56 protein-coding genes, 1 tRNA gene, 1 other RNA gene and 1 pseudogene (1 of these 59 cut by a window edge) are annotated in these 54,946 nt (G+C 66.2%); 29 read left to right on the top strand and 30 right to left on the bottom strand.

Annotation, left to right across the window (positions count from 1 at the left end; genetic code table 11):
- A pseudogene (locus ACSBP4_RS16350) lies at positions 1-158 on the top strand (DUF7524 family protein); the annotation flags it as partial.
- Positions 159-173: 15 nt separating this feature from the next.
- Here the strand turns inward: ACSBP4_RS16350 and ACSBP4_RS16355 are convergent.
- The 5 genes from ACSBP4_RS16355 to ACSBP4_RS16375 form a co-directional block, all read right to left on the bottom strand.
- A complete protein-coding gene (locus ACSBP4_RS16355) occupies positions 174-1,346 on the bottom strand; it encodes a DR2241 family protein (RefSeq protein ID WP_435552845.1) in 1,173 nt (390 codons plus the stop codon).
- 3 nt (positions 1,347-1,349) lie between these two features.
- Positions 1,350-2,249 carry a CbiX/SirB N-terminal domain-containing protein gene (locus ACSBP4_RS16360; protein WP_435552846.1) on the bottom strand — a complete coding sequence of 300 codons (900 nt, stop codon included), beginning with the start codon at positions 2,247-2,249 and terminating at the stop codon, positions 1,350-1,352.
- A 145-nt stretch (positions 2,250-2,394) separates the two neighbouring features.
- Positions 2,395-2,748, bottom strand: coding sequence for a BsuPI-related putative proteinase inhibitor (locus ACSBP4_RS16365; protein WP_435552847.1), 354 nt, complete (start codon positions 2,746-2,748; stop codon positions 2,395-2,397).
- 55 nt (positions 2,749-2,803) lie between these two features.
- Complete coding sequence (locus ACSBP4_RS16370; protein ID WP_435552848.1) at positions 2,804-4,303, bottom strand: glycosyl hydrolase family 28-related protein; 1,500 nt, start codon at positions 4,301-4,303, stop codon at positions 2,804-2,806.
- 2 nt (positions 4,304-4,305) lie between these two features.
- A complete protein-coding gene (locus ACSBP4_RS16375) occupies positions 4,306-4,446 on the bottom strand; it encodes a hypothetical protein (protein ID WP_172704557.1) in 141 nt (46 codons plus the stop codon).
- A gap of 110 nt (positions 4,447-4,556) precedes the next feature.
- On the opposite strand from ACSBP4_RS16375, the gene ACSBP4_RS16380 reads away from it, so the two are divergent.
- Entirely contained in the window at positions 4,557-5,318 is a 762-nt protein-coding gene (locus tag ACSBP4_RS16380; RefSeq protein ID WP_435552849.1) for a DUF2797 domain-containing protein, read from the top strand.
- A gap of 123 nt (positions 5,319-5,441) precedes the next feature.
- Positions 5,442-5,822, top strand: a complete 381-nt coding sequence (locus ACSBP4_RS16385) for a hypothetical protein (RefSeq protein WP_006649133.1) — start codon at positions 5,442-5,444, stop codon at positions 5,820-5,822.
- 131 nt (positions 5,823-5,953) lie between these two features.
- Here the strand turns inward: ACSBP4_RS16385 and ACSBP4_RS16390 are convergent, their stop codons facing one another.
- The 3 genes from ACSBP4_RS16390 to ACSBP4_RS16400 form a co-directional block, all read right to left on the bottom strand.
- Positions 5,954-7,726: an ABC transporter substrate-binding protein gene (locus tag ACSBP4_RS16390; RefSeq protein ID WP_049964580.1), complete on the bottom strand. Its 1,773-nt coding sequence runs from the start codon at positions 7,724-7,726 to the stop codon at positions 5,954-5,956.
- Between the two features lie 97 nt (positions 7,727-7,823).
- A complete protein-coding gene (locus ACSBP4_RS16395; RefSeq protein WP_435552850.1) occupies positions 7,824-8,687 on the bottom strand; it encodes a phosphatase PAP2 family protein in 864 nt (287 codons plus the stop codon).
- Positions 8,688-8,692: 5 nt separating this feature from the next.
- Positions 8,693-10,516, bottom strand: a complete 1,824-nt coding sequence (locus tag ACSBP4_RS16400; RefSeq protein WP_435552851.1) for an ABC transporter substrate-binding protein — start codon at positions 10,514-10,516, stop codon at positions 8,693-8,695.
- A gap of 200 nt (positions 10,517-10,716) precedes the next feature.
- Here ACSBP4_RS16400 and ACSBP4_RS16405 point away from each other — a divergent pair, with 200 nt between their 5' ends.
- The 3 genes from ACSBP4_RS16405 (at position 10,717) to ACSBP4_RS16415 (ending at position 12,250) form a co-directional block, all read left to right on the top strand.
- A complete protein-coding gene (locus ACSBP4_RS16405; protein WP_006181925.1) occupies positions 10,717-10,995 on the top strand; it encodes a ribonuclease P protein component 4 in 279 nt (92 codons plus the stop codon).
- A gap of 80 nt (positions 10,996-11,075) precedes the next feature.
- On the top strand, positions 11,076-11,324 hold the full coding sequence (locus tag ACSBP4_RS16410; protein ID WP_006181924.1) for a YhbY family RNA-binding protein: 249 nt from the start codon (positions 11,076-11,078) through the stop codon (positions 11,322-11,324).
- Positions 11,321-12,250, top strand: a complete 930-nt coding sequence (locus ACSBP4_RS16415) for a mechanosensitive ion channel family protein (RefSeq protein WP_435552852.1) — start codon at positions 11,321-11,323, stop codon at positions 12,248-12,250. The genes ACSBP4_RS16410 and ACSBP4_RS16415 overlap by 4 nt, the downstream gene beginning before the upstream one ends.
- A 3-nt stretch (positions 12,251-12,253) precedes the next feature.
- On the opposite strand, the gene ACSBP4_RS16420 is transcribed toward ACSBP4_RS16415, so the two are convergent.
- Entirely contained in the window at positions 12,254-13,045 is a 792-nt protein-coding gene (locus ACSBP4_RS16420) for a LolA family protein (protein WP_435552853.1), read from the bottom strand.
- Positions 13,046-13,500: 455 nt separating this feature from the next.
- Positions 13,501-13,812, bottom strand: an RNA gene (gene ffs / locus ACSBP4_RS16425) — signal recognition particle sRNA.
- 395 nt (positions 13,813-14,207) lie between these two features.
- On the opposite strand from ffs, the gene nadE reads away from it, so the two are divergent.
- Entirely contained in the window at positions 14,208-15,059 is an 852-nt protein-coding gene (gene nadE, locus ACSBP4_RS16430) for an NAD(+) synthase (RefSeq protein WP_435552854.1), read from the top strand.
- Between the two features lie 71 nt (positions 15,060-15,130).
- Here the strand turns inward: nadE and ACSBP4_RS16435 are convergent, their stop codons facing one another.
- Positions 15,131-16,423: a PQQ-binding-like beta-propeller repeat protein gene (locus ACSBP4_RS16435; RefSeq protein WP_435552855.1), complete on the bottom strand. Its 1,293-nt coding sequence runs from the start codon at positions 16,421-16,423 to the stop codon at positions 15,131-15,133.
- 186 nt (positions 16,424-16,609) lie between these two features.
- Here ACSBP4_RS16435 and ACSBP4_RS16440 point away from each other — a divergent pair, with 186 nt between their 5' ends.
- From ACSBP4_RS16440 to ACSBP4_RS16450, 3 genes are all read left to right on the top strand, one after another.
- Entirely contained in the window at positions 16,610-16,954 is a 345-nt protein-coding gene (locus ACSBP4_RS16440) for a DUF5798 family protein (RefSeq protein ID WP_006649124.1), read from the top strand.
- A 241-nt stretch (positions 16,955-17,195) separates the two neighbouring features.
- Entirely contained in the window at positions 17,196-18,176 is a 981-nt protein-coding gene (locus ACSBP4_RS16445; RefSeq protein WP_435552856.1) for a PLP-dependent cysteine synthase family protein, read from the top strand.
- A 73-nt stretch (positions 18,177-18,249) separates the two neighbouring features.
- Positions 18,250-19,380: a hypothetical protein gene (locus ACSBP4_RS16450; RefSeq protein ID WP_435552857.1), complete on the top strand. Its 1,131-nt coding sequence runs from the start codon at positions 18,250-18,252 to the stop codon at positions 19,378-19,380.
- A gap of 20 nt (positions 19,381-19,400) precedes the next feature.
- Here the strand turns inward: ACSBP4_RS16450 and ACSBP4_RS16455 are convergent, their stop codons facing one another.
- From ACSBP4_RS16455 to ACSBP4_RS16470, 4 genes are all read right to left on the bottom strand, one after another.
- On the bottom strand, positions 19,401-19,811 hold the full coding sequence (locus tag ACSBP4_RS16455) for a CoA-binding protein (protein WP_049964573.1): 411 nt from the start codon (positions 19,809-19,811) through the stop codon (positions 19,401-19,403).
- A 135-nt stretch (positions 19,812-19,946) separates the two neighbouring features.
- Positions 19,947-20,579, bottom strand: coding sequence for an RAD55 family ATPase (locus tag ACSBP4_RS16460; RefSeq protein WP_049964572.1), 633 nt, complete (start codon positions 20,577-20,579; stop codon positions 19,947-19,949).
- Between the two features lie 278 nt (positions 20,580-20,857).
- Positions 20,858-21,712 (bottom strand): geranylgeranylglycerol-phosphate geranylgeranyltransferase, encoded by an 855-nt coding sequence (locus ACSBP4_RS16465; RefSeq protein ID WP_435552858.1) that lies wholly within the window; start codon positions 21,710-21,712, stop codon positions 20,858-20,860.
- Positions 21,713-21,839: 127 nt separating this feature from the next.
- On the bottom strand, positions 21,840-22,022 hold the full coding sequence (locus ACSBP4_RS16470; protein ID WP_006181914.1) for a DUF7511 domain-containing protein: 183 nt from the start codon (positions 22,020-22,022) through the stop codon (positions 21,840-21,842).
- Positions 22,023-22,171: 149 nt separating this feature from the next.
- On the opposite strand from ACSBP4_RS16470, the gene ACSBP4_RS16475 reads away from it, so the two are divergent.
- Positions 22,172-22,246, top strand: a tRNA-Arg gene (locus tag ACSBP4_RS16475).
- 294 nt (positions 22,247-22,540) lie between these two features.
- On the opposite strand, the gene ACSBP4_RS16480 is transcribed toward ACSBP4_RS16475, so the two are convergent.
- From ACSBP4_RS16480 to ACSBP4_RS16490, 3 genes are all read right to left on the bottom strand, one after another.
- Positions 22,541-22,765, bottom strand: coding sequence for a hypothetical protein (locus tag ACSBP4_RS16480; protein WP_256299369.1), 225 nt, complete (start codon positions 22,763-22,765; stop codon positions 22,541-22,543).
- Positions 22,766-22,880: 115 nt separating this feature from the next.
- A complete protein-coding gene (locus tag ACSBP4_RS16485; RefSeq protein WP_435552859.1) occupies positions 22,881-23,666 on the bottom strand; it encodes an ABC transporter permease subunit in 786 nt (261 codons plus the stop codon).
- Entirely contained in the window at positions 23,659-24,576 is a 918-nt protein-coding gene (locus ACSBP4_RS16490; RefSeq protein WP_435552885.1) for an ATP-binding cassette domain-containing protein, read from the bottom strand. The genes ACSBP4_RS16485 and ACSBP4_RS16490 overlap by 8 nt, the downstream gene beginning before the upstream one ends.
- Positions 24,577-24,760: 184 nt before the next feature.
- On the opposite strand from ACSBP4_RS16490, the gene ACSBP4_RS16495 reads away from it, so the two are divergent.
- On the top strand, positions 24,761-25,156 hold the full coding sequence (locus tag ACSBP4_RS16495; protein WP_435552860.1) for a hypothetical protein: 396 nt from the start codon (positions 24,761-24,763) through the stop codon (positions 25,154-25,156).
- A gap of 21 nt (positions 25,157-25,177) precedes the next feature.
- Here ACSBP4_RS16495 and ACSBP4_RS16500 read toward each other — a convergent pair whose 3' ends face one another.
- The 9 genes from ACSBP4_RS16500 to ACSBP4_RS16540 all read right to left on the bottom strand — a co-directional run bounded on the left by ACSBP4_RS16500 (position 25,178) and on the right by ACSBP4_RS16540 (position 35,493).
- Positions 25,178-25,849, bottom strand: coding sequence for an SdpI family protein (locus ACSBP4_RS16500; RefSeq protein WP_435552861.1), 672 nt, complete (start codon positions 25,847-25,849; stop codon positions 25,178-25,180).
- A 275-nt stretch (positions 25,850-26,124) separates the two neighbouring features.
- Positions 26,125-26,412, bottom strand: a complete 288-nt coding sequence (locus ACSBP4_RS16505; protein ID WP_435552862.1) for an amphi-Trp domain-containing protein — start codon at positions 26,410-26,412, stop codon at positions 26,125-26,127.
- Positions 26,413-26,770: 358 nt separating this feature from the next.
- On the bottom strand, positions 26,771-27,517 hold the full coding sequence (locus ACSBP4_RS16510) for a DUF429 domain-containing protein (RefSeq protein WP_435552863.1): 747 nt from the start codon (positions 27,515-27,517) through the stop codon (positions 26,771-26,773).
- Positions 27,518-27,888: 371 nt separating this feature from the next.
- Positions 27,889-28,200 carry a hypothetical protein gene (locus ACSBP4_RS16515; protein ID WP_373630897.1) on the bottom strand — a complete coding sequence of 104 codons (312 nt, stop codon included), beginning with the start codon at positions 28,198-28,200 and terminating at the stop codon, positions 27,889-27,891.
- A 170-nt stretch (positions 28,201-28,370) separates the two neighbouring features.
- Positions 28,371-29,696, bottom strand: coding sequence for a PQQ-binding-like beta-propeller repeat protein (locus ACSBP4_RS16520; RefSeq protein ID WP_435552864.1), 1,326 nt, complete (start codon positions 29,694-29,696; stop codon positions 28,371-28,373).
- A gap of 127 nt (positions 29,697-29,823) precedes the next feature.
- Positions 29,824-30,477 (bottom strand): MaoC family dehydratase, encoded by a 654-nt coding sequence (locus tag ACSBP4_RS16525; RefSeq protein ID WP_006649069.1) that lies wholly within the window; start codon positions 30,475-30,477, stop codon positions 29,824-29,826.
- A gap of 147 nt (positions 30,478-30,624) precedes the next feature.
- Positions 30,625-31,449: an alpha/beta fold hydrolase gene (locus tag ACSBP4_RS16530; protein ID WP_435552865.1), complete on the bottom strand. Its 825-nt coding sequence runs from the start codon at positions 31,447-31,449 to the stop codon at positions 30,625-30,627.
- A gap of 111 nt (positions 31,450-31,560) precedes the next feature.
- A complete protein-coding gene (locus tag ACSBP4_RS16535; RefSeq protein WP_435552866.1) occupies positions 31,561-33,129 on the bottom strand; it encodes a uracil-xanthine permease family protein in 1,569 nt (522 codons plus the stop codon).
- A gap of 135 nt (positions 33,130-33,264) precedes the next feature.
- Positions 33,265-35,493, bottom strand: coding sequence for a VWA domain-containing protein (locus ACSBP4_RS16540; protein ID WP_435552867.1), 2,229 nt, complete (start codon positions 35,491-35,493; stop codon positions 33,265-33,267).
- A 34-nt stretch (positions 35,494-35,527) separates the two neighbouring features.
- Between ACSBP4_RS16540 and cobN the strand changes: the two genes are divergently transcribed.
- The 3 genes from cobN to ACSBP4_RS16555 all read left to right on the top strand — a co-directional run bounded on the left by cobN (position 35,528) and on the right by ACSBP4_RS16555 (position 41,016).
- On the top strand, positions 35,528-39,418 hold the full coding sequence (gene cobN / locus ACSBP4_RS16545; protein WP_435552868.1) for a cobaltochelatase subunit CobN: 3,891 nt from the start codon (positions 35,528-35,530) through the stop codon (positions 39,416-39,418).
- 63 nt (positions 39,419-39,481) lie between these two features.
- Positions 39,482-40,228: a precorrin-8X methylmutase gene (locus ACSBP4_RS16550; RefSeq protein WP_435552869.1), complete on the top strand. Its 747-nt coding sequence runs from the start codon at positions 39,482-39,484 to the stop codon at positions 40,226-40,228.
- Positions 40,225-41,016 carry a cobalt-precorrin-7 (C(5))-methyltransferase gene (locus tag ACSBP4_RS16555; RefSeq protein WP_435552870.1) on the top strand — a complete coding sequence of 264 codons (792 nt, stop codon included), beginning with the start codon at positions 40,225-40,227 and terminating at the stop codon, positions 41,014-41,016. Before ACSBP4_RS16550 ends, ACSBP4_RS16555 begins: the two co-directional genes overlap by 4 nt.
- 69 nt (positions 41,017-41,085) lie before the next feature.
- On the opposite strand, the gene ACSBP4_RS16560 is transcribed toward ACSBP4_RS16555, so the two are convergent.
- From ACSBP4_RS16560 to ACSBP4_RS16570, 3 genes are all read right to left on the bottom strand, one after another.
- Complete coding sequence (locus ACSBP4_RS16560; RefSeq protein ID WP_006649062.1) at positions 41,086-41,307, bottom strand: DUF7130 family rubredoxin-like protein; 222 nt, start codon at positions 41,305-41,307, stop codon at positions 41,086-41,088.
- Between the two features lie 117 nt (positions 41,308-41,424).
- Positions 41,425-41,592, bottom strand: a complete 168-nt coding sequence (locus ACSBP4_RS16565) for a hypothetical protein (RefSeq protein ID WP_162834884.1) — start codon at positions 41,590-41,592, stop codon at positions 41,425-41,427.
- A gap of 57 nt (positions 41,593-41,649) precedes the next feature.
- On the bottom strand, positions 41,650-42,216 hold the full coding sequence (locus tag ACSBP4_RS16570; protein ID WP_435552871.1) for a DUF1802 family protein: 567 nt from the start codon (positions 42,214-42,216) through the stop codon (positions 41,650-41,652).
- Positions 42,217-42,326: 110 nt separating this feature from the next.
- Between ACSBP4_RS16570 and ACSBP4_RS16575 the strand changes: the two genes are divergently transcribed.
- The 14 genes from ACSBP4_RS16575 to ACSBP4_RS16640 all read left to right on the top strand — a co-directional run.
- A complete protein-coding gene (locus ACSBP4_RS16575; protein ID WP_435552872.1) occupies positions 42,327-43,697 on the top strand; it encodes a cobyrinic acid a,c-diamide synthase in 1,371 nt (456 codons plus the stop codon).
- Between the two features lie 72 nt (positions 43,698-43,769).
- Positions 43,770-44,552, top strand: coding sequence for a 3-oxoacyl-ACP reductase family protein (locus ACSBP4_RS16580; protein WP_006649058.1), 783 nt, complete (start codon positions 43,770-43,772; stop codon positions 44,550-44,552).
- A 184-nt stretch (positions 44,553-44,736) separates the two neighbouring features.
- Complete coding sequence (cbiT, locus tag ACSBP4_RS16585; protein WP_373630877.1) at positions 44,737-45,342, top strand: precorrin-6Y C5,15-methyltransferase (decarboxylating) subunit CbiT; 606 nt, start codon at positions 44,737-44,739, stop codon at positions 45,340-45,342.
- Complete coding sequence (locus tag ACSBP4_RS16590) at positions 45,339-46,142, top strand: cobalt-factor II C(20)-methyltransferase (RefSeq protein WP_006649056.1); 804 nt, start codon at positions 45,339-45,341, stop codon at positions 46,140-46,142. Before cbiT ends, ACSBP4_RS16590 begins: the two co-directional genes overlap by 4 nt.
- The gene (locus ACSBP4_RS16595; protein WP_006649055.1) at positions 46,139-47,059 is read left to right on the top strand and encodes a cobalt-precorrin-4/precorrin-4 C(11)-methyltransferase; all 921 of its coding nucleotides are present in this window, start codon (positions 46,139-46,141) and stop codon (positions 47,057-47,059) included. Before ACSBP4_RS16590 ends, ACSBP4_RS16595 begins: the two co-directional genes overlap by 4 nt.
- A gap of 1 nt (position 47,060) precedes the next feature.
- Complete coding sequence (cbiG, locus tag ACSBP4_RS16600; protein WP_435552873.1) at positions 47,061-48,050, top strand: cobalt-precorrin 5A hydrolase; 990 nt, start codon at positions 47,061-47,063, stop codon at positions 48,048-48,050.
- Positions 48,047-48,925, top strand: a complete 879-nt coding sequence (locus tag ACSBP4_RS16605; RefSeq protein WP_435552874.1) for a precorrin-3B C(17)-methyltransferase — start codon at positions 48,047-48,049, stop codon at positions 48,923-48,925. The genes cbiG and ACSBP4_RS16605 overlap by 4 nt, the downstream gene beginning before the upstream one ends.
- Positions 48,926-48,935: 10 nt before the next feature.
- Complete coding sequence (cobJ, locus tag ACSBP4_RS16610; protein ID WP_435552875.1) at positions 48,936-49,976, top strand: precorrin-3B C(17)-methyltransferase; 1,041 nt, start codon at positions 48,936-48,938, stop codon at positions 49,974-49,976.
- Positions 49,977-50,005: 29 nt separating this feature from the next.
- The gene (locus ACSBP4_RS16615; protein ID WP_049964533.1) at positions 50,006-50,272 is read left to right on the top strand and encodes a ferredoxin; all 267 of its coding nucleotides are present in this window, start codon (positions 50,006-50,008) and stop codon (positions 50,270-50,272) included.
- Positions 50,269-50,976, top strand: coding sequence for a cobalamin biosynthesis protein (locus tag ACSBP4_RS16620; RefSeq protein ID WP_435552876.1), 708 nt, complete (start codon positions 50,269-50,271; stop codon positions 50,974-50,976). The genes ACSBP4_RS16615 and ACSBP4_RS16620 overlap by 4 nt, the downstream gene beginning before the upstream one ends.
- Before the next feature lies 1 nt (position 50,977).
- Positions 50,978-52,210: a CbiX/SirB N-terminal domain-containing protein gene (locus ACSBP4_RS16625; protein ID WP_435552877.1), complete on the top strand. Its 1,233-nt coding sequence runs from the start codon at positions 50,978-50,980 to the stop codon at positions 52,208-52,210.
- A 46-nt stretch (positions 52,211-52,256) separates the two neighbouring features.
- Positions 52,257-52,628 (top strand): DUF3209 family protein, encoded by a 372-nt coding sequence (locus ACSBP4_RS16630; RefSeq protein ID WP_006649048.1) that lies wholly within the window; start codon positions 52,257-52,259, stop codon positions 52,626-52,628.
- A 2-nt stretch (positions 52,629-52,630) separates the two neighbouring features.
- Positions 52,631-53,923 (top strand): PQQ-binding-like beta-propeller repeat protein, encoded by a 1,293-nt coding sequence (locus ACSBP4_RS16635; RefSeq protein WP_435552878.1) that lies wholly within the window; start codon positions 52,631-52,633, stop codon positions 53,921-53,923.
- Positions 53,924-54,038: 115 nt separating this feature from the next.
- Positions 54,039-54,946 carry the 5' portion of a DNA primase gene (locus ACSBP4_RS16640; protein WP_435552879.1) on the top strand. The gene runs 220 nt beyond the window's last position, so the window shows 908 of its 1,128 coding nt (coding positions 1-908); its start codon is at positions 54,039-54,041; its stop codon lies beyond the right edge, outside the window.

The raw sequence follows: 54,946 nt of genomic DNA on the forward strand, positions 1-54,946 counted from the left end.
GCCTCGAGCCGGCGACGCTGGCGGTCGCCGCGCTGGGGCTGGTCGCGATCGGCGTCGGGGGCGCGACCGCCGCGACGATCGGCGGCCCCGTCACCGCGGCCGGCCTGGTGATCGTCTTCGTCGGCGTCGCCGTTGCACTCTTGTTACTCGCTCGATAACGGTCGAAGCCGGGCTCAGTCGTCGACTTTGGTCGCCTCGAGGTCGCCCTCGTCGTCGAACCGTTTGGCCCGGAGGTATCGCGCTCGATAGCGGTTCGCGCCGTCGTAGACGTCGGCCTCGCGGATCTCGTCGGTGCGGCCCTCGGCGACGGCGTCGATCAGCTCCGTGAGCTGGTTGATTTCGCTGGTCGTCAACTCGAGTTCGTAGGTGTGTTCCTCCTCGGACTCGAGGGTCGTCCACTTGCGGGCGGCGGCGACGACGAGCGAACACGGCTCGCGACAGGGGAAGGGGCCGTCGCCGCCGTCGACGTCGAGGTCGTCGCCCGCCTCGTACTCCCACTCGCGGCGGCGGAGACACTGTGAGTCGACACAGCAGGCCTCGGCCATCCACGCGACGGCCTCGCGGGGGAGTTCGTCGATCACGTCGTAGATTCCCGTCTGGCGCTCGGCGGTCTCGAGCCAGTGGTCGACGTCGAGGTTCCCCCGCAGTTCGCGGTGCCAGTTGGCGCCGGTCGCGGGGTAGAAGAACTCGACCGTCTCGACGAGGTCGTCGCCCGAGAGGCCGGTGAAGGCCCAGCCGCCGGGCAGGGTCGGCGCGGTCTTTAACGGTCGGTAGCGGCCGTCCTCGTCGTAGGTCGCGAGTTCGCGCGCGTCCCGCGGATCGTCGTGGATCTCCAGGTCCGCGAGGTCGGCGTCGGCGTCGTCGACGTGCCAGAGGTCGTAGACGCGCTCCCCGTCGGGGTCGTCGACGTCGACGAAGCGGGCGGTGATCGAGAGCTGTCCCCACTCGCGGTCGATGCCGTCGCGGAGCGCGTCGTAGCGCTCGGGCACTGCGAGGGGATCTTCGCCGGCATCCGCGTCGCCCTCTCCGCTCTCGCTCCAGGGCCCAGTCGTCGCGTTGCCGGTCTCGGCGTCCGCGAGCGGCGCTCGCTCGCACCAGCGGAGGAACGCGCGGCGAGCGGTCCCCTCCCCGCCGACCCGTTCCTGCCAGTAGCGCCAGTTCGTGACGTACTCGTCGGCGGCGTCGAGTGCGCGCCGCAGTTCGTCCTCGTCGAGGCCGGTCCATTCGTCGTCCGGCGTCGCGAGCCGATAGCCGTCGTCGGCCTCCTCGACGCGGAGCCCGTCAACGGAGACGCCCGCCGACGCGCGCTCGAGGAGGGCGTCGAGATCCGCCGTCGCCACCGTCACGCGTCAGTCCCCCGCGCCCGCTCCCGCGTTCGGTTCCGGCTCCGCGACCGAGGCGGCCAGCTCACGGACCGCCTCGCGGGCGTCGCCGATGTCGGCCCCGGCATCCGCGGCCCGCTCGAGGACGACGTCGGCCATCAGGTCCTCGGTCCCGACGGCACCGGTGTACCAGATTCGGTGGCCGTCGACTTCGGCCGGCACGTCCCAGCCGAGCCGGTAGTCCTCGGTCAGGCCCATGTCCTCGGGGATGTCCTCCTGGGTGTGGTAGCCGTCGGCGATAAAGAGCGGGACGACGACGACGTCGTCGCTCTCGAAGTAGTCGGTGACGTCGTCGACCTCCGGCTCCTCGTCCATGAACAGGGCTTTCACCTCGTCGAAGCGGTCGCGCTCGGCGATGCGGTCGCTGTGGTACTCGATCGCCTTCGCGGAGTTCTCGTTGCGGTCGGTGCCGTGACCGACGACCGAGAGGCCGAACCCGTCGCCGACGTCCGGATCGCCCGTCGCCGTCTCGGCCCGCTGGACGATCACGTCGGTCATCGCGTCGTGGGTCCCGACCGGCCCGCAGTAGTGGATCGTCTTGCCCACGTCCTCGGCCTCGAGGGTGGCCTGCGAGGCGCTGGTGCCGTCGGACTCCCACTTGTCGGGGTCCCAGTCGTCGAGTCGGAGTTCCCGCGGGATGACCTGCTCGGTGAAGTAGCCCTCGCTGATAAACAGGGGGACGACGAACACCTCGTCGGACTCGAGCGTTCGGATGACCTCCCGGAAGTGGGGTTCCTCCTTCCAGAACGCCTCGCGGACCTCGTCGAACGCGCCCGTCTCGCGGATCGTGTCCGCGTGGGCGTAGGTGGGTTCCGAGGCGTCCGGATTCAGGTGCGATCCGTGTGCCGCGATGACCAGCGCTTGCATGCGCGACCGTTCGGACGGAGCCGGTTTATACCCTATGGAGAAGCACAATAGTTCCCCTTCGTCTGACGAACGAGAGTTTCGATATGGCTAAAACTGATTCTATAAATCGTAATCCGGCCGGGGAACGGTCACGTCCCGCGCGGCGTCACTGTTCGCTCTCCGGCACGGCGACCGTCGTCGTCGCCTCGCAGGTCCGCTCTCGTGCCCGCAGTTTCGCGACGGCGGTGTACTCGCCCGACTCGGGATCGGACCACTCCGCCTCGTAGGTCGTCGACCCGCCGGGCTCGAGGCGGTCCGAACTCAGCATCTGCGCGAAGGCCCGCCCCTCGCTGAACCGCCAGACTTCGGTGCCGTCGTCTACGACGAGAAACTCCGCCTTGCAGGCGTCGGCGAAATCGAGTTCGATCGCCGCCTCGCCCGCGTTGGTCACGGTGAACACGAACATGACGGCGTCTCTGGAGCCGTCGGCCGCCGTCTCGAGCGAACCCTCGAGGGTCATGGCTCCGTGTTGGGGGCCGTCGCGGATAGGTCTTGGCCGTCTCGAGCGCTCGGGCTCAGGACGTGACCCACTCCCGGAGGTCGCCGTCGACCTCGACCCGCTGGCCGATGTCCTCGAACGTGACGCCGCCGTAGGCGACGCTGCTGTCCGGGCCGACGTAGACTCCCACGGTGCCACAGTCGGCCGCGCGGGCGGTCGTCAGCGTCGCATCGACGCCCTCCCTGAACCGAAACGCTTGGTGTCTGGCTCCCGTCGCGGTGACTCCGGTCAGCTTCAGGTCGTCCATGTCGTCGAAGACGACCGCGTTCGTGAACGCGCCGTCGACGACGACGTTCGACACCGTCGCGCCGTCGAAGCCGGCCGCGTACAGCCCCGAGCCGGCGGCCGTCGCGTCATCGTCGGTCCTGATCGTGACGTTGCTGATCGTCAGCTCCCGCCGGCCGTCGGCGACGTGGCCCAGTGAGATCCCCCGCGCGTTGTCGATACACGAGACGGCGTCGATCGTCAGATCCGAGAAGCGGGAGCCGGTGTCGGCCCTGATAGCCGCATACCCGCAGCCGGTGATGTACCCGTCTTCGATCGTGATCGATTCGGTGCCGTCCCGGTGGATGTGAACGCCGTACTCGGGGCCGTTCGTCGGATCGATCTCGAAGTTCGCGAGCGTGCAGTTCCGCGTCGGGGTCCCGTCGTCGGTGACCAGCGACTCCCGCTTGCCATCCCAGACGCCGTTCACACCGGTGCCCGCGTTCTGGTTGTCGAACTGGACCGGCGCGTCGGAGTCGCCCTCGCCGCCGCGGGTCGCCCAGTAGCCGTCGACGGTGACGTTCTTCGAGGAGACGACGTCGACGTGGTGGTAGTAGATGCGGTCACCGTAGATCCCTTCCAACCGGACGTTTTCGGCGTGGGCGGGCATGATCCCGGTCGACTCCGGCGCGTCGATCCGGAGGTCGCGAACGCCCCAGTTCGACGCGCCGTCGTACCCCGTCGCGTCGAACCCCCTGTTCGAGAGGAGGGCTCGCCCCTCCTCGCCTTCGGGGCGGGGGCCCTCGAGGACCGTCGCCGAGCCCGCGCCCTGCAGGATCGTGTCGTCGCCGATCAGTGGCGTCCGCTCGAGCAGGTAGCGGCCCGGCGGGAAGTAGACGATCCCGCCGCCGGCCTCGTGAACCGTCTCGAGGAGGGCGTGGACGGCCGCCCCGACCTCGGTCTCGCCGTCGCCCTCGATCCCGTGTGCCTCGACGTTCCAGACGGGCGACTCCGCGGTGCTGGCGCGGGTCATCGTCGCCGCCTCGAAGTGGCTCGTTCCGGGGACCGGCCGCTCGGTGCTCCCCCGGCCGCCGAAGTAGACCCAGTCGCCACCGTCCCCGTCCCACCGCCAGGTGATCCCCTGGTCGGTGGCGTGGTAGAGTTCGTCGTCGTACTCGCCCGTCTCGGGCCGGTCGGCGATCGGTCCGCGGACGATGGCGTGTCGATCGACTGCCTCGACCGTATCGGTGTGGTCCCACTCGTCGCCCGGTTCGTACGTCCCGAGTCCGAGCCGCGGGGTTTCGTCGGCCACGCTCACTCGCCTCCGTAGTTTCGCCCGTAGGACTCGCCGTACGCCGGTCCGCCGAGGAGTCCGTCGGTACAGCCAGCAAGCGCCACGCAGCTACACGACGCCGCGCCGAGCAGCTCCCGCCGCCGCAGTTCCGAACCGTCCATACGGGGCGACTCTCTCGAGCCGACATATAGCCACGGGTCGTACGATTCGTCGCCTCGCCGGGGTCGACCGAGACGCTACGTCTATTTGCGCCCGGTCCCAACCCCCGGTCGTGCAACTGGTCGGCTACGAACCGAGCGGACGGGGATCGGCGCTGCTGGTCAGCGACGCCGACGCCGAGATCGACGCCCGCCCGCTCGAGGCCGGCGACGACCTCGCGTACTCGCTCGGCGAGCGCCACTGTGCCGGTACGATCGACGAGTCGGGGGTTCACGTCGCCTGCGATCGGCCGTCGGCGCCTCACTGCGAGTACCACACCAGCACGTGGGTCTGTGCCCGCTGTACCGGTACCTGCCTGAAAGACGAGATGGACTGTTACGAGGACCACGCGGTCTACATCGCCGCCTTCGCCCCCGATACGTTCAAAGTCGGCGTCACCAAACGCCAGCGGCTCGAGACCCGACTGCGCGAACAGGGGGCCGACCGTGGGGCCCACGTCCACACCGTCTCGAACGGCCGCATCGCCCGCGAACTCGAGGCCGAAATCGCCGAACGGCTGGTCGACCGCGTTCGGACGCCGGCGAAAGTCGCCTCGCTCGCCGCGACCGTCGACGAGGCCGGCTGGGAGTCGGTCCTCGCCGAGTTCGACGTCATCGATCGGTATCGGTTCGACTACGGGCTCGGTCTCGAGGCCCGGCCGGTCCGCGAGACGATCGCCTCGGGGACCGTCGTCGGCGTCAAGGGTCGACTACTGGTGCTGGAAACGGGCGGCACCGCCTACGCCGTCGACATGCGCGACCTCGTCGGCTACGACCTTGAGGGCGGGCGACCCGATCGGAACCTGCAGTCGTCGCTGGGGTCGTTCGGCACCTGATCGGGTCGGCCGGCCGCTGGACCGACACGCCACGGTCGTCGCGTTCGGTCCGCCGCGAGCGAGTCGAGGGCCGATATCCGAGACATGGCAACCCTTTTCCCCGCCGCACCAGAACCCGATTGTATGACGGACGACAACGACGCCCCCGACGACGGCGACGCCGGTGAGGAAAGCGAGGAGAAATCCTTCCGAGAGCGAGTCGAAGAGATCCGGGAGAAACGCGCCGAAGAAGGAGACGGCGAGGGCGAGCCCCCCGAAAGCCCGTTCGGCGGCGGTGGCGGCCCCGGCGGTCCCGGCGGCATGGGCGGTGGCAACCCGTTCGCACAGATGATGGGCGGCATGATGGGCGGCGGTCCCGGCGGCCCCGGTCCGGGCGGCCCCGGCGGCAGCGGACAGGACGAAAGCAACGAGGAACTCGTCCGCGAAGTCCGACAGATGCGTGACGAACTCCGCGACCAGACCCGCGCGCTCAAGCGGATCGCCGACGCGCTCGAGGACCAGTAACACCCGCGCCGTTTTCGCCGTTTTCCGTTCCCGAGAGTCCAATAGTAGCTCTTGAAAGTCACCGGACACCCGATCGCAGGACAGCGTTGCGATCGGTGTGAATCGTTTCGAGAGCAACTACCGCTTCGACGCTACTGTCTGACCCGGAGCCGGCCCTGCTCGTCGTAGCGGAAGCCGGCCGACTCGAAGGCCGCCTCGACCGCGTCCTCGTCGACCTCGCCGTCCGTGCCGAGGAACGGCGTTTCCGGATCGGTGCCGTTCCACTCGAGGCTCTCGGGAACCCACTCTTCGGTCACGGGCGTAGCGATGGGACGCGCGTAGCCCTGGAACACCTCGTCGACCAACCACTCCTTGTCGATCAACTGTGCGATGACACGGCGGAATCGGGGATTGCTGAACGGCGCGTCCCGCGCGTTGAACCCGAGACAGTAAAACGACCACGACGGGGACTCGAGGACGCGAGTACTGCCGGACTGATCGACGCTGCCGACGACGTTCGTCTCGAGGGGTGATGCCGTCACGTCAGCGGTGTCGTCGATGACCCGCTGGACGGCCGACCCTGGTGGATCGATACTGACGGTCAGTTCGTCGACGCTCGGTGCCGGGAGGGCGACACCCGATCGCAGCGTGAAGTGGTCGTCGAACCGCTCGAGCGTGAGTCCGTCGCCTTCGGTCCGACTCACGAACTGGAACGGCCCGCTCCCGATCGGTTCGATATTGTCCGTTACGACCGCTTCCGTGGTTCCCTGCGCGATGGTCGCGCCTCCCGGTCCGTTCGCGTCGCTGGCCCGCTCGCGCCAGATATGTGCGGGGAGGATCGGGACTAGTAGCGCCCGTTCACCGACCGGCCGGCCGGCGTCGATCCGCAACTCGAGCCGATCGCGGTGGACGACGTCGACCGAGTCGACGGCTTCGACCAGCCCGCGGTATCGGGGCGCGGGAGCAGAAGTCTCGGCGTCGTCGGGGTGCATGTCCGCGAGGAACCGATAGGTAAAGGCGACGTCTTCGGCCGTCATGGGCTCGCCGTCGTGGAACGGACAGTCGGTCCGGAGTCGCACGTCGATCGTCCCGGCGTCCCACTCCCACGAGCGGGCAAACCAGGGTTCGATCTCGCCGTCGGCGGTTTCGGTCGCCAGCGAGTCATACAGTAAATCGACGAACGGACCTTGGCCCCGATAGTCGACCGCAAGCGGATTGAGGTTCGTCGTCGGCCGGGAGTCGGTATGCGTGACCCGCAGCGTCGAGACGTCCGGTGTCGGGTCGAGGTCGAGATAGCCCTGCGGGGTCGCAAGCGCGCGTTCGTCCCAGTCGAACCGATCGGTCCTGACCGCGCGGTGTTGGTCCGGAATACAGATCGGAACGAACGGCTGTTCGATCGCGACTGCCTCGAGGACGTCCGTGACGGCCTCGCGGCGCTTTTCACCCTCGAGTTGGCGCTGGGTCTCGAGGGAGTCATCGACGGTCAGGTTGGTGTACCCGAAGGGGTTCTGCCAGCCCGATTCGTCGGTATAGACCGAATGCAACGCCTCGTAGAGGAAATCCGGGTCGGTTCCGCCCGGATGCTCGACGATACAGATGTCGAACTCGTGATCGTACAGCACCGTCCGGCGGAAATCGACCGGGGATCGGATATCGAACGAGACGTCGATGCCGACCGCCTCGAAGACGTCGGCCAACTCCCGGGAGAGCCGAATGCTCTCTCTGTCGCTGTCCGTGGGGAGGGTCGTGATCGTCAGCGAGAGTTGATGGATGTTGTCCGGCATGAGAATGTCCCGAACTTGCCGAATGCATCCGCTGGTCGAAACCGTCAGGCCGGCCGCCGCCGCCAAGGCGCCCCGCCGACTGACGCTCAGGCCGCCATCACCGGGGCCCGTTCGGTTCGGTGCGGCTGATCCTCCGTTCATTTCGTTCGTTTATCATAGTTGAAGAGCCACGATATAACAGTATTGCGCTCAGTCAACGGCCGACGATCGCCGGACGGCTTCGGCCGGCTGCCGCTGGTCACTCTTCCCGGTGAAGCCAGGGGAGTCGGTCGCTGAGCCGCTCGAGGCGGTCCCCGAACAGGTCGGACAGCGACCAGCGGTCGACCAGTTTGTCCGAGAGGACGACACAGGTCGCTGCGAGGACCAGCCCTGCAGCGACGTCGATCCCCCAGTGGATCCCCAGATACATCGTCGAGAGCGCGACGCTTGCGCCCAACACGACCGCGATGGGGAACCACTTGGGGTACGCCGAGCGCGTCATCGACGCAAACGCCGCGACGGTCGCCGACAGCGAGGTATGCAGCGACGGGAAGACGTTGGTGTTGGTGTTTACCTCGCGGGTAAGATACTGGTACTGGGGGTTCGTGTCGTACAGCATCCGCTCGGTGAGTTCGGCCGGCATCACGTTCCGTGGCCCGTACGCGATGATGAGGATATACAGGACGAGCCCGATCGCGTAGTTGAGGGCGTAGGCGGTCAACAGCCGACGGAAGATCCGCGTATCAGAGAGCATGAAGTACGCGATGACCGGAAAGATCAACAGGAACGTGTAGCCGAAGACGTAGACGGACGCGAAGTATGCCGTCAGCTCCGGCGTCTCGACTGACTTGAACAGGAGGATGAACTCCCCCTCGACGTTGTAAAACGTCGCGGTCAGATGGACCCCGATCTCCCGAGAGAGTTTCGGTGCCGTCTGTCTGGCGACGCGGTTTATCAGGAGAACGACGAGCAAGACGGCGATGACCGGCGCGTTCGTCCGCAAGCGGTCACGCCACTCGGCTCGAGTCCGGACGAGTCGCTCACGGCCGATAAAGACGAGGACCGAAACCGGGAGCAAGATCCCGATAACGAGGGCGACCTGTGTCAGCACCTCGGCGAGCATCGCTGTTAGTAGCCTCCAAGCAACCGTCCGTTATCATCGTATCGGAAGCCGGCCGTTTCGAAAGCGGACTTCGCGGCTTCGACGTTGAGACGACCGTTCGAGCCGACGAACGGCGTCACTGGGTCTTCTCCACTCCACTCGAGGCGCGACGGAACCCAATCGTCGGCCACCGGCGTCGCGGTCGGCGTCGCGTAGTCGTAAAAGACCTCGTCGACGATCGTTTCCTTGTCGATCAGTTGCGTGATCGCCCGCCGGAAGTGGGGATTACTGAGCGGGGCGTTACGGACGTTGAATCCGATATGATAGAAGCTCCGGTGGGTGGCGGTCAGTTCCGTGATATCCGACGAATCGGGAATTCCGCCAATGGCGTACGCGTCGAGAATCGAGGCCGTCAGGTCACCGCTGCCGTCGGAGACTCGTCTGACCGCCGCCGCGCTCCCGGGCTCGATAGTGAACCGGAGCCCCTCTGTGACCGGCTCGCCGAGGTCGACGTCCTCCCGCAGCGTGAAGTGATCGTCGTATCGCTCGAGGACCAACTGTTCGTCCTCGGTGTGGCTCTCGTACCGGTAGGGACCGCTCCCGACCGGCGGGATGTGATCCCCGGTGACGGCCACCCACCGGCCCTGTGGCGCGGAGAACTCGCCGCTTGCCGCCCGTTGATCGATCAGTTCCTGCCATACGTGTTTGGGGAGGATCGGCACGGTCAGTGCCCGTTGCCCGGCTGGCGTTTCGCCCCGCAGGGTGATCGTCAGTCGGCGGTCGTCTTCGATCTCGACCGATTCGACCATCTCGACCTGCCCTCGATACCTCGGTGCCGGCGATTCGGGCGCTCGTCCGAGCGACGTGTCCTCGAGGAACCGGTAGGTAAAGGCCACGTCGGAGGCAGTCAGTGGCTCGCCGTCGTGGAACCGACAGTCCTCCCGGAGCGTGATCGAGACGGTCCGCCGCTCGTCGCCGCGTTCGTCGGCGTTCGCGTCGTCTTTCTCGCCGTTCGTGTCGTCGCCCGATGCTGTTTCGGACGGCGTCGCGGACCACTCGACCGACTCGGCGAGCCAGGGGACGAGTTCGCCGTTGCGCTCGCTCAACAGCGAGTCGTAGAGCAGGTCGATCATCGTCTCCCGCTCTCGTGCCGTCGCCGAGAGGGGATTGAGGTTCCGCGTCATGCGACTGTCGGTTGCGAGGGCATGGAGCTGGCCATCGCCCTCGAGCCCGAGATAGCCGTGTCGACTGCCGAGCGTTCCCTCGTCCCAGCCCTCGAATCCGTCGGTCCGTGCGATGCGGTGTTCGTCGGGGAAACAGATCGGTTCGAACGGTTTCTCCTGGGCCAGTCCGTGTAGGACCGACCCGAGGCGTTGCTTTCGTTGCTCGCCATCGACCCGACGCTGTTCCTCGAGGAGGGTATCGAAGTACATGTTGGCGAACCCGAACGGGTTCTGCCACCCCCGTTCGTTGGCGAACGTAGAGTGGAGGGCGTCGTAGAGGAAGTCGGGGTCGTAGTCGGCGGGGTGGCGGCCGACGTAGAGATCGAACTCCTGATCGATCAGGACGGTCTTCAGTAGCTCCGATGGCGAACGCATGTCCAATGCGACGTCGATACCAACGGCCTCGAGGTTCGCCTCGAGCCGGCGGGCGATCTGGATGTTTTGCCGGTCGGCGTCGGCCGGCAGCGTCGTGATCGAGAGTGTCATCTGGTTGTCTCCCGCCTGTTCGACGACGTTTCGGACGCTGTCGATACAGCCGCCTGCCGTCACCGCGGCGGCGGCCGCGCCGGCGGCCAGAAATGAGCGCCTGCTAACGCCGTTGTCGGGCGAAGATGGGGACCAATTCATTCCGTTCTCTTGCACCTCTTTGTATGCGATATATAACAGTACTGCGTACTACTACCGAATACGTGGACGGGTAAAGAATCTTTTCAATCGACGGTACATTCGCCGTGATCGAGGGCTTGGTTCTCGTTCCCAGGGGACATGGGTGCCGGGCGGTCAGTCCGGAGCGCAACATGGATACGTCGACCGACGAACACACGCGTATGGACATCGCGGCCGAGCGGATCGAGCGCCTCCACGACCTCGCTCGAGCGGCGGCCGCGGACGGTGAGGACGACCGGGCTCGGTACTACGTCCGACTCGCCCGACGAGTCGCGGAGCGAAACCGACTGTCGCTCCCACGGCGGTTTCGCCGGTTCACCTGCGATCGGTGCGACGCATATCTCCGGCCGGGGACCAACGCTCGCGTCAGGCTACAGGACGGCCACGTGGTCATCACCTGTGACTGTGGTGCCCACGCCAGATACCCCTACGAGGAGTGACCCGATGTCGACGCGTTCGCGCGGGCGCGTCCCCATCCGAATCGCGAAGATTGAAACGGCTCGCTTCGTTACACGGGGCCATGGATACAGCAGAACGCAAGCGCCGCGCACACGATCTCGATGTTACCGTCTGGGTCGGCAAGAGCGGTGTCGACGCCGTCGTCGACGAACTCAACGACCAATTGGACGATAGAGACCTCGTGAAGGTGAAGTTCCTGCGTGCGGCCCGTGCCGGCAGTTCGACCGCGGAGAAGGCCGCCGACCTCGCGGACCGCGTCAACGCCGATCTCGTCGAGACGCGCGGTCATACCGCGGTGCTGTACCGATGACCGGTGGTGCGGTCGGCGCATCGCTGTCCGGGATCGTCCTGGGCGTGATCGGTGAGACGCTCGAGGATGCGGGGCTCACGGCAGCGCAAGCCGGGGTCGCCGAGAGTGGCATCCGATTTCTGGCCGCGCTCGCCGCGATCTGGTTCGTCGGGCGGCTCGTTTTCGTTCCGCTGGTCGGTCGTGCCCTCGACCGGCGTGAACTGGACGAACACGCCAAGAACCCGCTGTTGATGCTCACGCGGTTCGGGGTCGCGTTTCTCGCGTTCGCGGTCGCCTTCGGCTTCGCCGGCTTCGGAAACTTCCTGGTATCGATGGCCGGCATCGCCGCCGCCGGCGCGCTCGCGATCGGCCTGGCGATGCAGGACGTGATCTCGAACTTCGTGGCGGGCGTGTTCATCTACACCGACAAGCCGTTCCGGATCGGCGACTGGATCGAGTGGGATAACGGTGATTACTCAGGCGTCGTTGAGGACATCAGCCTCCGGGTCACCCGTGTACGAACGTTCGACAACGAACTGCTTACCGTCCCCAACTCGGCGCTGACCGACGGCGTCCTCAAAAACCCCGTCGACGCCGACAAGCTCCGCCTGAAGTTCGTCTTCGGGATCGGCTACGGCGACGACATCGAGCGGGCGACCGAGATCATCGTCGACGAGGCCGAGCGCCACCCCGATATCATGGACGACCCCGAGCCCTCGGTCCGACTGACGGAACTCGGTGACTCCGACGTCGGCCTCCAGTCGCGGTTCTGGATCGCCGACCCCTCGCGCGCGGACTTCGTCCGCATCCGCGGGGAGTACGTCACCGCCGTCAAACGCCGCTTCGACGAGGAGGGCATCGACATCCCCTACCCCGTTCGCACCCTCGAGGGCGGACTCAGATTCGAGAGCGGCGACGGGCAAAGCGTCGTCCAGCCGGCCGAATAGGACTCACCACTCCTCGACAGTCGTGTTTTCCGGCGGCTCGAACGCGAACCGCTCGTCCTCGAGGCCGACGTTGAACGAGATCGACTCGTACTCCATACGCAACTCGTAGCGGTCGCCGCTCGGGGTTTCGTACACCAGTCGTTCTTTCAGCGGGTAGTCGTACTCCGTATCGATCCAGAGACGCTGCTCCACGACGTCGATCTCGTCCGTCGGGTCGCCCGTCTCCAACGGGTAGACGAACTCGGTGTTGCCGACGATCAGGGACACGTCGCGTTCGACGGTCTCGTTTTTCGCCTCGACGGCGAGGACGTGGGCCTCCCGGTCCGCGACCCGGTCGGTGCCCCGGTACTCGAGGTCGTAGAGGCTGCTGACGTTCGCCGCCATCTCGGCACGACTCGAGCGGACCGCCTCGCTATCGAATCCGTCGGGCGCCTCGAAGTGCTGTGTGACGTTCGCGTCGGAATAGTAGAGCCAGTTGTCGGTGGCGTTCGACACGTACAGGTTTCCGACCACGACCGGGTCGGAGGCCTCGACGACTTCGCTTCGCTCGTCGACGTAGGGTCGTCTCTCGATCCGGAGGACTTCCGTCACGGTTCGGTTCCCGTCGGTCATCTCGACCCGTCGCACGCCTCGGAGATCCTCGAGGTCCTCGCTGTGGACGTACGCACCCTCGAAGACCGCTTCGGGGTCGGGATCGTCGGTCTCGCGTTCGGGGTCCTCGAGCGCCACACAGCCGGTCAGCAGGACGCTGACGACCAGGACGCCGAGGACGGCCGCGAGTCGGCGACTTGTCATTACCGTAGTCACTCGGACCGTAGTAGTAATCTTTACCCTTCTGTAATCCGGGTTGAGATAACGACCGTCCATCGGGAAACGGCCGGGAGGACGGCTCGAACGACAGTGAGAGCCGTCCGACTCTACGGAAGAGCAAGCTCTTCCGAGCAGCGAGGGACCGCGGTCCCTCGAGCAGTCGGCGCTACGCGCCGACGACCTCGCGGACGCTGCGCGTCCGCTCAGCGAGGGAGGGCAGGCGGCTACCCGATACGACCGCGAGCGCCGGAGGCGCGAGCGGGCCGACGACTGATCCGGAGCGAGCGGCTGCGCGGCGCTACGCGCCGCGAACGGACGAGCGGTGAAACCGCGAGTCAGCGAGTGGAGGGGAAGGAGGAGTGCTTTTGATCGACCTTTTACCGAGTGAGCAAGGCGCGCAGCGCCGCCGCTCACGCAGCGTAAAAGGTCGGTGAGTATGAATGCGGACGACCGCGGTTGCCCGGCGTTCCGACCGGGGGAATCCCGGTTGCCTTCTCCACCCCGCGACCCGGCGAGCGACAGGTGTCCGGCGGTCCACTGCTCGCTTCCGCGCCTGATGGGCTGTCGCCGGCTAACCACGATGGGACGTCCCTGCGGACGGCCATCGTGGACCGCTGTCCCCGACGGACGAGGCTTCCATGTTGGCTCCCGGGGCCCCGGTCGGTCTGACCGGACGCCCGCGGCGTTCGGTCCCCGCTAATGACCATAGCGCGGGTAACGAGCAGGGCCAAACTGCCCGACCTAGTCCACTCCTACGTAGGGGGTGGGAACTTAAGGACCTTTCGTCTCCATCGCTCGAGTCCGGTGACGGCGGCCGCCCGTCGCAACGCGGTGAGTGCTGTCCGATCGTCGTACCCGCTCCCGACCGGTTGCCGGGCCGGTCCGGATCCGGTTGGTATCCGATCGCGTTCCAGGGCCCTTTCACAATATATATTCACCCAACGGCCACGTATGGGTTTCAATTGGGGAATGTTGTGCCAAGAAACAGTTATATCGTGTAAACAGACTCACTCGAGTAACCGATGACATCCCAGTCCCGCCGCCCGACCGACGGCCGACCGATAGCCGGTCCGTGGTCGGGAGATCGACGGAGCGGTATCGACAGCCCCTCGAGCGCGTCCCTGCCGTTCGTGATCCGAGGGGTGCGATGACGGTGTCCGGCTTCGAGTCGCCGATCGCGGACCTCCCTCGCGGCTCCGACGGCCTCGCGACGACCGACGACGCGCTGTCGCGGCTCCGCGAACGGCTGCCGACGTTTCTCGAGCGGATGGTGGCCGACGCCGGCGCGGAGGGAGTCGTCGTGCCGCTCGACGGCGGGGTCGAGACGGCGCTGGCGGCGACGTTCGCCGTCGATGCGGTGGGACAGGACCGCGTGACGGGGCTTGTGATGCCGGCGTTTCTGAGCCACGAGGCGGTGTCGCGCAACGCGGAAGCAGTTGCGACGTCGCTGGAAATCGACCACAGTCGCCTGCAACTGCAACCGGTCCTGGCGGCGTTTCAGGAGACGATCGGCGGGTCGTCCGGGCCGGCCGACGACCTGGTCGCGACCACCAACGCGCTGTCGCGGCTCCGGATGACCTGTGCCTACTACGTCGCGAACGCGACGGACGCGCTCGTCGTGGGCCCGATCAACCGCACCCAGTACCTGCTCGGCTCGGTCGCGAAACACGGCGAAACGGGGGCCGACTGTCTCCCCTTCGCCGACCTCTACCGGGCCGAACTCGAGGCCCTCGCTCGAGCCGTCGGGATCCCGGAGGATCTGACGGTCGAAGCGGCGGGCTCGCCGTTACATCCCGGCGGGTCGCCGGCGACAGGGCTTGATACCGATCCCGAAACTGTCGATCGGATCCTCCGGCGGAGAATCGACGAGGGCGTCGACGCGGGAACCGTCGCGGACCGGACCGGCGTCGAGACCGAGACCGTCGAGCGACTCGCGGCGTGGGTCGAGCGGACGCGTCACAAGCGTCGCCGGCCGGTGCGGCCGTCAACGCGGATCTGACGCCGACTCGAGCGGGGCTGCCGCCGATGAGGCAGTTTCGGGACGGCCCCTCGACCGCTCGCGGCGACCGCTTAGGTCGTGGTATCGGTTTCGCGAAGCGCGTGCAGGCCCGCACTCGCGAAGAACACGGTGCCGCCGACGACGGGCGCGATACCGATTCCGGTGCCGCTCGTCGCGCTCGATCGGTGTCGCCATAGGTGGCTCCCGTCCGCGCCGTCGTAGGCCGATACCGTGTCTAGACCGCTCACGTAGACGGTCCCGTCGGCGACGACCGGCGGATCGGGTTCTTCGGTGGGAGTCGTCCACCGTTCCGATCCGGTCTCGGCGTCGAACGCGGTCAGTTGCCAGCCGTTCGTGACGTATAGCGATCCCCCGGCGACCGCCGGTGAGGAAACGGGGTCCGACCCGGATCCCTGACCGCCGTGTTCGATCGGTTCTCGCCATCGAAGCGTTCCGTCTCGGTCGAACGCGGCGACGGTTCCGTCGCCGACGGGGGCGTAGACGGCTCCGTCGACGACGGTTGGCGAACCGGTGATATCGGCCTCGAGGTCCCGCGTCCACTGCCGCTCGCCGTCGGCCGCCGACAGCGCGACGAGTTCGGTTCCGCCCTGATAGACCGTCCCTCCACCGACCGCCGGCGGCGTCGGCCAGAATCCCCCGTCGTCAGCGAGGGGAGCGGTCCAGCGCTCGCGCCCCGTCTCGAGGGCGAGGGCGACGAGCGTCGGCGGGTCGGCGTACGTGGTCTCGATCGCGTACACCGTCCCGTCGGCGACCGTGATCCTGTCGGCGAAGTCGTGGCCGACCCGCCAGCGATCGTCCCCCGAATCGGTCGCGATCGCGACGACCGTTCCTCCGATAGAGAGGACGGCCGTTCCGCCGACGACCGCGACCGGGCCGGCGACGTTGGTTCCAGAATAGGACCGTTCCCACTCGATGTTGCCCGTCGAACCGTTGAGGGCGTAGACGACCGTCTCCGTGCCGTCGTCACCGACCGAGTGGCCTTCGGCGACGTAGACCGTTCCGTCGACGACCGCCGGCGGGCCGATATTGTAGGACGGGTCGTCGGCCCCCTCGTGGAACGTCCAGACGGCGTCGACGTCGTCGACCGGGCCGGCGCGAGCCGTGCGACCGACGTGGGTCGGGCCGTACTGGTGCATGCGGTATGGGTCGGCGTCGGTCAGCGCGTCGCGCAACTCGGCGGTCGCGTCGGTCGACGCGTTCTCAGTCGTCGACTCCGCGGCGTCTCGCTCGTCGTCGAGAACGCCGAGACAGCCGGCCAGTCCGGTCACGGTCGCCACCCCCGCCGCGGAGAGGAGGTCTCGCCGACGCCGGCCGTCCGTCTGCGATCCCCTCGTGGAATTCATGCACGGTGTTGTGTCTCGGAGTTACATATATACGGTGCTGTCAGCCGGCCGCGACGAAGCGAGACCGCGGGGGGACCGGTCACTCCGCTTCGATCCCGGCCTCGAGCCCGGCATGTCGATCGGAAGGACGAACTCGTCGTCCGACGGAGGAAAAGGCCCATTAGCGCTCCGACACATCGTCCGGTTATGGGACTTGGCAGCACTGCAAAGAAGATTCAGGGCCTCTCGGACCGCGCCGAAGCGATGTACAAGCAGGTACAGAAGCTCCAGAACCGGATAACGGGACTCGAGGAGGAAATGGACGAGACCCACGACACGGTCACACGCATGGACCACCAACTCACCGAGCAGCGCGCACTGTTGCTGGCGATCGCCGAAGAACAGGGGATCGACGGCGAGGAAATCCTCGCCGAGGCGGCCATCGACGAGGCCGAACTCGCGGCCGAGGAGACCGACGAATCGACAGCGAGCGACGCATCCGAGTCGACGGCGAACACGGCGAGCGAACCCACGGACACAACCGCCGAGTGAAACGGTGAGACGGCTGTCACGCGGTGTCTCCATCGCAAACGTGTTTCTCCGGCTCGAGGTGACCCAACGACTGCGTTGGAGAGCCGCCGGGACGGCAGCGTCGACGCCACCGGAGTCCGATAGTGGCGGCTCACCTTCGCTGTCCGGTCGATCGTAATCGTTTCTCACCGGCACCCTCGGATATCCGCCGTACCGGTCGTAATAATAAGAGCTAACAACGGAAGCAACATTTGCCAGCACGATGACGACCCACGAGCAGCCGGTGGATTCGGTCCTCGAGACGATCGGTCGAACGCCGCTCGTCCGCCTCCGAGGCGGGGCCGGAGACGTATCGATCTACGCCAAACTCGAGTCGTTCAACCCCGGTGCCAGCATCAAAGACCGCATCGGGAAGTACATGCTCGAGCGAATGCTCGAGCGTGGCGACGTTCCCGCCGGCGGGACGATCGTCGAGCCGACGGCCGGCAACACCGGGATCGGGCTGGCGATCGCGGCCAAGCAGCTGGGACTCGAGGCGGTCTTCGTCGTTCCCGAGCGGTTCAGCGTGGAGAAACAGCAGTTGATGGCCGCACTCGATGCGGAAGTCATCAACACGCCGACCGAGGACGGCATGGACGGTGCCATCGCCCGGGCACAGCAGTTGGCCGACGAGCTGGACGACGCCGTCGTCCCCCAGCAGTTCTCGAACCCGCTAAACGCCGAAGCACACTACGAGACGACCGCCCCCGAGATCTACGACGCGCTGGATGGACGGGTCGGTGCCGTCGTCGTCGGCTGTGGAACGGCGGGGACGCTCATGGGAATCGCCCGCTACGCGCTCGAACAGGACCCAGAGACACACGTCGTCGCGGTCGAACCCGAGGGCTCGGTCTACGGGGAACTCCTCGGCGACGAGCGCGAGGAAGACGAGTACAAGATCGAGGGGATCGGCACGCACGACACCACGACCAACGAACTGTTCGATCCCGAACTGGTCGACGACGTCAGTGCTGTCTCGGATCAGGACGCCCACGACGAACTCGTCCGGCTCGCCCGCGAGGAGGGCCATCTGGTCGCCTCGAGTGCGGGTGCCGCGAGCGTGGCCTCGAAACGGGTCGCCGAACGGATCGCCAACGGCGACCTCGACGTCCCCCACGAGACCGTCGCTACGATCTTCCCGGACTCGAGCGAGCGCTACCTCTCGAAGGGCATCTATCGGTCGTTCGAGGAGTGGACGTCGTAGGCCGACACCGTCGTCGGGCCCTGGGCCGCCGGTAACCAGTACACTCTTTGCGGTCCCCGAAACCACTGGGGATATGAGCCGGCTGCCCGACGCCCTCCCGGACGACGCACTCCCGTCGGCCCTCCACCCGACGCTCGAGGCCTACGCCGACCAGGGGGGACTGCTCGGGGCGTTCACCTACTTCTTTACCTATCTCGAGACCCGCGACGAGGTCCTCGCAGAAACGCTCGCGTCGATCCCGACGGACCTGTTCGTGACGAGCGCGCTCCACGACGATGCGATCGACGAGATCGACGCCTGGGACGATCGCAAGCGACGGCTGAACGAACACGTCACGACCGGCGACCTCGTCTTCGCGAACGTCGCCGCCGCCGTCGCCGATGCGCCGGCCGACGTCGATCTAGGCCACGCCCTCGAGACCGTCCGCGAGATCGGTGCGGGCCAGCTCGCCGAGGAGTCGTTCGACGCCGCGGCGGCGACCGTCGACGACGCGATCGCGCGAGTCGACGAACGCGGCGGCCGCTGGGGCGATCTCGCGGTCGAACTCGTCGCGGCCACCGGCGGCTACACGGCCGCACAACTCGCGTCGATCCGAACCATCGCGACGGACGGCCTGTTCGTGTTGACCGTCATCGACGATCTGGCGGATCTCCCGGAGGACGTCGACAACGGCGTCGCGACGCTTCCGGTCGTCCTGTTCGAGGGCGATCCCGACGCGTACCGGTCGACGACCGCCCTGGTCGACGATCTCCTCGCGTCCGACGTTCCCGACCGGCTCGAGGCCCTCGTTGACCGTCGCCGGGCCGCGATCGATGCGGCGGCTACCGACCTCCACGCGTCGCTCGACTACTCCGATGAGACACTGCTCGAGGCCGCCGCACTCGCGCTCCAGTGGTACTGCGAGACGGTCTGTTCGGTCCCGGTCGCCGAGACGGTCCCGCAGACCCGTCGTGAGGCGATCCGCGAGGGGGTATCCGGTGGGGAGGCGTCGACGCGGCAGTTCGTCGCCGAGCGTGCCGCCGACGCCCCCGTCGCGATCGAGCCCGACGCGATCGCGGGAACCCTCGCCGGCCTCCCCGACGAACCGCTCGTCCGGACGGCGATCCGACTCGAACACCTCGAGTCAGTCGTCGACGACCGCATGCATACGACGGTCGAGGACGCGCTCGCGGACCTTCGTACTGCATCGACGCCGGCCTCGTAAGGACCCACTCAACCGTCGGCTCAGGCGACGAGCCGGCGGTGCTGGACCTTCATACACCGATCCTGGACGACGGCCCGCCCCGCCGTCTCCGCGCGGGCCGCCGCCTCGTCGTCGCGGATTCCCTGCTGCGTCCAGATGACGTCGACGTCGTCGCGCTCGAGGGCCGCGTCGACGATCCCACTTACCTCCTCGCTGGGCCGGAAGATACAGACGACGTCGATCTCATCCTCGACATCGGCCAGCGAGTCGGAGACCTCGCGGCCGAAGATCTCCTCGGCGTAGGGGTTGACCGGGATCACGTCGTAGCCGTGATCCAGCAGGTACTTCGGCACGTCGTGGGCCGCCTTGCCGGGCGTACTCGAACAGCCGACGACGGCGATGGTGTCGGACTCCAGGATCTCCTCGATCTCCGCTGCGGTGTCGACTGGCATGATACCCGAAGGTACGCGGTCCTCGCTGAAACGTTTCGGGGTCGATCGGTTGGGGACCGACCGGACTCGAGTCGATCGATCGTCACGGAAAACCGAAGCCAGTGGACGCGAACGGAGCCGGGAGTTCGGAACCGGTTACGCCGAGAAGCCGGCGGTCCGGATCTCGGGCTCCTCGCCGTCGGCCGTCTCCTCGAGTTCGATGACGGCGTCGAACAGCTGTTTGAGCGTGTTCATGGTCTGGTCGTCGTGGGCAGTCGAGTCGATGACGTAGACGCCCATGGCGTCGGCACTCTGGATCCGGCCCGTGAAGACGTGGAGGAACCGAAAGACCGTCTGGAGATCGGAGTACATCAGCAGTGTCGACACCGAGTGCAAGAGGACGCGATTCCGAGTCAGCCCGCGGGTCTCGTAGAAGTCCTGCAGGAACTCCGAGAGCTTGATCCCGATGCCGGTCATGTCGACCGGGGAGGAGGCGTACTTGATCCGTGGGTCGTCGTCGATCGTTCCGATACCGCGTTGTTTGGTGACACAGTCGACGACGCCGATATCCGGCTCGACGCCCTCGCCGACGTGGTCGTCGAGGCTCTCGAGGACCTTGTCGGCACTGTCTTTGGTAGTGACGACGATCGAACCGTCACCACGGGCCGCACCGCTCGCGAGGATATCGAAGGCGATCCGCCGTTTCCCCGTCAGTGGCGGACCCGCGACGAGTACGTTCGTTCCCGGATCGATTTCGACGTCCGGAAGGACATCTGCGAGGTCATACATACGGAATACTCACATCCATCGCCGTAACGACGAGCTGGTACCACAGCCCACTCCGACTGCCGGCGTATGGTATGAAGATACGCGAAGCAGCTTATAGTACTTTTGATAACGTAGCTGGCGTCTCGCACTGTCTTCGCACGCTGAACGAGGCCGTCGACGGGTCGGTCCCACCACTCGCTGGGCGAACCGGCTCCGGTCAATCGGCCCGTGTCTGCGATGTGTATCCGACGGCCCGCCGGCCGCGACTACAGCGCGCTTCTCGATACCGTCGGCGTGTCCTACACCAACAGGGGGACCTCGAGGGCGGCTCGACCGACGATAAACGCCAGCGCGGCCAAGAACATCCCGTACTTGAGACGCGACTGGCCGGTCGTCGGATTCGCGAAACTTTCGTAGGCGGCCAGTAGCATGACGGCATCGGCCGGTGCGACGACGAGCAGGTACGCGACGCCGAAGTAGCCACGGAGGAACGGAATCGGGCTGGCGACGACGGCGACGACCAGCAGGACGGCGGCGACGACCAACGCCTTCCGCTCCCCGATCGCGATCGGGAGCGTGTTCAACCCCTCCTCACGGTCCCCTTCGATGTCCTCGACGTCTTTGATGATCTCGCGGGTCAGCGTGGCGATCGCCGCCAGTACGAAGAGGACCACGGCCGGTGCGATCTCGCCGACTGCCGCAGCGCCGAAGAGGAACGTGCTTCCGACGAGATAAGCGACGAGCGCGTTCCCGAGACCCGGCAGCCCCTTGAAGAACTCGGTGTACGCGACCAACGCGAGGAGGTTGACGCCCGCGATGGCGATCGCCGTCGCCGGAAGCGTCACCGCGAGCGCGACCGCGCCCGCAAAGAGGAGGACGCTGAACGCGAGCGCACCGCGCGGGCTCACCGCACCACGGGGGATCGCCCGCCCGGGCTGGTTGATTCGGTCGATCTCCCGATCGAAGTAGTCGTTGATCGCGTTTCCCGCACCGACCGCCAGCCCCGTGGCCGCGACCGCCGCAGCGACCGCGAGCGGCTCCCCCGCCACCCCACCGGCGACGAACGCTCCGATGAACGTCAGGGCACTCGCCGCGATCACGTTTACCGGCCGCGTCAACTCGAGCAACCCGCGACCCGTCTCACCGACAGTCATACGCTCGAGTGGTCATGCGGGCTGGTTAAACGGTACGGTCCGGTCCCGGCGACGGATCATCCCGGAGACGATCGCACGCATCGCTCACGCGATCGGTGACGGGAGAGAAGGCGTCGCGGCTCGCGTCTCAGCGCCACTCCTCGAGATCACAGAGGACGTCAGCATCGATCTCGAGCCATTTGCTCACCCGGTCGTCGCCGCTCGCGTCGGCCGGCACGGCCGTCCAGCTCCCCTCGTCGTCCGAGAGCAACTCGAGGGGCGTCGCGCCGGATTCGACCTCGTCTGGGACGGGGGCTTCGGTCTCGCTCATGCTATACGTAGCCGTTGCAGCTACAAAACAAAGACCCCCGCCGCTGATTGTCACCGACTGAAAACTCTCGAGCGGCGAGCGTGGTGGTGTCTATCGAAACCGGCCCGAATCGAGTGACTTATATGGACACATCGGAAATGAACTCGTGCGGGCGCTTAGCTCAGCCTGGACAGAGTACTTGGCTTCGGACCAAGCTGCCGCGGGTTCAAATCCTGCAGCGCCCATAGATTTGAGCGGCGATAATCGCCCGACGGCGGGGCGATTATCGGTCGAATGGGCACATTTTTGCTTTCGTTCGATCATCGATTGAGTGGTACTCTCCACGGGAGTTCGCGTACAACCAAACTGGTCGGGAGGGAGAAAATCAATCGCTGATTGACGGGATCCCTCTTTCCGAGTAGTGGCGTTTCTGGCTCTGTTGAAACCTCGGCTACAGGCCCGGTGTGCCTCGGTAAGTCCAGAGCGTGAACTACACGAGTGAGAAATCCAATAACCATTAGGGTACGATGTAGCGACCGCTACATTGACTTGCTCGGGCCGATCTCCTCACGTACAACGTAGTAGAGAATCCAAACGACGGGGCCACCGAAAAATGCGGCAAGGCCCCATGCGAGTTCGTGGGAACTTCCACGACTGTCGGCGTCTCGGTGGATGTAGAACGTTATGAGAAGAGCAAGAGCGACTGCGACAAGAGTTATCAATACTTCGGTGGTGCCAACAGTGCCGGTGTCTACGAGCGTCATGACGAGATATTCATAATGAAATGAGATAGAGATTGTGATGGCCGAGCAACTCTACTGTGCACCCGAATACACTACAGATGGTGTCGAACTAATACGGTCCCCGAGCCGAATCTCTCTATATATCTCGCCGCTGGAACAGTACTTGGCTCACGATGAGCAATCCCAAAAATCCAGCAAGGAGAACTCCAGAGTCCATTACCTCGTACGTACCATCAATGAGAACCGGTGTTGGGGAGTAGTAATGGGTTGGGCTAATGTATTGAATCCACGAGAACTCCTCCGCCGCGCCAACTGCGGATTCAACCAGCCAGAGAACGAACATCAGCCCGATGGCAGCTCGCTCTGCAACCGCCGCTCGATTCACGAGCACTGAGAGAACTGTTCCGATCGCAGCGCAGACGAGGAGATACGGAATCGAGAGAAGATGCGCCAACACGAGATGCATCGGATCAATCGTTTCGCCAATCGCTAGTACGAGACCGTACGTGACACCGCCCACAACTACGTTCAACAGGACAAGTGGAAGCACCATCGATGCGAATTTTTCGAGAAGTAACTGGCTCCGAGAAACCGGAAATGAGAGCAACAGATCCATTCGGTCATTCTCGATATCGCTTGCAATCTTCCCCGCTGCTGAGTATGCAAAGTAGATTCCGAGCCCCACCAACCATACGAACGTGTAAATCTGTCCCCCGAGCCACCCTTCGATCGTTCCAATCGTTTGAATCCCGAACGCCTCCCGCATCGCAGGCGGCACTGAGTCCGCGATCTGCGCGTAGGCGGATGCGTCAACGAGAGAGAAATACCAGACGATGAAGGCCACGTAGAGGCTCACCCCAATCGTCAGAATCACCGTTCCTCGAAGACGACGACTCGTCTCATATCGCGTGGTTTCAAGCATCCGATTGTACCTCTTGGTTGGATTCACCTGCTCCCGCTGACTCGTAATAGTGCATGAAGACGTCTTCGAGCGGTGGTTCGCTGATGTCGATTTCACGCACGTCATGTGTCGCAAGTTCGCGGAGAAGCGTGTTGTACTCGCCAGTGTAAATGAATTGGATTCCGTCAGCGAACGTCTGCACATCATTGACCCCATCGAGTGCTGCGAGTTCAGTTCTCGCCTCGTCAGTCGTTCGAAGCCGGACACGCTTCCCACCTTGGTCCATCAGTGTCTCGACACCCTCTAATCCGACGAGTTTCCCGTCGCGGAGTATCCCGACCCGATCACAGATGCGACGGACCTCGCTTAGCACGTGAGACGAGAAGAATAGCGTCTTTCCTCGCTCGCATTCGTTCCTGGCGAACTCGTTAAATTCCTCTTGATTAAGCGGGTCGAGACCGGATGTCGGTTCGTCCATTATTACGAGTTCGGGATCATGCATGAAGGCCTGGATGATGCCGAGCATGCGTTTGTTCCCGGACGAATATTCGCGGATGGGACGCTCCACCGGGGGTGTGAATATTTCGAGGAGTTCGTCTCGCCGGTCACCACCCTTGACGGATGCATGATAGTCCAAGACGTCTGCGCCAGTCACTTCCTCGTTGAATCCGAGATGCGCCGGCAAATACCCGATCCGCTGCTTGGCGTCGATGAGCGCGCCCTCATCGTGAACATCTGCGCCGAGAACAGTCGCTGTTCCGGATGTCGGTTCGAGTAACCCCAGCAGTGTTCGAATCGTCGTCGTCTTCCCTGCACCGTTTGGCCCGAGGTATCCGAAGATTTCGCCAGTTTCGACGGTGAACGAGACGTCGTCGTTAGCGAGAACGTCTCCATAATCCTTTGTCAACCCGTCAAGTTCGATTACTCCCATAACCCCATCCTTTGCATCCACTCCATTTTGTTGTATCGGAGGTTACATTCGACGTACATAGACGGAAACGTCACGAGACAGTTGGGATTTGACTACTGACCTGGGACTGCGGTCAATAACGGGACGAAGAACGTGGACTCAACGGAGACATACCGTTATTGTCTCTCCCGACCTACTGTCAGTTATGGCCCGAGTTGGTTTCGTCCTCGTGGGACTCGTCATGGCCCTGGTTCCAGCACGAGTTCGAGAAGCGTTCGAGAAGCTCGCCCTCAAAAAGTCTGGTGAGGTGAGCCCTAGCCCCTCGTTTACGCCAGCGATTAGAACGGAAGGCGTGATTTTCGTGGTCGTGAGTGTACTGGGAGGATCGGTGTATCGTGTGTCGATGTACGTCCTCGGACTGGCCGGTGCTATTGCACTCTTCGTTCCGAAGCAGGCACTCCGGTTTAGTATGAACATCGCGTACGAAAACCCAGAGACAGTCGAATGGAAGGACGGACTCGTTCCAGTAATCCGCGGGTTCGGCGTGCTGTATCTGCTCATCGCGTTGAACGAGGTCAAAAACCGCAGTCGGGAGACGTAACCGGAATTCCGGGCCAGTGACTTACAGATTCGACCCCGAGGCCGAATCCGATTCCCGTTCGATTTGCTCGTACAAGTAGTACGAGTACACGGCAGTAACTCCGGCCGTCAGGAGCAGCGGGACGAGAAGGAAATAAATCGCTAGGTCGCCGAAAAAGAGCCCGACCAGTGTGAAGACGGCGGTGAGTTTGAACAGCCAACTACCGAGGGCATGGGTCCGATCCCAGACCTCGTCGCTGCTGAGCGTCCACGGTGTCCGGATACCGGCGAACCAGTTCGGCTCGGCGTGCGGGAGGAAGATGCCGACGTAGTAGAACAGACCAGCCGCGCCGACCAAGATGAGGGCTGTGAAGTCGAACTCGTAGCCGAGGTTGAATGCGACGATCCCGGCGTGGACGAGGACCAGATATCCGGTGAAGATGACGACGAACCAGTCGTAGTAGGCCCGGAACTCCGTGATGTTCTCACGGAGTGGACCGATCCGAGGAATCACGGCGAACACAGCGAACAGCCCTGCGGTCATCGCGGGAAACAGCCAGAGTGCGAATTGCTTCGACATGGTGCCATCCGGTTCTCCGGCGGCGTTCCAGTGCGTGACAAGGTCGGCGGGGAGCGACGGAGCTGCGAACAGGCTCACGATGCCCGAGAGTACCACGAGTCCAACCGCCACCCCGAACCGGTGAATTGTCTTCATACACGACGGTACGGCCCGTTCCCTGATGAATCAGTAGGGAAGAGCCGGTGAACTGATTGCGGACAATACTGATGACTGTATTGAGCACTCGGTGGGGGCTACTTCTGGAGAAACCCCATGCAAGATATGCGCGTTCTATTCAGCACTCGCTGAATTACCTTCCTGATTTCTATCAGAAAGCGCGTGACCGATTCGGAGGGTGAAGTCAGCACAGCGGCTACATTTGTTCCAGACCTGTTCCCCTGAACCACCTGCTCAGCGTGCGCGCGGAGTGACTACTCGATTTCTAAGTGATCACTTCCGCCACCCTCCTCACCGTCGTTCTCGTCCCATTCGAGTTCAAACTCGACACTTCGTTCAGTCATATTGCCAGCCGGCCCTTCGCGTTCAGCTTTGACTTCGAAGGTCGGTTGAGCAGGGGGATTCAGCGTGACAGACTCGGAGCCTGCTTTCAGGTTGATAGCCTCACCGCTGTCGAGATTGTCCGCGACTTTCCGAAGGTACGATGCAATCTCTTCTCGACTCTGGTTGCTCTCTGATTTGAACAGGACTTCTTCAGGCATACAGGAGATGGTACACAGCCTGCACCAATAAATGCGCCCGCCCAACTGACCGATCTGATCGAATCAGCAGATATTCTGTGCGAGATACACGCGTTCTATTCAGCACGAAATAGAATACACATTCAGAACCAGACACATTTTCCGCTTCTCAAACGCCCGAATTCAGACGCCTCACGCCTCAAAAGTCGATTCGTTCGACAGTCGAACCGGAGCCTGCAGCGCCCATTCGTTTTCCGAACGTGAATCCGACAGAAGGCGTCGTGTTTCATATACACTGCTGGGGACCTCGTCGGTCTGGGTTCGTTCAGTAGCCGAACGGGTTCCTTTCGTGCGATGTGATCCCCTTCAGTTCAGACGATCAACCCGATTGAGAGGCGTAGACCATCTCCATTGGAAGTTCGTCGGTCGGGTCCCCACGATCGCCTTCCGGCCACTCCTCCGGAAGCGTGCGGAGCCGTCCGGTTATCGGACTGGCAGTAAGCGCTAACACGAACGCGTCGATGACGTCGTCGGTTCCGACCTTGGCATCGAGATCGGTCGACGCGCCACGGACGTTCTCGACGATCGCCCCGTCGATGGCCTCGAGTATCTCGATCCGTTCCCAGAAGGCGGCAGCCGGTTGTCCCGTCTTCGAGTACTTCGTGGCGGAGTCGCCGTTCAGCGCCCAGAAGCAGACCTCGGGGTGAGCCTCACGAATCGTTCCAACGGCGTTCGGCTCCATTTCACGGAGGAAGGTGTCGAGTTCGGCGATCTTGCCAGCGATGCCCCACGACTGAACGCCGAGACTGCCATCGGTGCGCCTCTCTTGCGTCTCCTTTGCGTCCTCGTAGCTTTCCTCGTAAACGGTAGCCCGCACTGGTACGGAAAAGACGCTGGAGTGGCGGTTCGGACTGAGTTTCGTTCGGGCAGCGTCGTCACACGGACGCTTCCCGTTCGAGTCTTCCCGGAGACCGATCGGGATATCGATCAGGATCCGTTCGGCCGTCTCGTGGTGGGCCGCCCAGAGTTCGCCGATATCGTCGTACAGCGCAGCGTCTTCGTAACCGTCCTCCCCATACTGAACAGCGATCCAGCCGGCCGAGCAACCATCGACACCGATGTACATATTTCCCCCTCGTCCCTCCGACTATTGAAAGTTCAAGTTCCGATACGAAAACGGTCGGTCCGTACTTCGCAGCTATCCGGAACGCCCGCGAGCGGTCACCAACGGCAGCGGACGGTATTTTCTCGATCTGAATACGCTAAACCCCCTTAAGGTAGCCGTCTCCGATACGGTTGGTAAGGGGATCGTCGATGGACGAAGCGACGCAGGACGAAGTAACGAAAGCGATTCGACAGCTCGAGGAAGAGGAGGAGTCGGACGAGATCATCATCGTCGAGCGATAGCCGTCGTCGAGTGCTGTTCCCGTTGCAGTAGACAGCGCTGCCGGCGTCTCGTCAGGGTAACGGACCCACGCCGAGCCCGAAGCCGACTGATTACCGGTCGGACGCTACGAGCCAGGTCTCGAGCCGAGCGACGAGAGCGTCGGCGATGGCGTCGCCGAGCCGGTCGGGCGTCTCGGAGAGGTCCCAGACGTAGTCGCCGGTTCGGGTGACGGTCACCCAGTCGACGAACTCGTGGCGGTCCAGTTCGAGCAGGAGCGTCTCGAGGGTGGCGTCGGCGAGCCGACAGCCGAGCGCGTCCGCGATCGATTCGGAGAGCTGTGCGGTTGTGGCGACGACGCGGTCCTCGAGGGGATCGTCGCTTGCGGGAGTGGGGGTCGGCGGCGAGGGCGGTCGATCGGTCATCGTCGACCGCTGGGTGTGAGTTCGGACGTAATAGGTTTGGTGGGAGTCGTGGACGCGGGACGGTATCGGCGAGCGACCGATCGTCGGGCCCTCATACGGTTTGCTGTACGTCATTGCCGGTGGGACCGCAGAGCGTCGCGGTCCCACCGGGACCGGTACAGCAAACCGTATCACTCGGCGGCGACGAGCTTGTAGCCGCCGCCGTCGGTGTCGGTCTCTCCGCCGTCCTCCGGGTCCGGGTTCGGTGCCCGTTCGGCGTAATAGATGGCCCCGTCGATGATCCGCGGCGTACTCGTGACCACGCCGTCGTTGTCGACCTCCCAGACGAGATCGCCGCTGCGTTTCTCGAGCGCGTAGAGGCCGCCGTCCTTCGAGCCGACGAGGACGCGATCGTCGTAGACCGTCGGACAGCCGGTGATCGGGCGGTCGGTCGGGAACGACCAGTGTCGGTCACCCGAGGACGCGTCGAGCGCGTAGAGGTTCCCGTCGTGGCTGCCGACGAAGACCGTGTCGAGCGTCGGGTCGATGGCGGGCCCGGACATCACCAGACTGCCGGTCTCGAACGACCAGTCCTCGCTGCCGTCCTCGAGGTTCACCCGATACACGTGGTGATCCCACGAGCCGAAGTACGCGCCGCCGTCGTAGGTCGCGATCGGGCCCTTGATCTCGCCGTCGTTGTCGTTGCTCTCGGTCTCGAACGACCATTCGAACTCGAGGCCGGGGTACGACCAGCCGTAGAGGATGCCGTCGTTCGACCCACAGACGAGGCGGCCGGCCTCGAGGTCGACGGCGGGCGTCGAGTGTGGGTGGTCGGTCGGCCGGCCCTCGGGGTCCTCCCAGACGACCTCGCCGTCTTCCGCGTTCACGACGAAGGTACTCCCTTCCGGATCGGGGTATTCGACCGCCATGACGAGTCGACCGTCGTGATAGAGCGGGCTCGAGCCGATGGAACCGCCGAGTTTCGTCTCCCAGTCGACGTCGCCGGTCTCGGCGTCGACGGCGTAGAGGACGCCGTCGTACGCGCCGGCGTAGACTCTGCCGTCGGCGACCGCCGGCGTCCCGTGGATTCCCCGGGCATCGGGGCCGGTGTCGGTCCCGGTTCGCCATCGCTCCTCGCCGTCTGCGTCGAGTGCCACGAGATAGCCGGTGTCGCCCGGAAAGACGACGCCGCCGTCGGGAAGGGGGGCGGCACTGGCCTTGGCCGCGGTGTGGGTGCCCGTGTTGAGTCGGTCGAGCCGCCAGTCCTGCTCGACGGCGTCGGGAACCGACGCGTCCGGATAGTAGCCCCACCGCTCGAGCGAGCGTCTGAATTGGGCGACGCCGTCCGGAACGGTCCCTTCGCGATCGGTCTCGGTCTCGGGGATCAGGTCGTCTTCGCCGTCGCCGAGACAGCCCGCGAGGGCGATCGTCGCCGCCGTCGCGCCTCCGACCGTCCGCAGTACTCGGCGCCGTCCGTACGTGCGGTGGTCGCGGGCGGGGTGCGAGTCGTCAGTCATCGTCCCGACGCTTGCGCTCGAGCGATACAGGTTTTGTGTTAGCAAACGTATCGATCGAGCTATCGGGCGATGCCGATCGTCCGTCACGTCCCGCCGGGAGACGCCACCGTCGATGCGTCGGACCCGACTACTCGTCGGGATGGTCGTTGATGATGACGACGGCCTCGCCGTCGATGACGGGGTCGTCGTCCTCGTCGACGACCGTCGTGTGCAGGCGGTAGCGATCGCCCCCGAGGTCCTCGACGATCTCGCACTCGGCGGTGACCGTCTCGCCGATCTCGACCGGGCCGGTGAACTCGAGGTTCTGCGAGAGATAGACGGTCAGTCCGGGGAGCCGGGCCAGTGCGGCGCTGATCGTCCCGGCGACGAGGGTCCCGTGGGCGATCCGGCCGCCGAACTGGGTGTCGTCGGCAAACTCGCTCTCGAGGTGGAGCCGGTTGGTGTCGCCGGAGACCTGCGCGAAGGCGGTGACGTCGGTGTCGGCGATCGGCTTGCTAAAGCGGACGTAGTCGCCGACACCGAGCGAGTCGTGATCGTCGGTCGAGCGCTCCATAACCCAGGCCTCGTCGCCGAACGCGACCTCGGCGGCGGCGGTTTCGACCGTCGTGCCCGCGGCCGGTCGCGCCGCGTCCGAACCGGCCGTGGGCCGAAAGCCCATCGCGGCCAGCAATGCGTTGTTCGCCTCTCGGTAGCTGTTGAGAACGTGTCTCGAGACGCTGGACCAGTGGTCGTCCGGCGGGGCGGAGCGAGCATCGTCGACGTCCGAAGGGTGACTACTCATTGGTTTGGATAGCAGGGGTCCGATCGGTCGGTTGGTCGATTCCGGACGTACCTAGAACGGAGATCCCCTTCGGGGTATCGCCAAAGTACGTTGGGAAACCGGCGCCGACAGTGGAGGCCGTCGACGTGGCGTCCCGACCGATCGAACCTACGCGGCGGGAATGAACTCGGCCGTCGCCGTGTTGAACGCACCCGGGCGGTCCTGATTGACGAGGTGGCCCGAGTCGGACAGCAACAGGCGCTCGCCGTCGGTGACCGCCGAGACGATCTGTTCCCCCTGTCGTTTGACGAGCGGGGCCTCCTGGTCGCCGTGGACCACGAGCGTCGGAATCTCGAGGCCGGTCAGCGCGGGCGGTTCGTACCGATAGAGCGCGTCGAAGATCTTGCTGAACTCGCCGGTGGGGATCTCGCCGGCATCGTCGATCGCCGCGGCCCTGGTTTCGGCGTCGACCGACAGCCACTGCTCGCCGGTCGTCGCCCGAATCGAGTACAGCATCGACCGGAAGGCCCCCGCCGAGCCGGAGACCGACAGCGTCGCCGACAGGGCCGGCAGCGGCGACCAGAACGACTTCAGGCCGCCGGGGATCTCGACCGGCGGCATCGAGCGGACCGCGCCGCCGAGGACCGCCGCCCTCGCACCGTCGGGATGGCGGTCCATGTACTCCTGGACGACCATCGACCCCAGCGAGAGCCCACAGAGGACCGGCCGCTCGATCTCGAGGGCGGCGAGCAAGGCCTCGAGATCGTCGGTGAAGAGTTCGATCGAGTACTCGTCGACGTCGGTCGCGCCGGTCCGGCCGTGGCCCCGAACGTCGAGCGTGACGACGCGGTAGTCCTCAGCGAAGCGCTCGATCTGGGGGGCCCAGGCGTCGCCGGTCATCCAGCCGCCGTGGATGAACACCAGCGGGTCGCCGTCGGTCACACCCGTCGTTTCGTACCAGATCTCCCCGTCCGCGAGTCGGAGTTCCGCCATGCATCCCATTGGGGCTCGGCAGCTATTAGAACGCCGGGTTGCGTTGGCACGGGCTGTGAACGGGGTCCAAAACCGGGAAAACGGTGAGCGGTCAGTCCGCGGACGGACGGATCAGTCGTCGTCGCGGGCGAGCCAGCGGTCCCGGAACGATTCGAAGTCGGCGTCGTCCTCGGTGATGCGGTCCCACGCCGCGAGGCCGCGTTCCTCCCGGGAGCCCGGGATGGTGTTGTCCAAGATGAGTGCGGCGAGGCCGCCGACGGCCATGCCCGTCGAGCCGATGATGTAGACGGTGTCGACGACGGCCTGTGCGGCGGCTTCGATCGGCGTCGCGACGCCCGCCTCTGCGAGGAAGGCCTCGAGGCCGACGACCTCGCGGAACGCGATCGTACTCTCGAAGTTGCCCATGTAGGCCGGGATCGCCAGCCCGATGAAGAGCGCGAAGCCGATGACGAAGGTGTTGCGCGAGGAGTCGAGATCAACGTGGCGTAGGTTCGAGATCCCGACGGCGACGATCTGGCCGAACATGGCGATGAAGAGGCCGCCGACGATCGGGTCCGGAATGGTCGCGATCAGCTGGCCGAAGTAGCCGACGAAGCCGACGACGAGCATGACCGCGGCCCCGAGCTGGACGACGTATCGCGAGGCGACGCCGGTCAGCCCGATCGCGCCGATATTCTCGGAGTAGGAGGTCGAGCCGCCGGTGCCCATGATGCCCGAGAAGACGTTCATCAGCCCCTCCATGCCGATGCCGTGGTTGATCCGGCGCTCACTGGGCGCGCCCGAGCCGGTGATGTTGGCCACCGCGTAGTAGTCGCCGATGCTCTCGACGATCGAGGCCAGCACGCCGGCGAACATCCCGACGACGAACGCGGTCGTCACCTGTGGCATGCCCCACTGGAAGGGGTAGATCGGCAGCAGCGGCCGCGTGTTCGCGACCTGACCGAGGTCGACGTAGCCCGGATGGCTCCCGCCGATGATACCGGCGACCGACAGCGTGGCCGCGGCAACCCAGGCGATGACCAGTGCCAGAATAACGGGATACAGGCGGAACGCCTTGTGTTTAACGTCGAGATACTGCGAGAACAGCAGGATGAGTCCGAGCGTGAGTCCGAGCAGCCACCAGCTCTGATCGGGCGTCGTGATCTGGGGTGCATTGAACAGCGACAGGCCGATCAGCGCGATCGTCGGCGCGACGACGACCGGCGAGAGGAATCGGCGGAGTTTCCCGACCAGTCCGAAATAGCCCATCGCGACCTCGACGACCGCAGCGACGATGATCGCCCCCTGTAACTGTACCAACGCGGTCTCCCAGCCCGAGCCGCCCGAGACGCCACCGGCGGTGACGACGCCGATGATCGCCAGCGCCGGCGCGAGCATCGAGAACGGCGCGCCCTGTACGATCGGATACCGGTTCCCGAACGTCGTCTGGGCCAGCGTCGCGATCCCCGAGACGACGAAGAAGGTCCCGACGAATCGAGCGGTCACGTCGCCCGGCATTCCCATCGCCCCGGCCAGTATCAGCGGGACCGCGATGTTCGCGCCGACCATCGTCAGGTAGTGCTGGATCCCCAGCACCACCGACTCGCCCAGCGGCGGCTGTTCGTCGATTCCGTATTCGATGTCGTCGCCGACGGCCTCGTCGGCGACTGCCTCGTCGGCGACTGCCTCGTCCCCCGTCATCGAGTCTCGTCGGATAACACGCGAGGGCGCTCAAAGGGGTGTTGATCTTGGATTCGTCACGCACTCGCCGTCCCGTCGTGGGTCGGCGTCTCCGCTGTCCATCCGTCCACCCGTCGCATCGCGCTCGAGCCCGCCCTATCGCCGCGTCTCGTCGGCCGCCCGCTCCGCGGCGGCCCGGACCGTCTCGACCGACAGCGACTCGAGATCGACCAGTTCCCCCTCGGTCTCGCCGGCGACTAACTCGGAGAGGCCGGCCCGGGAGTCGTCCCCCGCGTCGACGACGACCACGCGAGTGTCGCCGTCGGCAAGGGCTCGAGCGGCCCGCCGCGTTGCCTCCGTGGGGCTCCCGTCGGCGACGTTCGCCCGGCCGTCCGTGACGAGGACGACCACCGAGGCGTCGGTCTCGGCCCGTTCTATGACTCGGCGCGAGGTCTCGAGGCCGGCCGGCAGCGGCGTCCGGTCGCCGGAGGGGAGGTCCTTGAGATGACGGGCGGCCAGCGAGACGCTGTCGGTCGGTGGGAGCAAGATGTCGGCGTCCTCGCCGGCGAAGGCGACGAACGCGACCCGATCGCGGTGTTCGTAGCTGTCACGCAACAGCTCGAGGACGACGCCTTTCGCGGTACGCATGGCGGGTCGCATCGAGGCGCTGGCGTCGACGGCAAAGACGATCGTCACCGAGGTGTCGCCGGTGCGGACCGACTGCCGGAGGTCGTCCTCGCCAACGCGGGACTCCCCACGGGCGGCAGCCGACCGGACCGACGCCGCGGCGTCGATCGAGCCCTCGCCCGAGGCGGGTTCGGTGCGGACGCGAGCGCCCCGGTTGTCCGTACTCGGCGACGTACTCGCACGGGAGCCGGTCGCGGTCGCCGTTTCGCCGTCGACGGTCGGCGACTCGAGGTCGGGCGCGGCCGCCTCGCCGATTTCGGCCCGCTGCTGGCCGGGCACGAGCGGCTGGGCGGTTTCGTCGTCTCCGTCCCCGCCGTCGGACTCCTCCGAATCCGACTCCCCGTCGCTCGAGCCGTCCTCGGACCCGCCGTCGCCGACTTCCGCGGGCGACTGGTTCGCCGATTCGGGTCGCTCGCCGTCGTCGGGGCGGCGCTCGGGGCCGTCGTCAGTGCCGGTGCTATCTCCGTCGCTGTCGTCGGAACCCGACCCGTCGCTCGAGTCCTCACCGTCCGTGCCGTCGTGCCCGTTTCCCTCGCCGCGATCACCGGGTTCGTCACCGCCGTCCGGATCGGACTCGGCGTCGCCGTCCTCGCCGTCCGTTTCCGCCGCGCTGTCACCGTCGTCCGCGTCACCTCCCGCTTCCCCGTCGGCCTCGTCCGGCGACTCCTCGTCGAACCGGTCCTCGAGCAGATCGTCGAGGTCGGGTTCGTCCTCGAAGGGCGTACTCCGGAGGCGATGGGGGAGCGCGTAGGTCGCCGCCTCGTGGACGTCGGACTCGATCACCGTCTCGCGGCCCTCGAGCGCCGCGATGGTCATCGCGGTCCGGGCCGTCGCCACGTCGCCCCGGTGGCCGTCGACGCCGGCCTCGAGACAGAGGTCGGCGATCTCGGCCTTGAACTCGGTCGGGAGGTCGACCCGCGAGAGGCGCTCTCGAGCCGCGGCCAGGTCGTCGCGCAGGGCGTCGACTTCGTCGGCGTACTCGGTCCGCGGATCGGACGCGCCGCCGTCGGCCTCGAGTGCGCGGTCGATGATCTCGACGCGGTCGTCGATCTCTCGGCAGCCCTCGACGCTGGCCTGCAGCGCGAAGCGGTCCCGCAACTGCGGTCGCAGATCGCCTTCCTCGGGGTTCATCGTGCCGATCAGGGTGAAATCGGCGGGGTGGGAGACGCTGATCCCATCGCGCTCGACGGTGTTGACGCCGCTTGCGGCGGCGTCTAAGATGACGTCCACGAGGTGATCGTCGAGCAGATTGACTTCGTCGACGTAGAGGATCCCCCGGTGGGCGCGGGCCAGCAGGCCGGGGTCGAAGTCGGCCTCGCCCGCCAGCGCGTCCTCGACAGAGAGGGTGCCGACGACGCGGTCCCGCGTCGCACCGAGTGGAAGGGTCACGAGCGGCACGGGCCGGGTTTCGACCGGCAGATCGTCGGCATCGCGGTCGCGACAGTCGGCACACTGCAGGTCGGGGTCGTCGGGCGAACAGCCGTACGGGCAGTCGGCGACGGCTCGCTGTTCGGGCAGCAGATCGACGAGCGCCCGGACGGCGGTCGACTTCGCGGTGCCTTTCTCGCCGACGATTAGGGCCCCGTCGAGGCCGTCGTTGGCCGCGACGGTGAGCAACACGCGCTTCAACTCGTCCTGTCCGACGATCGCCGGAAAGGGGAGTGACGACAGCTTTTTGCCCCCGGCGTTTGCAACCATACTTGAGCTAATACAACAGAGGTTTAAAAACACGATGACACGCATCGGGATCTATACTGCGACGGAGAACGAACTCGGCTCGATCGGGCGGGCCGCCGAGCGCCTCGAGGACATCGACCTCGTGGTGCGCTCGGAGAGCGACCTCGACGAGGAGGCCGACGTCGAGTCGTTCGTCGACGAATTGGACGACGCCGCGGCGGCGATCTTCTGGCTGCACGGGGCCGAAGACAGCATGCCGGGCTACGACTACGCGACGGGCGCGCTCGCGGAGGCGGGCGTGCCGCTGATCGTCAAGGCGACCGGCGACGCCTTCGCCTTCGAGGACACGACGGTCTCGGACGATCATCGAGACCGGGTCTACGACTACCTCGAGAAGGGCGGCACGATCAACGTCGCGAACCTCTGTCGGTTCCTCGCCGCCGAGTACGAGGGCCGCGATATCGAGTTCGACGAACCGACGGAACTCCCCACGGAGGGGGTCTACCACCCTGACCATCCGGGGATCGAGTACGAGGAGCTTCTCGAGACCCACGATCCGGACAAGCCGACGGTCGCGGTCTGGTTCTACGAGTCCCACTGGACCCACGAGAACACCAGATACGTGGACGCACAGGTCCGGGCGCTCGAGGAACAGGGTGCGAACGCGCTGCCGATCTTCTGTAACCCCGCGACCGACACCGACGAGCAGGAAGACGCGGAGTGGGTGACCGACAACTGGCTCGTCGATGACAACGGCCAGTCTACCGTCGACGCCGTCCTCTCTTCGTTCATGTTCTCGCTCTCGATGGACGAGCGCGGCCGCAGCGCCGACGACGAGGGCAGTTCGGCCGAAGACGTCTTCCTCGACCGACTCGGAGTGCCCGTCCTGCAGACGGTCACCACGATGCGCTCGCGGTCGCGCTACGAGTCCAGCGACACGGGCGTGATGGGCTTCGAACTCGCGCTCTCGGTCGCGCTGCCGGAGTTCGACGGCAACGTCATCACCCATCCGATTTCGGGCAAGGAACGGACCGACGACGAGGCCGGTATCGGCTCCGCGCCGAAACACCACTTCCCGATCGAGGACCGGGTCGATCACGCGACCCGACTGGCGGTCAACTGGGCCGAGCTTCGGCACACGCCGAACGAGGACAAGCAGGTCGCCGTCGTCCTCCACAACTACCCGCCGAGCGACGACGGGATCGGGACCGCGTTCGGCCTCGACAGTCCCGAATCGACCGTCAACCTGCTCGAGGAACTCGAGGCCCGCGGCTACGATCTGGGCGACGACATGCCGGACAGCGGGCAGTCCCTCGTCGAGAAACTGACCGCCCAACTCACGCTCGAGGACCGCTGGGTCGCCCCCGAAGACGTCCGTGATCTCTCGGTCGACGTGGTATCGCCGGACACCTACGAAGAGTGGTTCGCCGACACCGACGAGCGCTTCCAGGAGAATATCATCGAGGAATGGGGCGAGGTGCCCGACCGCCCGTTCGCGATTCCGGGCGTCGAGTTCGGCAACGTCCTCGTCACGGTCCAGCCCCCGCGCGGGTTCGGGATGGACCCCTCGAAGGTCTATCACGACTCCGACCTGCAGCCGCCACACGACTACTTCGCCTTCTACGGCTGGCTCCGGAATACGTTCGAGACCGACGCGGTCGTCCACTTGGGTACTCACGGCAGCCTCGAGTGGCTCCCCGGCAAGACCGTCGGCCTGAACGGCGAGAGCGCGCCCGACCAGTTGATCGACGACATCCCGAACGTCTACCCCTACATCGTCAACAACCCCGGCGAGGGGACCCAGGCCAAACGCCGCTCCTACGCCGCCATCGTGGACTACCTGACGCCCGTGATGCGGAACGCGGGCACCTACGACGAACTCTCGGAACTCGAGGAACTCGCGAACCAGTACCGCGAGGCCGGGATGGAAGACGCCCGCGCCGACGACGGCCAGCATCTCGAGGACCTCATGCGCGAAAAAGTCGCGGAACTCGACCTCGCCGTCGAGTTGGGGATCGAGGGCACCATCGACGAGCAGGCCGAGGTCCGCGGTCCCGACGAGGCCGGCTCGACGCTCGAGGAGGGCGAGGTTTCGGGCGACGAGGTCGATATCGACGAACTCGTCGAACGCGTCCACGAGTACCTCACGGACGTCAAGACGACCCAGATCCGGCTCGGGCTCCATACGATGTCCGAGCCGCCGGCCGACGAACGGCTGGTGGAGTACCTCGTTGCCCTCACGCGCCTCGAGAACCCCGGCGCGCCGAGCCTGCGCGAGAGCGTGGCCGGCGTCTTGGGCGTCGACTACGAGAAAATGCTGAACGCGCCCGGCGAGTACGACGAGGCGCTGGGAATGACCTACGCCGAGGCCGCCGACGAGGTCTACGAGACGAGCGTCGCGTTGATCGAAACACTCGCCGAACACGACTTCGACGTGCCCGAGTCGGAACTCGAGGGCGGTCCCGATGACGAGGTGAACATGAACCTCCTCGTCGTCGACCTCGAGACGATCGGCGACGCACGGGCCAAATCCCGCGCCCACGACGACCTCCGGAAGGCGCTGGCCTACATCTGCGAGGAGGCCCAACCCCGCGTGCAGGGGGCCGAAGACGAGATCCCCCGCACCGCGGACGCCCTCTCTGGCGAGTACGTCCCGCCGGGTGGCTCCGGTGCGCCGACCCGCGGCGGCGTCGACCTGCTGCCGACCGCACGGAACTTCTATACGCTCGATCCGCGGAAGGTGCCGGCGAAGGCCGCTTGGCAGGTCGGCAGCGAGGTCGCGGAGGGCGTCCTCGAGCGCCACTACGACGAGAACGACGAGTACCCCGAGGAGATCGGCGTCGTCGCGTGGGGGACCCCGACCGTCCGCACTCGCGGCGAGACGATCGCCCAGGTGCTGGCCATGATGGGCGTCGAACCGCAGTGGACCGATGCCGGCCGCATCGATGACGTCGAGCCGATCCCGCTCGAGGAACTCGACCGGCCGCGAGTCGACGTGACGACCCGCGTCTCCGGGCTCTTCCGCGACGCCTTCCCGGCCGCGGCGGGTGTCATCCACGACGCCGTCGACGCGGTCGTCGACCTCGACGAGCCCCACGAGATGAACTACGTCAAAAAGCACGTCGAGGAAGAGCAGGCGGAACTCGAGGAAGAAGAGGGCCTCGACGAATCGGACGCCCGCAAGGCTGCCAAACACCGCGTCTTCACGACCCGGCCCGGCGGCTACGGTGCCGGGACGAACAAGGCCGTCGACGAGGGCAACTGGGACGACCGCTCCGACCTCGCCTCCGTCTACGTCCAGTGGGGCGGCTACGCCATGGGCTCGAGAGGGCGCGTCTCCGACGCCCACGACGCGTTCGAACGTCGCCTCTCGTCCGTCGACGCGACGGTCAAGATCGAGGACACGATGGAACAGGACGAGTTCGACTCCTCGGACTGGTACGCCTTCCACGGCGGCTTCATCTCCGCCGTGAGCGAGATTTCGGGCGCGGAGCCCGCCTCCTACGTCGGCGACTCCTCGGATCCAGACAACGTCGACGTCTACACGAACGAGGAGAAGGTCCGTAAGGCGATGCGCTCGCGGGTCCTGAACCCTGACTGGCTCGAGTCCATGGAGGACCACGGCTACAAGGGTGCAGGCGACCTCTCGACGACGGTCGACGTGACGTTGGGCTGGGACGCCACGACAGGCGTCGTCAGCGACACCCTCTGGGAGGAGGTCGCCGAGAAGTTCGCCTTCGACGAGGACCGGCAGGACTGGATGCGCGATGTGAACCCGTGGGCCCTCGAGTCGATCACGGACACGCTGCTCGAGGCCGTCGAACGCGATCTGTGGGACGCCGACGACGAGACGGTCGACCGCCTGCGCGATCTGAACCTCGAGGTCGAGGGTGACCTCGAGGCACGGACGACCAACGAGGCCGTGGGGGCGGCGACTGATGACTGACGAACCGATGACCGATCGAGGTCGACCGACGAACGATAGCAGCCACGATGAGTGTGATACGCAATGACTGATCAGGAGTTCGAGGAGGAGTACGCCGATCTGGGAGCAACGACACAGAACGCCATGGACATCGCCGAGACGAGTCTCGATATCGTCAGGCAGTTCACGCCGGACGAGACGCTGGCCGATCGCGTCCGCCAGAAGTCGGTCCACTCGATGGGCGACATCGAGTTCCAGCACCTCGTCGAGTTCACCGGCGGCGACGACCTCGGCGACGACGAGGACGCGCCAGTTCGGGCCGGCGCGCGGGCCGTCCTCGAGGAGGCCGATATCTTCACCGATATCACGATGGTGAAAGCCGGCATCACGGGCCGGGGCCACGACTGCGAGGTCTCCAAGGCCATCGGTCACGGCAAGGAACTCGCCGCCGAGACTGGGATGACCCGGACCGCCGCGGCGATGCTCGAACTCGACAAGGAAGACGCCTTCGAGGGCGCGATCGTCACGATCGGGAACGCGCCGACGGCGGCGCTGGCGCTTGCGGACTGCATCGAACAGGGGACCCGGCCGGCGGTCGTCGTCGCGAACCCGGTCGGGTTCGTCAAGGCCGAAGAGAGCCGCGGGCGGATCCGCGAGGTCAGCGAGGAGTTCGGCGTGCCGGCGATCACCCACGTCGGTCGCCGCGGCGGGAGCGGCCTCGCCGCCGCGCTGACGAACGAACTGATCCACGTCGCAAAGGACGTCCGGACCGACGAGATCGACCTCGAGATCGACGCGGAAACGCGGGCCGCGGACGGCCGGAACCGATGAGCGGCGAGTACGATCTCGACGCGGGGCCGGATCCGGCGACGTTCGCCGCGGGAGCGGCGGAGCCTGACATCGATGAACGAGCTGACAACCCCGTCTATGCCGTCGGCGTCGGCCCCGGGAATCAGGAGTATCTCACTCCGCGGGGCGAGCGCGCGATCCGCGAGGCCGACGTCGTCGTCGGCTTCACGACCGTCGTCGAGTTCGTCGCGGACCTGACCGACGCCGACCTGCTGACCTGCGGCTACAAGGACGAGGCCGAGGCGCTCGAGGAATTCGGCGAGCGCGTCGCGGCCGGCGAGTCCGGGACTGCGGTCGCGATGGGCGACCCGAACCACTCGGGGTATCAGTTCGTCGGGAAGGTGCAGGATACGGTGGAGCGACACGATTCTACGATCCCAGTTCGCGTCGTTCCCGGCATCTCCTCGATCCAACTGGCCGCCAGCCGCGCCCGGACGCCCATGGAGGACACCGAGTTCGTCACGCTGCACAAAAGCGGCGACCTCGAGTCGGACATGGACCGCCTCGCGGCCGCGGCAACGACCGACGAGCGACATCTGCTTGTCCTCCCCCGACCGTACGACCGGATGCCCGGCGATCTCGCTGCCTTCCTGCTCGAGGAAGGGGCCGACCCCGACCTCGAGGCGCTGGTCTGTGAGAAGCTGACCCACGACGCGGAGGAGATCCACCGGTTCACGCTCGAGGAGTTGGCGGACCACGCCGGCGGAGACGGGACGGAGGACACCCCGTTCTCCGATCTGGTCGTCCTCGCGGTACGGCAGCCGGTTTAACGGCCCCGCTGCGTTCTCATCGCGAACCGAGCCGAAGCGAGCGGGCCCGAGACGGGGGCCGTCGCGATCTCAGTCCTCTTCCCAGTAGAACAGTTCCTCCCGCGGTGCCAGGCAGTCGGGACACGCCTCCGGCAACTCGTCTTCGAACCGTCCCATCTCGCCGCAGGACCCGCAGCGCCACATGGTGTATCCGCGTCTCTCGGGCTCCCGGGCCTCGCCGATCGGGAGTTCGGTCTCGTTTTTGTTCCGCAGCTCGTCCGCGATCGACGGCTGGTCGGTTTCGGGCCTCATCACGGTCGTGACTACGCACTGTGGTGAGTTAAAACATACCATGGTAGGGTGAGCAGCACTCGAGATCGGGGCCTCGAGACGAGGTTGTGTTCGTCGAAAAACGGAGCTGAACGGCCGTTATCCGTCGTCTTCGTACTCGCGCAGGACGGACGACACGGTGTTCGACACTTCCTCGAGCGCGACGGCGTGGGTCTTCCGGAGGTCGTCGTCGTCCTGTGCCGCGCCGAGGTGACGGAGCGCCTCGCGGAGGTGCCGTTCGGTGTCGGATCCTGGGTTGTCACTCATGATTCGAGCGCCGAAGCGTAACTGACTCGAGCGGTTAAGTTCGTCGGTGGTCCGCACTCACTCGAGGGCATCCCGGACGGCCGCGCGGCGTTCAGCGAACGTCGCGTCGTCGAGGACCGGCGTCGCCGCGTCGGGCTCGATCGGCGCGTCGTCGGCGAGGTCGATCCAGGCGCGACAGCCCCGGTAACTGCCGCGTTCGGTGATCAGTGCCGGCGAGTCGAGTTCGGCGACGCGGAGCAACAGCACCCGCAACTCCCCGTCGGGGTCGTACTTGTCCCGCAGCCCGTCGGGCGTGTAGACGTAGTGGTCGGCGAGGGCCTCGAGGTCGTCCGTCGAGACGGCGTATTCCTCGCGGACGTCGGCGACGGCGCGGATCGGGACGCCCGCCTCGGGCTTCGCACTCGAGCGGTGGTAGTACGCCTCGTATCGTGATCGGTACCGGCTCGGCTCCTGATGGCTGTACGCGGGATAGAGCGCGAACCGCTCGTCGAGCGTCCCCGGATCGAGCGTCGGGTGGCGGACGAGGACGGTCTGTGCGCCGTCGAGCAGGGCGTTGACGACGCCGGCGCGTTCCTTCAGCGCCGGTCCCGACTCCGCGGCGGTCCCAGTAGTGTGGTCGCTCATCGGTCTCGGGTACTCGATCGTCGCGGCGACCCAATTCGGTTTCGGTCGCTCGTGGCCGGACGCCTCCCTCACCGACGGATTCAAGTACAGTTGTGCGAACGAAACTGACGATGAACGGATTCGTCCTCGGCGGCGTCAGCTCCGGCGTCGGGAAGACGGTCGCGACGCTGTCGATCATCCAAGCACTCGAGGACGCCGGCCACGAGGTCCAGCCCGCTAAGGCGGGCCCGGACTTCATCGACCCGAGCCATCACGAGGCGATCGCGGGCCGGCCCTCCCGCACCCTCGACCTGTGGCTCTGCGGCGAGGACGGCCTCCGGCGGAACTACCGCCGCGGCGAGGGCGACATCGACGGGTCACACCCGTCTGTTCGGGGGACGTCGTCCCCCGCCATCTGCGTCGTCGAGGGCGTGATGGGGCTCTACGACGGCGACGGCTCGAGTACCGCGATGGTCGCCGAGGCGCTCGACCTCCCGGTCGTCCTCGTCGTCGATGCCAAGGCGGGGATGGAAAGCGTCGCGGCGACCGCGCTGGGCTTCCGGGAGTATGCCGCCGAGATCGGCCGCGATATCGATGTGGCCGGCGTGGTCGCCCAGCGGGCCCACGGCGGCCGCCACGAGCAGGGGATCCGCGACGCCCTGCCCGACGGCCTCGAGTACTTCGGACGGATCCCGCCGAACGACGACCTCGAGATTCCCGACCGGCATCTGGGGCTCGAGATGGGCGGGGAGGCCGCGTTACCGAGAGAGGCCTTACGAGAGGCCGCCGAGTCGCTCGAGGCCGGGCGGCTCGCCGCCGTCGCAAGTGAGCCGCCGGCCCCCGACGCAGCCGCATCCGCGGTCGACCCGGCCGAGCCGGTCGACGCTACCGTCGCCGTCGCCAGCGACGCCGCCTTCTGTTTCCGGTATCCGGCGACGCTCGAGCGGTTCCGCGAGCGCGCCGAACTGGTCACGTTCTCGCCGGTCGCTGGCGATCCCGTGCCGGACTGCGACGGGATCTATCTCCCCGGCGGCTACCCCGAACTCCACGCCGACGCACTCGAGTCCGCCGACACCCTCGCGGAACTGGGCGACCTGGCCGCGGACGGGCTGCCCGTCCTCGGCGAGTGTGGCGGCCTGATGGCGATGAGTCAGTCGCTGACGACGGCCGCGGGCGAGCGCCACGAGATGGCCGGGATCCTCCCCGCCGACGTGACCATGCACGACCGCTATCAGGCCCTCGATCACGTCGAACTCGAGGCCGTCGACGACACGCTGACGGCCGACGCCGGCGAACGGATCCGGGGCCACGAGTTTCACTACTCGAGCGCCGACGTCGACGCCGACGCCCGTTTCGCTTTCGAAACGGTCCGTGGCGACGGCATCGACGGCGACCACGACGGGCTGACCGAGTACGAGTCGCTGGGCACCTACGTCCACGTCCACCCCGAAAGCGGGGCGTTCGATCGGTTCCTCGAGGCCGTCGAGGCGAACGGGATATAACAATCTACCCGTCTTTCACGAGAGCTGAAACGGAGTCAAATGACTAACACGAACGGCCGCGTAGGGGCGGGTATGGCCGAAACAGTCCAGCGCCTCGAGCCCCTGGAGCGTCGCCCGCTGACCGACCGAACCTGTCTCGTCACCGGTTCCTCACGGGGGATCGGTCGCGAGATCGCGTTCGAACTCGCCCGGTGTGGTGCCGACGTGGCGGTCAACTACCGGTCCTCGGAGGACCGCGCGCTGGCGGTGACCGAGACGATCGAGGAGAACGGCGAGACGGCCGTCCCGGTACAGGCCGACGTCTCGGATCCGGCGGCCGTCGAACGGATGGCCGCCGAGGTCCGCGAGGATCTCGGCGAGATCGACGTCCTCGTCAACAACGCGGGAATCACCATCGACCGGACCTTCGAGGACATGACCTACGAGGACTGGCGGACGGTCATCGACGTCAACCTCCACGGCACGTTCAACTGCACGAAGGCCTTCTACGAGGACATCAAGTCCTCCGATCACGGTCGCCTGATCAACATCTCGAGCGTGGTCGGCCAACAGGGCAACTACGGGCAGGCCAACTACGCCACCTCGAAGGGCGGACTCTTCGCGTTCACCCGGACGCTGGCGCTGGAACTGGCCAGCCATGACTCGACGGCCAACTGCGTCGCCCCTGGCTTCACCGAGACGGACATGTTAGAGAAGGTACCCGACCGGGTACAGGACAAGATCTGCGAGGACATCCCGCTGGACCGGTTCGCCGAACCGGAGGACATCGTCGGGATGGTCCGGTTCCTCGCCAGCGATCAGGCCGAGTACATGACCGGACAGGTACTCGGCATCAACGGCGGGATGGAATGGTGAGGACGGCGAGTCGTCGCTGATAATCGGTTCTCGAGACCATCCGTTTTCGGTCGCGTTCACGACGAGTGGATACTCCACTCACCGTCGACAATTTTCGTTGTCCTACTACAACTCCAACTGGGCAAACGCAGTTGTCCTACCCCAAACAAAATTGTTTTAGGGACGGACTCTGTTCCAACGGATGATGCCACCCATCGCGCTTCCACACGACGCGAAGGCCGGCCCGACCAAGTCGGAGGTCCGGGCCGTCGTCGGCTCGAAGCTCGCGCTCGGGCCGGACGACCACTTCGCGGAGGTCGGCTCCTGTACGGGGGCCGTCACCATCGACGCCGCACAGCGAGCCGGGCGGGTGACCGCCCTCGAACGGAAACCCGAACGCCTCGAGACGACGGAGAAAAACCTCGCGGCAAACGAGGCGTCCGTCCGCGCCGATGTCGAACTGCGCAACGCGGAAGCGCCCGAGGGACTGCCCGACGACGCCGACGCCCTGTTTCTGGGCGGCAGTCGGAACTTCGAGGCCGTCCTCGACCACGCCGTCGAGACCGAGATCGACCGCGTCGTCATGAACGTCTCGCGGCTCGAGGTCGCCGGCGAGGCCACCGAAGCCTTCCGCGAGCGGGACCTGCTCGAGGAAGTCGTCCAGTTTCAGGTGAGCCACGGCTACGAACTCGCCGGGGCGACGAGTTTCGATTCGGACAACCCGGTCTACATGCTAGTCGGGAGTGCAACGCCGGAGACGGACGAAAACGGCGACGAGATCGCAGCGGACGGCGGCGAGGTGGACCGATGACGCTGTACGGCGTCGGACTCGGTCCCGGCGAGGCCGACCTCGTGACCGTTCGCGGGAAAGAGGTCCTCCAGAACGCCGACGTGGTCTACTCGCCGGGCCGGCTCTCCCGGACCGTCGCTTTGAATCACGTCGACGAGTCGAAGATCGGGGACCTCGATTTCCCGATGACGAAAGACGAGGAGAAGCTCCGGGCGGCCTGGAAGGAGGCCGCCGCGGAGATCGCCCCGAACGCCCGCGATGGCGACGTCGCCTTCGTGACGCTTGGCGATCCCAACGTCTACTCGACGTTCGGCCATCTGCGCCGGACGATCGACGCGTTCCACCCCGAGGTCGAGTTGGAGATCGTCCCCGGCGTGAGCGCGGTGACGGCCTTTGCGACCGCGATGGGGGTCGAGATCGAGGCCGGCGCGGGCCTCTCGCTGCGAGAGGCCGCGAGCGGTGCGAGCCCGACGGGACCGGATCGGATGATCCTGTTCAAGGTCACCGACGCACCGGCCACCCACGAGGGACTCGTCGAGGCCGGCTATGACGTTACCTACGGCCGCCGACTCTTCATGGAACAGGGTGAGACCCTCGTCACCGACGACCCCGAAGACATCGACGAGCGTGACTACTACACGCTCGCCTACGCCGAGAAGGAAGATCTCGAGGTCGAGCAGGCGACGGCCGCCTTCGCCGACGACGAGTCCGGGTCGGAGGACGCGACGACGGACGGGGAGCCGGTGACCGACGGGGGAACGCTGGTCGACCTCGAGCGCGCCGAGGGCCGTGAGGGCGGCGACTGTGGAGGACACCGATGACTGACGACACACCGAACGACCCGCAGGACGCGATCGACTCCGAAGGCCAGCGCCGCCGCGAGGAGTTAGACGACCGGATCTTCGACCACAGCGCCGGCGACGACCAGGAGGGGGTCCCCTTCGTCGGTGCCGGCCCCGGAAACCCCCGGCTGCTGACCGTCGCGGGCAAGGAACTGCTCGAGGCGGCGGACCTCGTCGTCCACGCGGGCTCGCTGGTCAACAGCGAACTGCTGGACGAGTACTGCGGCCACGCGGAACTCGTGAATTCGGTCGGGAAGGACCTCGAGGAACTGATCCCGCTGATGCGGGACGCCTACGAGGACGGCGACAACGTGGTGCGACTCCACAGCGGCGATCCGGCCATCTACGGGGCTGCGCTCGAGCAGATGGACGCTTTGGAACACGAGGGTGTCCCGACCTACTTCGTGCCGGGCGTCACGTCGGCCTTCGCGGCCAGCGCGACGCTGCGGACGCAACTGACGCTCAACGAAGTGTCGAATCACGTCGCGTTCACCCGGCCCCAGGGCAAGACCCTGACGCCGGAGGAGGACCACATCTCCGATTTCGTCGAGATGGGCGACGTGACGACCTGCATCTACCTCGGGACCCACGCGGTTCGGGACACGATGGATCGCCTGCTCGCGGACGACCACGACCCCGAGACGCCGGTCGCGGTGATCTACCACGCCTCGTGGCCGGACGAGGACGTTATTATCGGCTCGATCGGCGACATCGCCGACAAGGTCGAGGAGGCGGGCTATCGCGCCTCGGCGCTGGTCGTCATCGGCGACGCGGTGACCGGTGCGGGCTACGAGCGCTCGTTCCTCTACGGGGACTGGGCGAACCGCGGCCCCGACTCGAGCGACGGGAGCGAATCGGACGCACAGGCGAACGAAACGCAAGCGGGAGACGATTGATATGAGTACGGACAACGCTGACAACGCGAACGACGAGTCGGGATCCGACGGCGGCCACTGTTCGACCGCGGACTCGGACGGCGAGGTCGCCGAGGAGATCGCGATCATCTCCTTCGGGCGGAAGATGGACACCGCCGAGGAGATCAAAGCCGAGATCGGCGATCGCTACGAGGCGATCGACATCATCGAGTACCACGGCGACGTCTTCGAGGAACACTGGGGCGAGTACGACTGCTTCATCGGCCTGATGGCCTCGGGGATCGCGATGCGCAAGACCGCCCACCTGCTCGACGACAAGTGGGACGACCCCGCGATCTGTGTGGTCGACGAGGAGCTGACGTGGGCCATCCCGATCACGGGCGGCCACCACGGCGCGAACCAGGTCGCACAGGACTTGGCAACGATGGGCGCCGTGCCGGCGATGACCACGGCCTCCGAGGCCGCGGGCAAGCAGGGCGTCGAGTCCCGCGCGAAGGCGATGGACACGCACGTCGTCAACGGCGACTCGACCGTCAAGACGAACCTCGCCGTCCTCGACGAGAACCTCGGGCCCGTCGCCCGACTCGACGGTCCGAAGGCCGTCCTCGTCGGTGACGACGTGACGGTCCTCAAACGGAACAAGGACGACGGCGTCGTCCTCGGGACCGGTAGCGTTTCGGGGGCCAGCAAGGAGGCCTTCCTCGCAGCGTGGGAGGAAGCCCTCGAGCAGACCGACTACGACTTCGACGACGTCGAGTTCGTCGGGACTGCGACCCGGAAAGAAGACGAGGAAGGGCTGCTCGAGGCGGCCCAGGAACTCGACCTCGGCGTCGTCGCCTTCGACAAGGAGACGCTGCTCGACCACGAGGGGCCGACCCCCTCGAAGTCCAAGGAACTGATCGGCTGGCCGGGCGTCTCCGAGGCCAGCGCGATCGCCGGCGGGCGCGAGCAGGAACTGGTCCTCGAGAAGATCAGCTACGAAAACGAGGTCACGGTGGCGATCGGTCGATGAGTTCCGACGCCGATTCCACCGACGCGACCGCCGGCGGCACGCCCGACGACCACGGCACCCTCTACGTCGTCGGCATCGGCCCCGGTCTGCCCGACCACATGACCAAGCGGGCCAAGGAGGTCATCGAGACCGCGGACGTGGTCATCGCCTCGAGCCTCTATCAGGAGTTCCTGCGGGACGACGGCACGATTCCCTCGGAGGAACGAACCGACGAGGACGGGACCGCGACCCGCGAGGACGGCTTCGAACAGGAGATCGTCCGCTCGACGATGGGCCGCCAGATCGAACTCGCCCGCGCGGCGTTCGACCACGTCCGCGAGGGGAAAGACGTGGCCCACGTCTCCGGCGGCGATCCGTCGGTCTACGGCAAGTCCGACCTCATCTTCAAGATGGCAGAGGAGGACGACGCGACGGATATTCCGATCGAGATCGTGCCCGGCCTCACCGCGGCGCTGGGCGGATCCGCGAACGTCGGCGCGCCGCTGTGTAACGACTTCTGTACGGTCTCGCTGTCGGACAAGTGGCGCGGCTGGGACGAGATCGAGGAGAAGCTTCGGGCGGCAGCGATCTCCGATTTCGTGATCGTCCTCTACAACTGCTGGCGCAACTACGAGGAGGCCGTCGAGATCGTCCGCGAGGAGCGGACCGACGACGCCTACGTAGCCATCGTCAACGACGCCGGCCGCGAGGACGCCGGCCGCAACGGCGAGAGCCAGTTCATCACGACGCTGGGCGAGGCCGCCGACCACGACGACAAGGTCTCCGGCATGGGCACTTCGCTGATCATCGGCAACCACGAGACCGAGACCTGGCGCAACGACGACCGAACGTACCTCGTCACCCCGCGCGGCGGGCGTGACGTCGACGATTTCTGAACCCACAACCATGAGTACTGACACCGACGCGGACGCTGACGCGGAATCGACTTCCAACTGCAGTGCCTCCTCGAGCGACAGTAGCGAGGCCAGCACCGACAGCTCGAGTTCGAAATGCGGTGCCTCGAGCAGTACCGACGACTCGAGCGGCTCCACGTGCGGTGGGTCCTCGAGTTCGAGTTCGAGTTCGAGTTCCTCGAGCTGTGGTGGCTCGAGTTCCGACGACGATAGTTCGAACGAACAGGAGGTCGGCGCGACGGTCGACGATTTCGACGCCGAGCCCGGCCAACTGATCGCCGTCGGCCTCGGCCCCGGCCATCCCGAGGGGATGACCGACCGCGCGAAGGCCGCGCTGCTCGAGGCCGACCACATCGTCGGCTACACGACCTACATCGACCTCATTCCGGACGAGATCACCGACGAGGCCGAGGACATCTACGACACACCGATGTGCGGCGAGGTCTCCCGCACCGAGGAGTCGATCGACCGCGCGCTGGCGGGCAACGACGTGGCGATCGTCGGCAGCGGCGACCCCAACGTCTACGCGCTATCCGGACTCGCCCTCGAGATCCTCGAGTCCAAGGGCGCGACGGCCTCGATGGTCGACTTCGAAGTGGTGCCGGGCGTCCCCGCGGCACAGTCCTGTGCGGCCCGTCTGGGCGCGCCGCTGGTGAACGACACCGTCTCGGTCTCGCTGTCGGACCACCTCGTCCCAATGCCGGAGATCGAGTCCCGACTGCACTCCGTCGCCAGCGAGAACTTCACGATCACCATCTACAACCCGTGGAGCCGCAAGCGCCGGGAGAACTTCGAGAAGGCCTGCGAGATCCTCCTCACGCACCGTGAGCCCGACACGCCGGTCGGCATCGTCCACGGCGCCGGCCGCGAGGACGAGGAAGTGATGATCACCGAACTCGGCGAGCTCGAGGAGTTAGGCGAGAGCGAGATCATCGACATGACGACGACGATCGTCGTCGGCACCGAGGACACCTACGTCTGGGACGACCGGATGGTCACGCCCCGGGGCTACGAGACGAAGTACGACTACTGAGCGACGACCCACCAGCGACCTACATCATCATGCCACGATACGAAGTCACCATCGAGAAATCGGCCTGCGACGGCATCTTCGCCTGTCTGACCCGCGACCCGCGGTTCGTCGAGGGCGAGGACGGCCTCGCGACCGTCGACCCGGACGCGGACCCGGTCTACGACTGCGAGGGCGAAGTCACCGACAATTCCGAGCGGGTCGTCGCGACGTTCGACGACGACCGCATCGACGAGGCCCAGCAGGCGGCCGCGGCCTGCCCGACGGACGCAATCATCGTCGAGGAGGTGGGCGAATGAGCGACGCCCAGCCGTCGGCCGACGACGCTCTCGAGATCGCGGTCCCGTCGGACCCGCTGGCCGGCCACGCTGCGACGGCGTACTTCTGGGGCCACGTCGCCGGCAGCGGCGACGTCACGGACGACCGGATCGAGGTCGTCGCCAACGACGAAGCGTCCGCAGGGGTGCTGGCCGCCGTCGCGGGCGGCGACCTCGAGCGCGAGACGACGACCCGGGACTACGCCCACGATACCTCGATTACACGCACCGAGGACGAGTACGTCCTGACGATCGACGCCGACGACGGCGAGTCGGGGCTGCTCGGCCGCAGCGGCGCGCTCGGACTGCCCGTCGACGGCCGCGGCAACTACCGGTTCGGTGCCTTTGCGGGCCACGACCGCGAACTGCTCCGGGGACTACTCGAGGGCTGTGGCACCGTTTGCTTCAAGTCCTCGAGCGGCACCGTCGGGATCTCGTTCGTCCACGACGATCGGGACCTGCTCGCGTTCGCACGGGAGTTGATCGCCGACTGTCCGGTCGAGGCTCCCTACGACGACCTCTCGGAGACCTCCTCGGGCGGCTACTGGTTCGGCGTCGACGACGCGGCCGCACCCGACTTCGGCACGTGGCTCTACGAGGACTGCGAGAAAACGGGCCTGTTCGCGCCGAGTCGCCGACGCAAGTTAGAGCGCAGTCTCGAGCAGGCCGACGCCTACGACGAGTAATATGAGTACACCCGACGACACCACGGCCGCGCCCGCTGCCGGCTTCGACGACGAGGCCGTCCTCCTGATCGGCCACGGCTCCAGACGCGAGAAGTCCAACGAACAGGTCCGCGAACTGGCCGCCGACCTCGAGTCCCGGCTGGGCATCCCGGTCGACGCCGCCTTCCTCGAACTCGCGGAGCCGGCGATCGACGAGGCATTTGCCCAACTCGCGCCCGTCACCTCGCAGGTGACGGTCGTCCACTGCTCGCTGTTCGCCGCGAGCCACGTCAAAAACGACGTGCCGCTGGCGATCGAGCAGGCACGGGCCGAACACGACATCGAGATCAACAACGGCTCGCATCTGGGGGTCCATCCCGCGATCCTCGATCTGCTGGACGACCGCGCCGCCGCCATCGAGGCCGAACTCGGCGTCGACCGCGCAGACGACGACGTGGCCGTCGTCGTCTGCGGCCGCGGCTCGAGCGATCCGGACGCCAACGGCGACGTCCACAAGCTCGCGCGACTGCTCTACGAGGGGCGCGCGTTCGACCGCGTGGAGGCCTCGTTCATCGGCGTTACCGAGCCGACGCTTGAGGACACCCTCCACGGACTCTCGAAGCACCGCCCCGACGCGGTCGTCGTCCTGCCGTATATGCTCGGCGACGGCGTCCTCACCCAGCGGGTGCGCGATTGGACCGCCGAGTTCGACGAGGACTATCCCTACGTCGACGCGCTGGCCGGCGATCCGCTCGGGACCGACTCCCGGCTGCTGGACGTCTTCGCCGACCGCTGGGAGGAGGCCCGGACCGACAGCGTCGAGATGTCCTGTGACACCTGCAAGTACAAGGTCGACCTCGAGGGCTACGAGGAAGACGTCGGCGGCGCTCGCGCCATGCTGCGCGCGCTGGCCCACCAGGAGACCCACGCCGACCGCGACGACGTCGACGACGACCCCCACAGCCACGACGCGCCCGAGAAACACGTCGCGGTCTGTACCAACCAGACCTGCGCGAAGATGGGGTCGCCGGCGGTCCTCGAGCGACTCCGACAGGAAGTCCGGGACTCGGATCACTGCGACGCTCGCATCACGCGATCGTCCTGTCTCGGCCGCTGTGGCGACGGGCCGATGGTCGCGGTCTATCCGGACGGGGTCTGGTACGGCGGCGTCGACGACGGCGACGCCGAACGGATCGTCTCGGACCATTTAGACCGGGACCGAATCGTCAGCGATCTCGTCGATCAGACGCTGTAACGCCGTTTCGAAATACACGAACCCAATAATTCATACAGATACACCAATGAGCTGCCACGAAATCGAAGCACTACGACTCGGACTGATGACCGTCCTCGGCGTCGGGGACGACAGCACTCGCGATCACGCGGAGAAGGAACTCGAGGGCCATCTCGAGGGGCCGATCAAGGGCCTCGCGGAGGCCGAGAGCCTCACGGAGATCGAACGCCACCTCGACGCGGCGCTGGTCGACCTCGAGGAAGAGGTCGCCGCGCTGGATAGCGAGGACCCCGAATTCGACTACACGCGCGGCCGGTTGCTCGAGGTCCGCAACGCCGAGCGAGCGGTCCAGCGGCTTCGGACGCAGGGATCGAGCATCGTCGACGGGCTCGGCGACGCCCACGACACCCTCCACGAGACCTTCCCGGTAGAAGAGTGACGATGACCGGGACTGTCGACGCCGAACGGGAAGACGCCCTCGACGTTCGGACCGCCCCGCTGGGCGAGATCGAACCCGCCCGCAGTCGCCACATGTGGACCCGCTCGGCGGTCGCGGTCGCCGAGTCGGGCGACCTCGTCGTCACCGGCGAGTGGGACGGCACCGTCACCGCCCGCGAGGCCGACTCGCTCGAGGCACGGTGGACCGTCGACCATCCGGATCACGCGGTCGGGATCGCGTCGCTCGGAGGCGACGGAGCCGGAGACGACGAGACGGTCGTCGTCGCCGGCCGCGGCGAGACGGGGACGATCGCGGCCTACGACGCCGCGACGGGCGAGCGCCAGTGGCGCTACGACACCGCCGACGACGTCGGCGAGGCGGTCAAAGACACCGTCTTCTACCTGCCCTACGTCGTCGCCTGTGAGACGGGGACCGACGCCGACGGCAATGAGCGGCTCTACGCCGCCGCGCGACGGTACGAACGCGACGGCGAGACCCGACAGTGGCACAGCACCGTCTACGCGTTCGACTCCGCGGGGTCGGTCCGGTGGACCTACGAGACCGACGCCTCGCCGATCGCGCTCGATCCCTCTGCCGACGGCGAGCGCCTCGCGGTCGGCTACAACCGCTGCATGGGCGACCACGACACCGGGCTCGTCGTCCTCGGAGCCGAGACTGGCGACCTCGAGTGGACCTGGGACCCCGGTACCGAAGGCGACCGCCGCGTCGGCGACGTCTCGTTCGACGGGGATTCGATCGCCGTCTCGAGCCACGGCGACAAGCGGGGCTACCTGCTCGGACCCGGCGGGGCAGAGCGCTGGAGCGTCGATCTCGCCGTCGAAACGGAGATCGACGGCGAGACCCTGTACGCCTATCCGAACCACGTCTACGCCGACGATGGCCGGATCGCGTTCGTGACCGGCAACACCTACGCCGTCGAGAGCCGCGAGACCGAGAGCCGGCATCCGAACGAACACCGCGTCGCGGCGTTCGACGCCGGCGGGAACCCACTGTGGGACGACGACGTTCGGGGCTTCGTCCACGGCCTGGCCGCTGACGGCGACCGACTCGTCACCCCCTGCGCCCAGAACTTCCGGGTCCGCGATCCCGACACCCACGCCGTCCGCCGGTTCGACCTCGAGTCCGGCCCGGTCGGGGTCGAACGGCTCGAGGGAATCGCCACGGCTGCCGCCGTCAGGGATGGAACGCTCGCCGCGATCGAGGAACCGGTCGCCTACCACGACGACGGCGAGACCCGCGGCGAGTACGCGCTCCGAGTCGGCTCGCTCGAGTAACGCGTCGAGGGCCGACACCCGGTTCGATTTTACCCGTATTCGGCCGTTGAACCCGCCGTGTCGCATACGCAAGGCCAACCCCCACAACGCTCACTGCCGTTCGTTTTGCCGTACAATGACCGCAGAGTTCGAACACGGCGGCCCGAGCGAGCGTTCGGATCCCGAACGGGGCGAGCGCTCCGCGCGCCGTCCCGGCGAGGACGAGCGGCCGACGGGGCCGCCGCGCCGAGTGCTGACCGACGGCGGCCAGGCGGAGATGGAAGACCCGGACGACGAGAGGGACGGCTCTGAGAGTGGCGAAGGGACCGGGGCGGCCGAAGACGACGGTGAAGGGCCGAACGAGGAAACGGCGGACGAGGAAGCGACGGAAGACGACGGAAACGAGGGCGAGGAGTCGGCGGAAGACGATGAAGGAGCGGCCGAGGACGCGAAAGAGGGTGCCGGAGACGAGATGTCGGCCGGCGCGGACGCTGCGGAAGCGGGCGAAGACGGGGACGAACGGGCCGATACCGGCGACCTCGTCGAGGACGACCGCGAAGAGGGCCACGCTGCGGACGCCGAGGACGTCTACGAGGGCGACGACGCCGCCGGCGTCCTTCACCTCGACCTCGACGGGCTCTTCCTCGACGTCCTCGGCCTCGAGGTGAACCTGAACCCGGTGCAGTTGGACGTCTCGGCGCGGCCGGGATCGAACAACCTGCTCGGGAACCTGTTGTCGGCGGTGACGGGGCTGCTCGACGGTCCCGGTGCCATGCTGGACAAGGCGAAATCGCTGCTGAAAAAGCCGCTCGAGCTGCTCAAGACGGTCCCCGGAAAGGCCAAAGAGGCGCTCAGTGCCCTGCTCGAGAGGCCCAAGGCGTTCCTCAGCGGGCTGGTGAGCAAACCGAAGGAGTGGCTGACCGGCCTCTTGGGTCTCGGCGGCGAGGAGGCGGGAGCCGACGGCGAGGCGGCCGAGAGCGAGGACGAAGGCGACGCGGCCGACGAGACGGACAGCGAAGGGGCCGCGGCCGAAACGGACGAGGA

It is taken from the genome of Natrinema sp. CGMCC1.2065 (assembly GCF_051225675.1).
GTDB classification, from domain to species: domain Archaea; phylum Halobacteriota; class Halobacteria; order Halobacteriales; family Natrialbaceae; genus Natrinema; species Natrinema thermotolerans.

What these genes read in the sequence shown, in the direction of transcription:
- ACSBP4_RS16390 (WP_049964580.1), bottom strand. Translation starts at nt 7,726, where the DNA reads ATGAACGGAGGATCAGCCGCACCGAACCGAACGGGCCCCGGTGATGGC.
- ACSBP4_RS16580 (WP_006649058.1), top strand. Translation starts at nt 43,770, where the DNA reads ATGGCCGAAACAGTCCAGCGCCTCGAGCCCCTGGAGCGTCGCCCGCTG.
- ACSBP4_RS16555 (WP_435552870.1), top strand. Translation starts at nt 40,225, where the DNA reads ATGAGCGGCGAGTACGATCTCGACGCGGGGCCGGATCCGGCGACGTTC.
- ACSBP4_RS16420 (WP_435552853.1), bottom strand. Translation starts at nt 13,045, where the DNA reads ATGACAAGTCGCCGACTCGCGGCCGTCCTCGGCGTCCTGGTCGTCAGC.
- ACSBP4_RS16485 (WP_435552859.1), bottom strand. Translation starts at nt 23,666, where the DNA reads ATGCTTGAAACCACGCGATATGAGACGAGTCGTCGTCTTCGAGGAACG.
- ACSBP4_RS16505 (WP_435552862.1), bottom strand. Translation starts at nt 26,412, where the DNA reads ATGCCTGAAGAAGTCCTGTTCAAATCAGAGAGCAACCAGAGTCGAGAA.
- ACSBP4_RS16470 (WP_006181914.1), bottom strand. Translation starts at nt 22,022, where the DNA reads ATGAGCGAGACCGAAGCCCCCGTCCCAGACGAGGTCGAATCCGGCGCG.
- ACSBP4_RS16360 (WP_435552846.1), bottom strand. Translation starts at nt 2,249, where the DNA reads ATGCAAGCGCTGGTCATCGCGGCACACGGATCGCACCTGAATCCGGAC.
- ACSBP4_RS16375 (WP_172704557.1), bottom strand. Translation starts at nt 4,446, where the DNA reads ATGGACGGTTCGGAACTGCGGCGGCGGGAGCTGCTCGGCGCGGCGTCG.
- ACSBP4_RS16440 (WP_006649124.1), top strand. Translation starts at nt 16,610, where the DNA reads ATGGGACTTGGCAGCACTGCAAAGAAGATTCAGGGCCTCTCGGACCGC.
- cobJ (WP_435552875.1), top strand. Translation starts at nt 48,936, where the DNA reads ATGAGTACTGACACCGACGCGGACGCTGACGCGGAATCGACTTCCAAC.
- ACSBP4_RS16630 (WP_006649048.1), top strand. Translation starts at nt 52,257, where the DNA reads ATGAGCTGCCACGAAATCGAAGCACTACGACTCGGACTGATGACCGTC.
- ACSBP4_RS16635 (WP_435552878.1), top strand. Translation starts at nt 52,631, where the DNA reads ATGACCGGGACTGTCGACGCCGAACGGGAAGACGCCCTCGACGTTCGG.
- ACSBP4_RS16480 (WP_256299369.1), bottom strand. Translation starts at nt 22,765, where the DNA reads ATGACGCTCGTAGACACCGGCACTGTTGGCACCACCGAAGTATTGATA.
- ACSBP4_RS16565 (WP_162834884.1), bottom strand. Translation starts at nt 41,592, where the DNA reads ATGAGTGACAACCCAGGATCCGACACCGAACGGCACCTCCGCGAGGCG.
- ACSBP4_RS16490 (WP_435552885.1), bottom strand. Translation starts at nt 24,576, where the DNA reads ATGGGAGTAATCGAACTTGACGGGTTGACAAAGGATTATGGAGACGTT.
- ACSBP4_RS16620 (WP_435552876.1), top strand. Translation starts at nt 50,269, where the DNA reads ATGAGCGACGCCCAGCCGTCGGCCGACGACGCTCTCGAGATCGCGGTC.
- ACSBP4_RS16540 (WP_435552867.1), bottom strand. Translation starts at nt 35,493, where the DNA reads ATGGTTGCAAACGCCGGGGGCAAAAAGCTGTCGTCACTCCCCTTTCCG.
- cobN (WP_435552868.1), top strand. Translation starts at nt 35,528, where the DNA reads ATGACACGCATCGGGATCTATACTGCGACGGAGAACGAACTCGGCTCG.
- ACSBP4_RS16570 (WP_435552871.1), bottom strand. Translation starts at nt 42,216, where the DNA reads ATGAGCGACCACACTACTGGGACCGCCGCGGAGTCGGGACCGGCGCTG.
- ACSBP4_RS16500 (WP_435552861.1), bottom strand. Translation starts at nt 25,849, where the DNA reads ATGAAGACAATTCACCGGTTCGGGGTGGCGGTTGGACTCGTGGTACTC.
- nadE (WP_435552854.1), top strand. Translation starts at nt 14,208, where the DNA reads ATGACGGTGTCCGGCTTCGAGTCGCCGATCGCGGACCTCCCTCGCGGC.
- ACSBP4_RS16550 (WP_435552869.1), top strand. Translation starts at nt 39,482, where the DNA reads ATGACTGATCAGGAGTTCGAGGAGGAGTACGCCGATCTGGGAGCAACG.
- ACSBP4_RS16560 (WP_006649062.1), bottom strand. Translation starts at nt 41,307, where the DNA reads ATGAGGCCCGAAACCGACCAGCCGTCGATCGCGGACGAGCTGCGGAAC.
- ACSBP4_RS16520 (WP_435552864.1), bottom strand. Translation starts at nt 29,696, where the DNA reads ATGACTGACGACTCGCACCCCGCCCGCGACCACCGCACGTACGGACGG.
- ACSBP4_RS16465 (WP_435552858.1), bottom strand. Translation starts at nt 21,712, where the DNA reads ATGACTGTCGGTGAGACGGGTCGCGGGTTGCTCGAGTTGACGCGGCCG.
- ACSBP4_RS16415 (WP_435552852.1), top strand. Translation starts at nt 11,321, where the DNA reads ATGACCGGTGGTGCGGTCGGCGCATCGCTGTCCGGGATCGTCCTGGGC.
- ACSBP4_RS16365 (WP_435552847.1), bottom strand. Translation starts at nt 2,748, where the DNA reads ATGACCCTCGAGGGTTCGCTCGAGACGGCGGCCGACGGCTCCAGAGAC.
- ACSBP4_RS16595 (WP_006649055.1), top strand. Translation starts at nt 46,139, where the DNA reads ATGACTGACGACACACCGAACGACCCGCAGGACGCGATCGACTCCGAA.
- ACSBP4_RS16405 (WP_006181925.1), top strand. Translation starts at nt 10,717, where the DNA reads ATGGACATCGCGGCCGAGCGGATCGAGCGCCTCCACGACCTCGCTCGA.
- ACSBP4_RS16625 (WP_435552877.1), top strand. Translation starts at nt 50,978, where the DNA reads ATGAGTACACCCGACGACACCACGGCCGCGCCCGCTGCCGGCTTCGAC.
- ACSBP4_RS16605 (WP_435552874.1), top strand. Translation starts at nt 48,047, where the DNA reads ATGAGTTCCGACGCCGATTCCACCGACGCGACCGCCGGCGGCACGCCC.
- ACSBP4_RS16385 (WP_006649133.1), top strand. Translation starts at nt 5,442, where the DNA reads ATGACGGACGACAACGACGCCCCCGACGACGGCGACGCCGGTGAGGAA.
- ACSBP4_RS16395 (WP_435552850.1), bottom strand. Translation starts at nt 8,687, where the DNA reads ATGCTCGCCGAGGTGCTGACACAGGTCGCCCTCGTTATCGGGATCTTG.
- ACSBP4_RS16525 (WP_006649069.1), bottom strand. Translation starts at nt 30,477, where the DNA reads ATGAGTAGTCACCCTTCGGACGTCGACGATGCTCGCTCCGCCCCGCCG.
- ACSBP4_RS16575 (WP_435552872.1), top strand. Translation starts at nt 42,327, where the DNA reads ATGAACGGATTCGTCCTCGGCGGCGTCAGCTCCGGCGTCGGGAAGACG.
- ACSBP4_RS16615 (WP_049964533.1), top strand. Translation starts at nt 50,006, where the DNA reads ATGCCACGATACGAAGTCACCATCGAGAAATCGGCCTGCGACGGCATC.
- ACSBP4_RS16410 (WP_006181924.1), top strand. Translation starts at nt 11,076, where the DNA reads ATGGATACAGCAGAACGCAAGCGCCGCGCACACGATCTCGATGTTACC.
- ACSBP4_RS16530 (WP_435552865.1), bottom strand. Translation starts at nt 31,449, where the DNA reads ATGGCGGAACTCCGACTCGCGGACGGGGAGATCTGGTACGAAACGACG.
- ACSBP4_RS16435 (WP_435552855.1), bottom strand. Translation starts at nt 16,423, where the DNA reads ATGAATTCCACGAGGGGATCGCAGACGGACGGCCGGCGTCGGCGAGAC.
- ACSBP4_RS16455 (WP_049964573.1), bottom strand. Translation starts at nt 19,811, where the DNA reads ATGCCAGTCGACACCGCAGCGGAGATCGAGGAGATCCTGGAGTCCGAC.
- cbiT (WP_373630877.1), top strand. Translation starts at nt 44,737, where the DNA reads ATGCCACCCATCGCGCTTCCACACGACGCGAAGGCCGGCCCGACCAAG.
- ACSBP4_RS16445 (WP_435552856.1), top strand. Translation starts at nt 17,196, where the DNA reads ATGACGACCCACGAGCAGCCGGTGGATTCGGTCCTCGAGACGATCGGT.
- ACSBP4_RS16400 (WP_435552851.1), bottom strand. Translation starts at nt 10,516, where the DNA reads ATGAATTGGTCCCCATCTTCGCCCGACAACGGCGTTAGCAGGCGCTCA.
- ACSBP4_RS16495 (WP_435552860.1), top strand. Translation starts at nt 24,761, where the DNA reads ATGGCCCGAGTTGGTTTCGTCCTCGTGGGACTCGTCATGGCCCTGGTT.
- ACSBP4_RS16510 (WP_435552863.1), bottom strand. Translation starts at nt 27,517, where the DNA reads ATGTACATCGGTGTCGATGGTTGCTCGGCCGGCTGGATCGCTGTTCAG.
- cbiG (WP_435552873.1), top strand. Translation starts at nt 47,061, where the DNA reads ATGAGTACGGACAACGCTGACAACGCGAACGACGAGTCGGGATCCGAC.
- ACSBP4_RS16515 (WP_373630897.1), bottom strand. Translation starts at nt 28,200, where the DNA reads ATGACCGATCGACCGCCCTCGCCGCCGACCCCCACTCCCGCAAGCGAC.
- ACSBP4_RS16590 (WP_006649056.1), top strand. Translation starts at nt 45,339, where the DNA reads ATGACGCTGTACGGCGTCGGACTCGGTCCCGGCGAGGCCGACCTCGTG.
- ACSBP4_RS16535 (WP_435552866.1), bottom strand. Translation starts at nt 33,129, where the DNA reads ATGACGGGGGACGAGGCAGTCGCCGACGAGGCAGTCGCCGACGAGGCC.
- ACSBP4_RS16450 (WP_435552857.1), top strand. Translation starts at nt 18,250, where the DNA reads ATGAGCCGGCTGCCCGACGCCCTCCCGGACGACGCACTCCCGTCGGCC.
- ACSBP4_RS16460 (WP_049964572.1), bottom strand. Translation starts at nt 20,579, where the DNA reads ATGTATGACCTCGCAGATGTCCTTCCGGACGTCGAAATCGATCCGGGA.